This is a genomic window from Nonomuraea recticatena (genome assembly GCF_039533245.1).
Lineage (GTDB): Bacteria > Actinomycetota > Actinomycetes > Streptosporangiales > Streptosporangiaceae > Nonomuraea > Nonomuraea roseola.
Genome location: NZ_BAAATE010000029.1, coordinates 1 through 55,960 on the forward strand (window position 1 = coordinate 1; position 55,960 = coordinate 55,960).

Below are 55,960 nucleotides of genomic sequence, written 5' to 3' on the forward strand. Positions count from 1 at the left end.
GCAGCATGGTGCCTCCTGGGCAGGTTGATCAGAACGCGATCACCATCCCGCAACCGAGGGTGATTGACCAGTTGCGTTAGGTTAATGTCTGGTCATCCACGCAATTGATCGGCATTCCGCGCCCGTCCCTTCGGCGTTCAGGGCAACCAGATCCTCCCGCGGCTCTGCGCCGACCGGCTCAAGACATGGGCCGCCCCGACCGCCTAACCCGGCGACCGATCCGCGGGAGAGCGCAGGCCACACCACGGGAACCCTCGGGCCTCATTCCACGGATCGATCATTTCTGAGACGCCCTGCAATCGCAGGGGCCGCCGTAGCATCTGCATCACATTCGCCCGACCTGCGATGATAACGGTCCGATGAAGGTCGGCGGTGTGCGCGCAGTGGTGGTTCGGGTGTCGCCACGATTCGGCACAATGACTGACGTGAGAGTCGAATTGCTCGGACCGTTCGAGGTCAGGAACGGCGACGGAGCCGTGGTGGAGGTTCCTGGGGTTCGGCTGCGCGCACTGCTGGCTGCACTCGCCCTCGAACCCGGCCGGATCGTCACGCGTGCGAGGCTGGTGGACTGGATCTGGGGGCAGCGGCCGCCCGCGGACGAGGTGAATGCCCTGCAGGCGTTGGTGTCCAGGCTGCGCAGGGTGTTGCCGGACGGCGTGATCGAGGCGGAGTCCGGCGGGTACCGGCTGGCCGTGACCCCTGATGCCGTGGACGTGAGCCGGTTCGAGCACCTGGTGGCTCAGGCCCGTGCCGCCGAGCCTGCGGCGCGGGCGGACCTGCTGCGCTCGGCCTTGGCGTTGTGGCGAGGTACGGCCATGGCCGACATCGCCCTGCAGGACAGCGACGCGTTCGACGCCGTGGTCGCGCGTCTGGACGAGCTCTACGTCGCCACGCTCGGGGATCGGGTGGATGCGGATATCCGTCTCGGCCGTGGCTCGGAGCTGATCTCCGAGCTGACCGAGCTGGTTGCCACGTATCCGCTGCGGGAGGGGTTCGTGGCGGCCCTGATGCGAGGGCTCGCCGAGGCGGGGCGCGGGAACGAGGCGTTGACCCTGTACCAGCGGACGCGCGAGCGGCTCGCTGAGGAGCTGGGCGCCGATCCATCGGCCGAGCTCTCCGCGCTGCACACCGCGTTGCTCCGTGGCGAGCTGGGCGAGCGGGCGGAGCACCACAGGACGAACCTGCGCGCCGAGCTGACGAGCTTCGTCGGCAAGGACCATGACGTCTCCGCGGTCGCCGGTCTGGCCATCAGTTACCGGCTGGTCACCTTGACCGGGCCGGGTGGCTCCGGCAAGACAAGGCTGGCCACGGAGACCGCGCGGACGTTGCTCACCGAGCTGCCGGATGGGGCGTGGCTGGTCGAACTGGCCTCGGTGGGGGGCGGCGGTGAGCTGGCGCAGGCCGCTCTTACCGCGATCGGCCTGCGTGACCAGGCATTGCTCGGCAGTGCGCGGGGTGGGGAAGCGATGGATCGGCTCATCGCCGCGGTCAGGGAGCGCGCCATCCTGCTGATCCTGGACAACTGCGAGCACGTGATCGAGGCGGCCGCGGCTTTCGCGGATCGGCTTCTGGGGGAGTGCAGGAGGCTGCGGATTCTGGCCACCAGCAGGGAGCCGCTCGGTATCACCGGGGAGGTGCTGTGGCAGGTCGAGCCACTCGCGCTGCCCGCGCAGGGAGCCGACGCCTCCGAGGTCGAGTCCTCACCCGCGGTGCGGCTGCTGCGGGACCGCGCGGATCTGGTGCGCAAGGACATCGGTTCCGACGCGCACACCCTGGCGGCCATGACGCGGATCTGCCGGGCGCTCGACGGGATGCCGCTGGCGATCGAACTGGCCGCGGCACGCCTGCGCACCATGTCCATCGATCAGCTGGCACGCCGCCTCGATGACCGCTTCCGTCTGTTGACCGGCGGCAGCCGTACGGCGCTTGCCCGGCACAAGACGTTGCGCGCGGTCGTCGACTGGAGCTGGGATCTGTTGACCGAGGCCGAACGCAGCGTGCTGCGGCGGCTGTCGGTGTTCTCCGGCGGAGCGAGCCTGGAGGCGGCCGAACGGGTGTGCGAGGACGAATCCTTCGGCGGGCGGGAGGCTTTCGCCGAGGAGCAGGTGCTCGACGTGCTGACCGCGTTGATCGAGAAGTCGCTGCTGGTGGCCGACGGCGAGGACACGCCGCGCTACCGGATGCTCAACACCATCAGGGAGTACGCGGCGCACCGGCTCGCCGAAGCCGGGGAAGCCGAGCTGGCGCACCGGGCGCACCTTGCCTATCTCACCGAGTTGGCCGAGGCGGCCGAGCCGCACCTGCGTCGGGCCGAGCAGCTGGAATGGCTGGCCACGCTCGAGGCCGAGCACGACAACATCGGTACGGCCCTGCGCGGCGCGATCGCCGCGGGATGGGCGCACGAGGCGATGCGGCTGGCAGCGGCCGTGGGCTGGTACTACTTCCTCAGCGGGCACAGGGGTGAGGGCACGGAGTTGAGCATCGCGGCCGCCTCGCTGCACGGCGAGGTGCCCGATGCGGTGCGGGCGTTGGCGTACGGCATCGTGGCGGTGTTCGTGACCTCCGGGCCCGGCCGGGATCAGTACCAGGCGCGGGAGTGGATCGAGGAGGCGCACCGGCTCATCCAGCGCAGCGGGTATCGCCACCCGATCCTCGGGTTCATCGCGCCGCTGGAGCGGATGCTGCGGGAGCCGACGGGTTTCCTGTCCGCGTTCGAGCCGCTCGTCACCGGCGACGATCCGTGGGTGCGCGCGCAGGCCAGGCTCACTCGCGGCCGGCTGCGGCTCACGCTCGGCGGCGACGAGACTGACGTGGACACCGACATCGAGACCGCCCTCGCCGAGTTCCGCACGCTGGGTGACCGGTGGGGGATCTCGTTGGCGCTGACCTTCCTGGCCGATCGGCTCGCCATGCGCGGCGAGCTCGCACGCGCGTGTGTGCACTACGAGGAGGCGGTCACGGCGCTGACCGAGGTGGGCGGCGTCGAGGACGTGGTCGGCCTGCGGGTGCGGCAGGCTCAGCTGTACTGGCTGCTCGGCGATGAGCGATCCAGCACGTCCGCCATGGTTGAAGCGCAGCGGTATGCCGGCGGGATCACCTGGCCGGACGCGCTCGCCGACCTCGCGCTTTCGAAGGCGCAGCTGGCGCGCTGGCGCGGCGAACCGGACATGGCACACCAGCACCTGGCCACGGTGCGGGCGATGCCGGGCTACGAGGAACTGAGCGACATGGCCCGCGCCAGGGCCATGAACCTGTACGGCTACCTCACCGAGGATCTCGAGAAGTCCGGCGTGTATCGGAGCGAGGCGTTCCGCGCGGCGGTGGACTCGGCGTATCCGCCGCTGATCGCCGAGATGCTGGTCGGGATCGCGGATCTCGCGCTGCGCCAGGGACAGTACGAGCAGGCCGTGCGACTGCTCGCGGCGAGCGACGGCGTGCGCGGTACGCCGGATCGTTCGCTGCCGGACGCTTCCAGGATCGCCGAGGAAACGCGCGATCGCCTCGGCGAAACCGTGTTCGCCGAGGCGACTCGTGCCGGGCAGCAGCGGGATTGGCGTGAGCTGGCCGAGATCACGCTCGCTTCGTGAACGTCGCGCGCGCCCCCAGGTAGCCGATCAACGAGAGCCCGACACACCAGGCGATCGCCGCGACGGCCGAGCCCGCCGACGGCGCGCGCAGAGTTTCGGTGATCGGGGTGAACGGCTGGTACTCGGCGAACCCATCCTGTCGTCGGCACGAACGCGCTGCTCAACGCCGCCGTTACCGCTGACCGCTGTCCCGTTGTCCGTCAAGGCCGATGAGGAGGTCATCGAGGGCCTTGTTGAGGGCTTCTGAGTTGGCCGGAGTGAACCATGTGGTGCGGATGCGTTCGTTGCTTCCGTTCGGGGTCTCGTGGTCGGCCGCGAGCTGGTGCAGGGTGCGGGTCTCGTCGCTCAGGGAACGACCGACGCCCTGGAAGAGGCTGCGAACGTAGCTGTCCGCATCGTCGGCGGCGATGCCGTGGCCGATGGCCCACGACGTGAGCGTGGCGAGGTACGAGTAGTGGGAGGTCAGCGTTCCCGTCAGCGTGGAGAAGACGTTGAACGCCGCCTCGTCCTCGACCGGGAGCGCCCCGCCCAGGTGTGTGAAGAGGGAGTGGACCGTCGGGTGTGACGGGTAGGTCACCGTGACGGAGCGGCGTTCGCGTACGGCGGGCAGGGGGATGGCCCGTACCAGCGGGGCGTCAGTGGCCAGCGTCTGGCGCAGGTCGTCGATGCCGACGCCGGCCATCACGTTGACCACCACCTTGTCGGCGTCCACCGTCAAGCCGGCGAGTGCCTGGTGGCGGTCCTGACCGCGTACGGCGATGATCACCACCTCGGAACGGTCCACCACCTCCTGGTTGTCGGCGCAAACCCGCACGGACTCGAAGCGCTCGGACAGCTCCGCGACCGTGTCCGCTCCCCGAGGGGAGAGGAACACCTCCGGCGACTTGTCGCCTCCGTCGCACAGACCCGTCACGATGGCCCGGCCGATCTCGCCTACCCCGATGATGCCGATGCGCTTCACGCGTCCTTCTCCATTCAGGTCCATGCGCGTCGCCTCTCCTCGGAGGCTTGCGGACCCGGCTGACGCTATCCGAACTCCGGATCGAAGCGATTGAGAATTTTCGCGCCACAACGCAATGATTTACGGTGAGCCGTCCAGGTTCCTCCCGGTCATCCTGTCAGAGCTATTCCTGAGGTCATCGTGACGACGACCTTGCCGGCCCTCGCGCGTCCCGCCTCGACGTAGGCCAGCGCTTGTCGGGTTTCGGTGAACGGGAAGACGCGGTCGACGACGGGCCGGATCGCGCCCGCGTCAATGAGCGAGGTGAGCTCACGGAGCTGGTCTCCGCTGGCCTTCATGAACAGGAACGAGTACGTGACGCGGTGGCGCCTGGCGCGGCGGCGGATCTGGAAGCTGAGCGCGCTCATCGCCAGCCTGATGATCGGATTGACCCCGATCTCCCGGGCGAAAGCGGCGTCGGGCGGCCCCGCGATGCTGATGAGCTTCCCGCCGGGTTTGAGTACCCGCAGGGACTTGGTGAGGTTCTGGCCGCCGAGGGGGTCCAGGACGACGTCGTAGTCGTGCAGGACCGTCTCGAACGCCTGCTTGGTGTAGTCGACGATGATGTCCGCGCCCAGGCTCTTCACCAGGTCGACGTTGGCGGTGCTCGTGGTCGTGGCCACGGTCGCGCCCAGGTGTCTGGCCAGCTGGATGGCGATGGTGCCCACGCCGCCGGAGCCCGCGTGGATGAGGACCTTCTGGCCCGGCCGCAGGGGGGCCCGCTCGACCAGCGCCTGCCACGAGGTCAGGGCGACCAGGGGAAGCGAGGCGGCCTCCTGCATGGTGAGCGTGGCCGGTTTGATCGCGACGTCGTCCTGGTGCACGGCGATGAGGTCGGCGAACGTGCCGATCCGGTCCTTGCCCGGCCGCGCGTAGACCTCATCGCCCACCGCGAACCGGCTGACGGCCGCACCCACGTCGACCACCACCCCGGCCAGGTCGTTGCCCAGGATGAACGGGACCCGGTAGGGCAGGATCGCCTTGAACTCCCCGTCCCGGGTCTTGAGGTCGAGCGGGTTGACGCTCGCCGCGTGGATCCGGATCAGGACGTCGTCCGTGCCGACCCGCGGGTCCGGCACGTCACCGGCCCGTACACCGGCCTCGCCGCCGTAGCGTTCGACCATGAAGGCCCTCATCGTCGTCTCGCTTTCTCGTTGACGGCCGCTTCAGGCCGGGTTCGGCGTGGTGGCCAGGCTCTGCTTGACGTTTCGCGTGGCCTCGTCGGCGAGGATCTCGGGCAGGCCGTTGGCGATGCCGTGCAGGACCTGGGCGGCGACGTCGGCAGGGTCGGCCTTCTCGGCGGCGATGCCGGCGGCCATGTCGGTGTCCATGAACCCGACGTGGAGCGCCGAGACGGCGATGCCGCGGGGTGCCAGTTCCTCGCGGACCGCGTTGGTCTGCGCCCAGGCGGCGGCCTTGGCCGCCGCGTAGGCCCCCACCCCGGCCGGATGCCACCAGGACAGCAGGGACAGGACGTTGCACACGGCGCCGCCGCCGTTGCCCTCGATGACCGGGGCGAAGGCCCGTGTCACGGCGAGCGTGCCGAAGAAGTTCGTCTCCATCTCCAGCCGCACAGCTTTCAGGTCGCTGGCGATCAGAGGGGTGCCGGTGGAGATCCCGGCGTTGTTCACCAGCAGCGTCGCATCCGATGCGATCCGGGCCGCGGCCTGGATCGACTCCTCGTCGGTCACGTCCAGGCGCAGCGGGATGACGTCGGCCATGTCCACGCTCTGCGGGTGGCGCGCCGCCGCGTACACCTTCGCTCCGCGCTCCACGAGCTGGGCGGCCAGATGGCGCCCCAGCCCCCGGTTTGCGCCGGTGACCACGGCGACCGCGTCCTTCAGTTCCATGTCTGCTCCCCAGGTCGCGGGGCTCGTATGACCAAGCCCACGAATAGATGATGATGGCAATCTAATCTGGAGGATAGGATAGAAGTCAATCGACATCCAAGCGAAGGGGTGGCCGATGGGCCGCGCGTCACGGGCACAGGCACAGGAGAACCGCAAGCGGATCGTGGAAACCGCCTCCCAGCTCTTCCGAGAGCAGGGCACACACGTCAGCGTCGCTGACCTGATGAAGGCGGCCGGCCTGACCCACGGCGGCTTCTACAAGCAGTTCGCCTCCAAGGAGGCGCTCATCGACGAAGCCACCACCCACGCGTTCGGCGAACTCGCCCAGCGCCATATGGCCGCGCTCGAACTGCACGCCGGACAACTCGACGCCGCGCAGCAGGCGCTGATCGACGCCTATCTGTCCGTCGAGCATCGCGACAGTCCCGCAGACGGTTGCCCCGTCGCCGCGCTCGCCGGCGACATGGCGCGCGAACCCAGCAACCATGAGGCCCACCGCGTCTACGCCAAGGGCGTCAGCGACTTCGCCGACTGGCTCGCCACCGAAGACCAGGACGGCATCACCCGGCTGTGCACCATGCTCGGCGCGCTCCTCCTGGCCCGCGCCACCAAGGACTCCCCCCTGTCGGAGGAGATCCTCACCGCAGCCCGCACGGCCCTCACCGCGACCACCTGACGACGGCGGCCTTGGCCGCGGCCGGCTCGCCGGGCGTGAGCCGTACTCACGCCTGTAGCAGTCGCCGCACCCGGGCGGCCTCGCGGGTGAGGTGGTCGCGCTCCGGCAGGCTGGTCGCCGCGCGGGCGGCCTCGGCGTACAGCTCGGCGGCCTGCTCAAGGCTACCGGCGCGTTCCAGCAGGTAGGCCCGTACCGCGGCGTATCGGGGCAGGTCGGGGCTCACCTTGGCCAGTGCCGCCAGGCCTGCCTGTGGTCCGTCGGCCTCGCCGACCGCCACCGCGCGGTTGAGCCGTACGACCGGACTGCCGGTAAGGAGCAGCAACTCGTCATACCACTCCACGATCTGCAACCAGTCGGTCTCGGAGGTGCTCGGGGCGTCCGCGTGCAGGGCTGCGATCGCGGCCTGCGCCTGGTACTCGCCCAGCCGGTCGCGGGCCAGCGCCGCCTGCAGGATCGTCACTCCCTCGGCGATCAGACGGGTGTCCCAGCGCGATCGGTCCTGCTCGGCGAGCGGAACCAGGCGGCCTCCAGGGCCGGTGCGAGACGCGCGGCGCGCGTGGTGCAGCAGCATGAGCGCCAGCAGCCCCGCGACCTCGGGCTCGCCGGTCAGGGCGAAGAGCCGGCGGGTGAGGCGGATCGCCTCGGCCGCCAGGTCGACGTCCCCGCCATGCCCCTCGTTGAACACGAGGTAGAGCACGCGCAGCACGGTGGCCACGTCACCGGGCTGGTTGAACCTGACGGACGAGACGGTCCGCTTGGCCCTGCTGATGCGCTGGGCCATGGTCGCCTCCGGCACGAGGTAGGCCTGCGCGATCTGGCGCGTGGTCAGGCCGCCGACCGCGCGCAGCGTGAGCGCGACGGCCGAGGCCGGTGTCAGGGACGGGTGGGCGCACAGGAAGTACAGCTGGAGCGAGTCGTCCGCCATCTCGCACTGGCCTGGCGCGGGCTCGGCCTCGACGCGTACCTCGCGGTGCCGTCGGGAGGCGTCGGCGCGGGCCGCGTCGAGGAACTTGCGCCAGGCCACGGTGACCAGCCAGCCCTTGGGGTCGCCCGGCGGGTCGTCCGGCCACACGCGTACGGCCTCGATCAGGGCGTCCTGCATGGCGTCCTCGGCCGCCGCGAAGTCGGCTCCGCGACGGACGAGGATGCTGATCACCGCGGGGGTGAGGGTCCGCAGCAGGGACTCGTCCACCGTTCGTCACTCCGTGATGGTCGGGGGCGCGTACAGGAACGGGCGCACCTCGAGCCACTCGTGGATCGGCTTGCCGCCCGCGCCCGGGGCCGCGGACAGCTCGGCGGCCAGCTCGAGCGCCCGCTCGTAGCTCTCGACGTCGATCACCATCCAGCCGGCGATCAGGTCCTTGGTCTCCGCGAACGGGCCGTCGGTGACCGGCGGACGTCCCTCGCCGTCGTAGCGGACGAACGTGCCCTCCGGGGAGAGCGCCTGGCTGTCGACGAACTCGCCGGTGCTCTCGAGCCGAGCGGCGAAGTCCTGCATGTACTGCACGTGGGCCGTGATCTCCTCCGGCGTCCACCGGTCCATCGGCACGTCGTTGACCGCTGCCGGCGCGCCACGGTAGTGCTTGAGGAGCAGGTACTTGGCCATCGTGTTCTCCCTTGTGCGGTACGGCCCATTGTGGCCGGTGTTCAGTGCGGGGACGGAGCCGCGCGCGGATTCTCGACATCCGCCGCGACGTTTTTTCGGCGGCTGTGTGCGCGGATCCGGCTCAGGCGCTCCGGCGTTCTTCGCGCTGCCGGACGAGCTCCTCGACCGCGCTCGGCAGGGTCGTCTCGAAGTCGATCAGCTTCGCCCACGTCGGGGTCACCACGATCCGCACCATGCCGTCGTAGAGGGAGCGCACCTCCGCCTCCCACCCGACCCGCTGCTCGGGCGTCATCTGGTAGCTGCCGTTCATCTGCAGGTACTCGTCCGGGATGCCGTCGACGACGTCCAGCTCGGCCCGGCCGCGGATGAGCAGGATCTTGGGCGGGTGCACCTCGGTGTCGATCGTCAGGGCGACCATCGGGTTCGCGCGCAGAGCCGGGAGCTTCGGGGCATTCTTCGAGGTGCACATGACGATCTCCGAACCGTTCCAGGTGAACGCGATCGGGACGTTCCTGGGCGTGCCGTCCTTGGCCACGTACGCCAGCCGGGTCACGTCGCGTGCCAACAGCTCTCGGCTGATCGGCCGGTCCAGAATCTCGGTGATCTCGTTCGCTCGCATGGCCGTCCCTCCAGGGTGGTTGTCGTGATCCGCCCCAGGGACGGAGCCGTCGGAGCGTTCTCGACACCGCCGGCCCCCGAATTCCCACATTTTTCCGGCAGCCACGGCCATGGCAGCCGTGGATGGCGGCGGCTCCACCCTCGACGGCTCGCTAACGCCACTGGCCGAGTGGTTGCTGCGCAAGCCCCACAGGCGAGGACGGCTGAGGCCGCCAGGAATCACAAGACTGCTCTTTTCTGGCCTCTCCCTCTAGATTTCCCGGCACGGACACCGAGGAGGACGCGTTGACGGAGCTGTGGGCATTGGGCGCGTGGGATCTGGCGGAGCTGGTTCGCGGTGGAGAGGTGTCGTGCCGGCAGGTGATCGAGGCGCACCTACGGCGGATCGACGGTGTGAACCCCCGCGTGAACGCGATCACGGTCACGCTGGGGGAGGAGTCGCTCGCCGCGGCGGACGCGGCCGACAGGGCGCTCGCGCGGGGTGACGAGGTCGGCCCCCTGTGCGGCGTGCCGATGACGATCAAGGAGAACATCGACGTCGCGGGGTCGGCGACGACGATGGGCATCGTCGCCCTGCGGGAAGCGATGGCGGACGCCGACGCGCCCCCCGTCGCCGAGCTGCGCGCGGCGGGAGCGATCCCGATCGGCCGGACGAACATGCCCGAGTTCGGCATGCGCTGGCACACCGACAACGCGCTGCGCGGCGCGACGGTCAACCCCTGGTCCGCCGAGCACACACCGGGCGGATCGAGCGGCGGAGAGGCGGCCGCGGTGGCGACGGGTATGTCTCCGCTGGGAATCGGGAACGACGGCGCGGGCTCGCTGCGCTGGCCCGCCCAGTGTTGCGGCGTCAGCGCGTTGAAGCCCTCGCTGGGCAGGGTGGCACAGGCCGGGGAGCGGGCGGCCGGGCCGACTCCCTTCGCCTTCCAGCTGCTCGGTGTCCAGGGTCCGATCGCCCGGCACGTCCGGGACCTGCGCCTGGCCTTCGGCCACATGTGCGGACGGCCCGGCGGGGACCCGTGGTACGCGCCGGTGCCCCTGCACGGCCCGCCCCTGCCGGCGCCGGTGCGGGTCTGCGTGGTGACCGATCCCGACGGAGCCGAGACGGACCCGGAGGTGGCCGGCGCGTTGAGGCGCGCGGCCGGAGCCCTGGCCGACGCGGGCTACCTCGTCGAGGAGGGCCAGGCTCCGGCCCTCGCCCGCGCGAGTGAGATCTACACGCAGATCATGTCGAGCTACGGCCGGGTGCACCGGGAGCAGCCCCCTGTGGAGGCGGTCGCGTCCCCCGGGTTCGTGCACTTCTGGCAGGCGTACGAGCCGATCTGGACGCGAGCCGCAGGGGAGCAGGCGTTCGACCCGATGATGGAGCGGGCGTCCATCGCGCGCCTGTGGAGCGCGTGGATGAGCCGTACACCGCTGGTGCTCGCGCCGATTCGCACGCGTCCGGCCTTCCGGGTCGGATCGGATCTCGATCCCCGGTGGCTGGCCGACTGGCCGGACACGATGCGCCTGGCCGTGGCGGTCAACCTTCTCGGGCTGCCCGCGGTCGCCGTGCCTGTCGGGCCGGCCGGTGACCTTCCCCATGCCGTGCAGATCATCGGTCCGAGGTTCCGCGAGGATCTGTGTCTGGACGCCGCCGCGGTGGTGGAGGCGGCGACCGGGGCGCTGACGCCGATCGACCCGCGCTGACCGGGGCGCCGGCCGCAGACACCCGATGGGAGCCCCTCGACTCGGGTCCGCGCGATGAGCCCCGAAGTGCACGCACTCAGCATCGCTCCGGCCAGTGCCAAGTCACCCCTTAAGAGGCGCTCACCACGTCACCGGCAGGGTGTGCAAGCCGTACACGACACCGAAGACCCGGAAGTCGACCTGCTCGTCCGCATAGGCCAGCGCGAGGCCGGGGAAGCGCCGCAGCAGGGCAGGGAAGGCGATGCGCATCTCCGTCCGCGCCAGCGGCGCCCCGAGACAGTGGTGCACCCCGTGACCGAAGGCGACGTGGCCAGCGGCTCCCCGGGTGATGTCGAGGGTGTCGGGATCGTCGATGAAGGCAGGGTCACGGTTGGCGGCGGGCAGATCACGAGCGAGCCCGCGGGGATGGCATGCCCAGCGATCTCCGTCGTGGTCGTGCGGGGCGGCAACGCCTGCACGATGGACAGCCAGCGCAGCAGCTCCTCGACGGCGGGCTCGACCCGCGCCGGATCCTCGCGGATCATGGCCAGTTGGCCCGGATGCCGCAGCAGGGCCAGGGTGCCCAGGCTGAGCATGTTCGAGGTCGTCTCGTGCCCTGCCAGCAGCAGCCCGGCGACGCCGACGATCGTGTTGGCCGGTCAGCCGGTGGCGGGCCAGACGGGGACGCCGCGCATGGTGGTCCAGGCGTGGGACGCATGGCGGTGACCAGCAGGCGGAAACCAAGTGGCTTGCCCCAAGCCACAAGTGTGATCATGAGCTGGTGAACATCGTGGTGCAGTGGGTGCGCATCTATTGGACAAAGGACTCCCGCGGCGGGCCGGGAGCCGTCCGACGCAGCGCGCTCCCTGAGGCGTTCCCGCTTCCGGAGGCCGAGCCGCCCTTCGTCCATGAAGTGCTGATGCTTGAGCGGGATGACTTCTCTCCCAGCATGACCGTCACCAGCGGGCTCCCGCCGGAAACAAAGGTCGAGCTGACCGAGGCCGACGGCCACCTGCACATCCTCCCGGTTCGGGACCCGCCCGAGTGGGCGAGTAACGGACTCGACCTCGCCTGGCGGCCTGCAGCCGTGACCATGCGGCCCCGACAGACCCTGCGCTGGCAGCTCAACCATCGCTTCACCATCGAACGCGGCTGGTGCTACCGGCTCGACACCCTCAACGTCTCCTGCGGCCACCGCACAGCTGAAGTCTTCCTCCACCCACCGACGCACCGAGTCGACGAACGCTCTCACCTCTGACCCGGGCCACCGAGCTCGCGACATCTCGATACGCGATGCCGTCAGTACTGGGTTCTAGCGTGGCCGGTGACAGCGCGTGAGAATCAGCCCGGAAGGGACAGCTCCGCAATTCCGGTAGGCCCGCGGGCCCCGCTCGCCACCTACGCCTCAACAGAACGTCATGCCAGCGCAGATCATCAGGCCCCACCAGTTACAACCACCAGCTAGATCGCGCGCCACTCCTCTTCGAGGATGCTGAACAGCTCGGAGTCTCGCCAACCGTCCCGGATCAATGTGGTGTGACGATGCCGTCCTTCCCATGTCATCCCCAGCTTGCTGAGCACCCGAGCCGAACCGAGATTCCGCGGGTCGCAGGTGGCATAGATCCGATGCAGGTCGAGCTCTTCGAACCCTCGCGAGAGCAACTCCCTCCCGATCTCCGTCCCGACTCCCTGGCCCCAGAACCGTGGGTGCACGACATACGTGATTTCGCCTTGTCGGTTTCCTCGGCTCCGGACATGCAGTTCCCCCATGCCGACAACGTCGCCCTCGACGCGCGCGGCGTAAGCGAACCGCTGCTGCGGCCGATGTGACCACGCCTCAGCTGCGGCCGCCACGAACGCGCGGGTTTGCTCTTCTGTATTTGGCCCCCAGGTCTGGAAGCGGGAAACCTCGGCGAGGGAAGCCCAGGAGTGTACGGCTCGCCAGTCTGCGAGCTCAACCCTGCTCAAAGTCACCGATGGTCGAACCACAAGCTGATCTTGCCATGTTGGGGTGCCGTTAACGAACGTGTCACCAGCCCCAGTGCGCCACGAAGCGCTGATCTGTCCGTGCGGAGGTGAAAGACCACCGTTGTTCTGCCGTCGTGCTGGCGGAGCAAAGCTGGAGGCAGCCCAACCCTGGAATCGCTGGGGAGGGCGGGAGCAGCCTCGACAAAGTCGGGTCGGCCTGGCACTACCGGATGGGCCGGGCCCGGTGAGCGAGACGAGAAGGCATACGCGAGAAACCGGTGTCGTTACGCCTCTTGATGTGACGCCAGCTCAAATCCGGTGGATATGGGCTGGTCAGCGGTGCGCACCCGTCCCCTCATTCCGGGGCGGGGAACTCCTGGTCGGGCATTGGGGCGCCCGGTCGGGAGGCCATGGTGAAAGGCCACGGCGTAGCCATGGCGAGGCCGCAGGGGTATAGCCGGGTGCCTAACTCGTCGAACGGACAGCAGTGAACGTGGGAACCCCCGCGCTCACTCCTCTCCGACCTTCCAGCCAGGAAGGTGGGCGGGGATAGGCGCGATGTCCGCCGAAGGGCGCGGGTGGGACGGAGCCGTCGTAGTACTCCGAGCTGGGGAGAGCCCGGCGCATGGGGAAGGGCGGCAGCGTGTCGAGCAAGGAGAAGAGTGCAATGTCCGAAGATGCGACGGTGAATACCGGCGCTGGGAGATGGCCGGATGCTGATTCGGCCTTCTTCGCAGTACGGAGGATGCAGATCAAGTTGCACCGTTGGGCGACCGATGATCTCGGTCGCCGGTTCGGTGACCTGTTCAACCTCGTCTATGACCCAGCGTTCCTGGTGCACGCGTGGGAACGCGTCGCCTCCAACGCCGGGGCACGGACGGCGGGCATCGACCGGGCCACAGTGGCCTGGATCGAGACCCGGATCGGGGTGGAGACCTTCCTGGAAGAAATACGCGACTCGCTGAAGTCCGGCGAGTTCGAGCCGGTCGAAGTGCGGCAGGTGATGATCCCCAAGGCGAGCGGCAAGCTTCGCAAGCTGGGCATCCCCACCGTCACCGATCGGATTGTCCAGGCCAGTCTTAAGGCGGTGCTCGAACCCATCTTCGAGGCGGATTTCCTGCCGTGCTCGTATGGGTTTCGCCCCAACCGGCGGGCGCAGGACGCGATTGCCGAGATCCACCATCTGGCCAAGGCACGCTCGGACTACACCTGGGTGCTGGAGGCGGACATCACGGCGTGTTTCGACGAGATCGATCACACGGCGCTGATGGCCCGTCTGCGGGTGAGGATCAAGGACAAGCGGGTCTGCGCGTTGGTCAAGGCGTTCCTGAAGTCCGGAGTCATGACGACGGCCGGAGACCGGGAGGAGACACCGGCGGGCACTCCGCAAGGCGGGATTCTCTCCCCGCTGTTGGCCAACATCGCCCTGTCGGCGCTGGATGAGCACTTTCACCAGCAATGGCGGGAACTGATGGGGACCAACTACAAGCGGGAACGGCGCACCAAACACCGTCTGGGCAACTGGAAGCTCGTTCGCTTCGCCGACGACTTCGTCGTCATGGTGAAAGGCGAGCGCCATCACGCCGAGGCGCTGCGCGAGGAGGTCGCAGCCGTGCTCGCCCCGCTGGGGCTGCGGCTGTCACCGGAGAAGACCCGTGTGGTCCACATCGACGAGGGCTTCGACTTCCTCAGCTTTCACATCCGCCGGATGCGGAAGCGAGGGACGAACAAGCACTACGTCTACACCTTGGTGTCCAAGAAGGCGATCCAATCGATCAAGGACAAGGTGAAGGCGAAGACCTACAGGTCAACCCGCCATATGAGCTTGGCCGAGCTGATAGGCAGTCTCAACCGGCTTTTGCGCGGGTGGGCGAACTACTTTCGGCATGCGGTGGCGAAAGATGTGTTCAACGCGATCGACTCCTTCACCTGGCGTCGCGTCGCGAACTGGATCTTCCGCAAACACTCGCTGCTCAGCCGCCAGGAGATGCGCCGCAGATTCTGCCGACCGGGCACCTGGAAGATCGTTCATGACGGCATCGAGCTCACTGGCGCAGCCAGCGTGAAGGTGACTCGATACCGCTACCGGGGGCACAGCATTGCCACCCCCTGGACCCCGACACCGGCAGCCGCCACAGCCGGCGGCTGACCACGGTCACGACACGTGGAGAGCCCGGTGCTTTGAGAGGAGCACGCCGGGTTCGGCGGGCGGGCCGGGGAAACGGACTGATCGCAAGGTCAGCACCGCGCCCCGGCCCGACCCAACAGCGCGGGTGATCATGACTGATGAGGCGGTTGTAATGGTGACGTCGTCCCCGTGGCGGCGTGCGGCCGGGAGTTCCAGCGCTGGGGGGCGCTCCAGCGGCGCCTGCTCGCCTCCGCGCTCGACGCCGTCCGGCCAGGCGGTGTCGTCGCCTACGTGACCTGCTCGCCGCACTGGCCGAGACCGGCGTCGTGGTCGCCGACGTGCTCAAGGGCCGGGACGACTTCGAGATCCTCGACGCCCGCGCGTATCTGCCAGAGGTCGGAGGACTGGGCGTCGGCTCTTACGTGCAACTCTTGCCCCACCCGCACAATACCCACGCCATTTTCCTGGCACTTCTCCAGAAAGGGTTTTAGCGCAGGGGGGCCCTTGCCCTCACAGGCATTTGCCTCTAGCCTCCGTGAGCGTCGGGCGGATTGCGTAATCCTCCTACGTCTAGGGAGTGCGTGTGCGACGTTTACTGGCTCTGTGCGTCCTGTCCACCATGCTCGTGGCGGCCCCGGCCCACGCGGAGGCGCAGACGTTGTACGAGGCAGAGGACGCGACGCTGGTCAAGGCGGTCGTCTCCAACAGGTCGCCCGGCTACAGCGGCTCGGGCTTCGCCGACTACGACTCCGCGACGGGCGCCTACGTCGAGTTCGCCGTCCCCGCCGACGCGCCCGCCGAGGTCGACCTGATCTTCAGGTACTCCAACGGCAGCACCGTCGATCGCCCGCTGGACGTCGCGGTGAACGGCGTCAAGATCGCCACCCGGCCCTTCTCGCCCTCCACCGACTGGGCCACCTGGCGCTCCACGACCGTGCGCGCCACCCTGAAGGCTGGCGCCAACACCGTACGCCTGACCACCACCATCGCGAACGGGCCCAACCTCGACAAGGTGACGGTGCGCCCAGTGGTGGAGGAGCCGGGCGGCACCGTGGTCACCTCGATGGCCGCCCTCACCGAGGCCATCAGGACCGCGCAGCCCGGACAGCGCATCGTGCTGGCCAACGGAACCTACGCCGTCGACGCCGCCATCCCGATCGCCGGCAAGAGCGGCGTCACCATCGCCGCCCAGTCCGTCGGCGGCGTCACCCTCACCGGGTCCAGAACCTTCACCTTCAACAGCTCCGCGAACGTGGCCGTCGAGGGCTTCGTCTTCAAGCAGCGGACCGGCATCGTCGTCCCGTCGAACTCCACCGGCATCCGCATCGCCAGGAACACCTTCCAGCTCGCCGAGGTCGACGGCGCCGAGACCCACTTCCTGGACGTCCAGGGAGACGACGCGGAGGTGGCCAACAACCTGTTCGCGGGCAAGACAGAGCACGGCGTCTTCCTGCAGGTCGGCGGCGCGACGATGCCGCTGCGCGTGGCGATCAGGCGCAACCACTTCCGCGACAACACCTCCACCGTCAACGGCAGCGAGGGCATCAGGCTCGGCCTCGGCGCCCTCGGGCAGGTCTCGGCGCGCGCGGTGGTGGAGCACAACCTGTTCGAGAACGTCGTGGGCGACGACGAGGTGATCTCGGTGAAGGCCTCGGACTCCGTCGTACGGCACAACACCATCCGAGGCGGTGCCAAGGGTGTGCTGACGCTGCGCTTCGGCTCGCGCAACACCGTCGAGGGCAACCACATCATCGGCGGCGACAGGGGGATGCGCGTCTACGGCGCCGAGCACACCATCGTCAACAACCACATCCAGGGCGTGCGGCGGGACGGTGTCTACCTCGGAGCCGGTTACGACGCCATCCACGACGCGGCCGTCAGGGTCAAGGTGCTGCTCAACACCGTCGTGAACGCCGGTGGCGCGGCCATCTCCGCGCAGGGCGGCTCCAACCCCGCCACCTCCCCGCTGGTCGCCGACAACCTGTTCGCCCGCGCCTCCCAGGGAACGCTGATCTCGCTCGGCAACGCCGTCACCCCCACCGTGCGCGGCAACCTGTCGTGGGACACCGTCTCGGGCACCAACCCCAAGCTGGTCCAGGACGCCAATGGGATCCTTCGTCTCAGCTCCGGCAGCCCGGCCGTCAACGCGGCCAAGGGCGGCTACCCGGCCGTCTCGCGCGACCTGGACGGCCAGACCCGCCAGGGCGCCGCCGACGTGGGTTCCGACGAGTACGCGCCGGAGATCGGCCCCGGCCCGCTGACCGCCGCCCAGGTCGGCCCCAAGGCGGACTAGCAAGCCGCCCTCAGCCTGCTCGGCGAGGTGCCCACCGGCAAGATCCGAACCACCACCCCCGACGGACGACTCGTCTTCCACATCTTCGCCGCCCTGGCCGAGTTCATCCGCGAGCTCATCGCCGCCGGCACTCACGAGGGCCGTGCCGCCGCGAAAGCCCGCGGCCGCACTGGGGGCCGCCCGACAGTGGTCAACGCCGAGTTGCTGAAGGCGGCCCGTGATCTGCTACCTGATCCCGGCCGGTCGGTCACCTCGATCGCCAAGCTGCTCGGCGTCAGCGTGGGAACGCTGTACAACCACATCCCCGACCTTCAAGAGCTCCGCTCAGGACAGCAGTCGAGTCTCAAGTAGAGGGCCTGGCCTCGCTCGTTCGGGGCTGGTGACACGTTTGTTAACGGCACCCCATGTTCGGTTGGCAGCGATTCACGACGGTCGCGGTTCGGAAACGTCGGGATCGACCCCACCTGGTTCGCGCCCTTCGCCCCCCGGGTCTGACTGGCGAGGGTAACGGTAGGGAGTTCATAGCCCCCGAGCTCTATCGTGGCCTCCCCAGACCTGCGGTCACCGGCCGGGCTGCGCTCGTGGCCGTGATGGGCGCGCTGCTGCACGAGCCCGCCGGGCCTGGCCGACGGCGGCTGCTCGCCTACCTCGAACTCCAGGCCGAGGCGGCCCGGGCTCCCTGGCTGGCCGCCATCTTGGACGGCATCGCGGCGGCCGACTTCACCGCCTTCGAGGAGGTACAGCGGGCCGCCGGGCTTCCGGTCACACCGGAGCGGGCCGCCGCCGTCACCCTGGCCATGCATGCCGCGATTCCGCACCTGCTCGCCGACGGCCCCCGCGCCCTGGCCACGGCGGGCCTGGACGACCCTGGCCGTTTCGCCGGCGACCTATTGGACGCGGTCTACGGTCGTGCCGAGGAACAGGGTGAGGAAGACGCTCATCGCCGCCAACCGGTTCCACACGGCCGCACCTGAGAGGACTACGGTCGACAAGGGCCAGGTGTCACGGCTTCAGGCGGGTGAGGTTGAGCTGGGCCAGCCGCTCCGGGTCGGAGAGGATGTCGATCGTGGCGATCTTGCTGTCGGAGATGGTGAAGCTCATGACCGAGATGAGCCGGTCGCCGATGGTGTTGACCAGGCCGGCGAGGCCGTTGACGAGGGCCGGGTGGGTGGCGGCGCTGGTGGCCATGCGCTGGAAGGTGGCGAGCTGTCCGGCCACGGCCGCGGCGCCGCGGATGACCTTCATGCCGCTGGTGAGCAGGCCGCCGTCGGCGCGCAGCACCACCTCGGGGTCGAGGATGGATACCAGCGCGTCGAAGTCGCCGCCGCGTGCGGCGGCCAGGAACGCGTCCACTACCCGACGCTGAGTGGTTAGATCGGGGTCGGGGTTCGGGGCTGCGCCGCGTACGCGCTGACGCGCGCGGCTGGCGAGCTTCTTGGCTGCCACGGGGGTGCGGTCCAAGATGGGTGCGATCTGCTCGAACGGCATGCCGAACATGTCATGGAGCACGAACGCCAGCCGTTCGGCCGGGGTCAGCGACTCCAGCACGACCAGCAGCGCCAGGCCCACCGAGTCGGCCAGCAGCACTTCCTGTTCCGGGTCGGGGGCGGCATCCGCACGGCTGATCACCGGATCGGGCAGGCGCTCCTCCAGCGACTCCTCGCGCCGGGACTTCCGGGCGCGGAGCATGTCCAGGCACACCCGGCCGACCACGGTGGTCAGCCAGCCACCGAGATTGTCGATGTCACCCGAGTCCGAACGCGCCAGCCGCAGCCATGCCTCCTGGACCGCGTCCTCGGCCTCGCTCAGTGAGCCGAGCATGCGGTAGGCGACCGCCTTCAGATGGGGGCGGTGCCCCTGGAACTGGTCGGCCAGAAAGTCTTGCGGCGTCACGGTTGTCTTCCTCTCATCTCTGCCACGTCAGAGAGCTGACGCATCAAACCAGTGAAAGGTGACCGCGAACGAAACCGGTCACCCTTTCCCGCGCCATCCGTCACGCAGTCACGCCTGCCCGACCCCGCCGTGCTCGTCCCCGAGCTCAAGGACATCGGCGGCGCCCTGTACAGGGCGACAGGGAACGGCACGATCCGGCTCGTACCGCATCGCCACCGCCCCCGAGCCGGACTCCAGCCGGCTCATGAGCTTCAAGTCGACATGCTTCGACAGCCCCGCGAACCGTGAACCCGCCGCCTGCCGCAGCGGTGTGCGCCAGGCCGGGGCACGCGGCCGCCGAGTGACGGGGGTCAAGAGCTATCGCACGGTGTAGAAAGTGCCCTAATATCCGCTCTCGTGATCGTCAATGTCCTCACCGGATTGGCCCTGCTGGCCGGTCCTGCAGCGGCCGACCCCGTGATCGGCGCACCCGAGCTGACCCATAACGAGCTCTACAAGAAGGGCAGGCTGGCCAAGATCAAGTGCTCGCTGGACAAGGGCACCAGCAAGGCCTCGACCGAGAAGTACGTCAAGAACCTGGTCGGCTGCCTCAACAAGGCCTGGGGCCCGTTGATCCCCGAGTATGAGGACGTTGACGTCAAGTTCCTCAAGAACCCCAAGGGGACCTGCACCGGGGTCGAGTTCAAGGACTCCTTCATCGACCTGTGCTACGACATCGACGTGCGTCTGGCCAACGACTGGATCAAGGCCAAGGACGACCTGGCCATCCAGATCCAGTTCGCCGGCGCCTTCGCGGGAGTGATCCAGGGCGAGACCGGGATCGGCCGCGCCTACTCGGCGCTGCCGAACGACGGCGACGAGAAGTTGCTCGACGAGCACCGCCGCCGCTTCAGCTACCAGCAGGACTGCCTGGCCGGGGCGACGATGAAGGCCCTGGGCCGCACGGCCAAGAACTGGAAGCCGCTGCTGCGCGCGGAGGCTCCCAATCCGGTCGACGAGGGCTACCGCAAGCACTGGCACTCGAACGTGACCAAGAACGAGCTTCACTGGTTCACCCAGGGCTACCAGGCCGGCAGCCCCAAGGCGTGCAACACCTGGAAGGCCGCCGAGTCCAAGGTCAGCTGATGCAGTCCGCCAGGCCCCGCTCGTAGCGGGCCTGGCATTTGCCGAGCAGCTGGGGCTCGGTGATCCCTCCCAGGTCAGGAGGCATGGGGGAGAGGGGTCGAGACCCGTCAGGGTGGCAGGCCTGGGCCCGTCATCCAGCGAAGGCCGTCCGGAGGAACTCGAGGATCTCCGCCCGCGCGGCCTTCGCCTGCGGCACCACGCCCGGCATGCTGAGGAACGCGTGCGTCGCTCCGGGATGTTCGGTGAGCCGCGCGGGTGTCCCGGCCGCTCGCAGTCGTTCGGCGTAACCGCGTCCGTGATCGGCCAGCGGGTCAATGGTCGGCACCACCACGAGCGCCGGGGCCAGGCCGCCCAGATCGTCGGCATGCAGCGGCGACATCGCACGGGGATCGGTTCCCGGCGGGACGGCGAAGCGGTGGAGCAGCCGCATCTGCGGCATGGTGAGGGTCGGGCTGGTGGCGTGCCTGCGCATCGAGGCGTACTCGAACATCGTCGAGGTCAGGTCGACGGCGGGGTTGACCAGCACCTGCGCCCGCAGCGGCAGGCCTGACTCCCTGGCCCGGATCGCGGCCAGGGCGGTGACCATCGAGCCGGTGCTCTCACCGAAGACGGCGGTCCGCGCCGGGTCGACTCCCCACCGCGCGGCGTGCGCCACCACGTGCTGCAGCACGTCCCAGCCGTCGTCGACGGCCGCCGACAGCGGGGTCTCCTGGTCGAGGAGACGGTGCTCGACCGAGACGACGACCGCGGGCAGTCGCGCGGCGAGATGGCTGTTGACCCAGTCGCTCTGCGCCGCCGTCCCCACGAACCCGCCTCCGTGCACGTGAAGCACGAGCGGCAGGCCGTCACGACCGCCGTCGCGCCCGGACGACGGCCGGTACACCCGGACAGGGAGCCTGCGGCCGGGCAGCGCCACCTCCTGCCACTGGATCGCGGCGTCGCGGTCAGGAAAGCCCGTGACCACCCGCGCCAGGCGGGAGGCCCGCTTGCGGTTCTCCGCGTCGCGGAAGGCGACCAGTTCCTCGGCCGTCATCGCCGACCAGTCCGGCTCCTTGCCCAGAGCGCGCAGCCGCCGGATGCCCAGCGGCGGCCGCTCCATACCGGTGACCTCGCTCATGCCTTCTCCTCCGTCGAATAGTTTCGCTACCGCAAGTATCGATACCGAGAGTAGCGTAAGGGGATATCGTGTGGCCATGAGCCGAGCGAGCACATCCGCCAGACCGCCCGGTCGTCCGCGCTCCGGCGTCAACGCCGTGGTCTTCGCCGCGACGCTGAGCACGATCGACGAGCTCGGCTACGCGCGTGCCACCGTCGACCGCATCGCCGCCGCGGCGGGCGTCGCCAAGACGACGATCTACCGCCGCTGGCCGTCGAAGGGCGAGCTGATCGTGGACTGTCTCCTGGACGCGTTCGGCCCGATACCGCTGGAGGGCGCCGGTCGAGCCGAGCTCATGTCCTCGGCCATCCACTGGATCGCGGCCAAGATCGGCGAGCCCGGGGTAGGCGACGCGTTCGCAGGCGTGTTCAGTGACGCCGTCAGCGATCCGGCCCTGCGCGAGATTCTGTCCACGCGGCTGCAGGACCGCTACCGGCTCGCGCTCCAGGACGCGCTCGGCGAGCCGGAGCACCGGGTCCTGTTCTTCATCGACGTCGTCGTCGGAACCTTGCTCCACAGGATGGGCATGACCGGCGAGCCGATGGTCGACGCCGACGTCGCCGCCCTGGTCGAGATGGTGCTGCCGTACTTCGCTGACGGCACCGATCCGACCTGAACCTGCTGTCGGACGGGCGGCGCAGGCGGCCAGAAGGTCGCCTGCGCCGCCACATCATCCGCCCTCACTGGTGATCGCCTACTTTGGAATGTGTGATGAGTTCGAAGGTGCGGAATCCGCCCCGCCCGGCCGGCATCCGGGCCCCGGCGAGCTGGGCGGGAGCGGCGAGCGCTGCGCCTGGGCTGCTGGTTTTCACCGGGGAGATCGGCTCGGCCGCCTCACACGCGCACGCTGCCGTACAGGTGCTGCTGGTGCTCGAGGGCGAGGTGCTGCTGACCGACCGGCGTGGCCGCCGGCGCCACGTGAGTGCTGCGGTCATTCCCGCGGGTGCCCGGCACGAGCTGAGCTCCACCGCCGGCGCGCACGGCCTGCTGGCCTACCTCGATCCGGCCGGCCGGGCGGGACGGGCGGCCACCGCCCTGGTCGCCTCCAGCGGCGACCCTGGCGAGGTGGAGACCTGGCAGGCCGCCGCGCAACCCCAGGCAGGGGAGCCGGCGGACGCCGTCTCGCCGGTGTCGGCCGTGCTCTGCCCGGCTGCCCAGCCCGAGGAAAGGGCCGGGCTCCCGGTGGCGCTGGCCGGCGCCCTGGAGGCGATCCCGCAGCTGATCAGCGGACCCCTGCTGCTGGAGGAGCTGGCCGCCCGCGTGGGCTTGTCGGCCAGCCGCCTGGGCCATCTGTTCGCCGAGCACCTGCACCTGCCGTATCCGGCCTGGCGGCGCTGGGCCCGGTTGCTGCATGCCATGGAGGCGGTGCGCGGCGGCGCGACGCTGACCGACGCCGCCCACCGCGCCGGGTTCGCCGACAGCTCCCACCTGACCCGCGCCTGCAGGGAGATGTTCGGCCTGGCCCCCTCGCACCTGCTGCACACCATCCGCCCCGCCACTGCCGACGCCACCTGAACCAGCTGCTGACGGCAACGTCCACGGGGCAGCCTTCCGCCCCAAGGCCGGAGGGCAGATCCAGTAGGCCTGGAGGTCGGCGAGTTCGCCGACATTCTCCTGCGGCCGCGACGGCGATGACTCCGTCACTGGCTCCAAGGTCAGCGGATCCGTCCAAGCCCCGGACGGCCGACCGCCGCGACGCTGGACGGCATGCACCGCACCCTGATCCAACCTGTGATCCGCTATGGCTACGTACCGCTCATGCTGCTCGGCGTCAACGGCGTCGCCGTCGCCCTGGCCGCCTCCGGCGCCTCCAAGCTCTGGCTCGTGGGCCTGCTGCTGGCCGCGATCGGCTGCTCGTTCGCCGCCGAGCGGGCCCTGCCGTACGAGCAGGAGTGGAACAGCCCTGCCGGGGACGGCGGCCGTGACGTCGCCCATGCCGGCGTCAACGAGTTGCTGCTGCTCGTCAGCGTGGGCATCATCCCGCTGCTGGCCGCCACCGTCACCGTCGTCGATCTGTGGCCGCACTCCTGGCCCTTCGCGCTGCAGGTGCTGGCCGCCGTCCTGATCGCCGACCTCGGCATCACGCTGACCCACTACGCCAGTCACAAAATCGGCGTGCTGTGGCGCTTCCACGCCGTCCACCACTCCATCAAGCGCTTCTACGGCTTCAACGGCCTGATGAAGCACCCCCTGCACCAGACCCTGGAGATGAGTGCCGGCGTCGCCCCGCTCATCCTCATCGGCCTACCGCTCGACGTCGCCTCGGCCCTGGCCGTCACCGTCGCCGTGCAACTGCTGCTGCAGCACTCCAACGCCGACTACCGCATCGGCCCGCTCAAGTACGTGCTCGCCCTCAACGAGGGCCACCGCTTCCACCACCTGAAATGGGCCGGCATCGGCGACGTCAACTTCGGTCTGTTCACCCTGATCTGGGACCACCTGCTCGGCACCTTCTCCTACGACCCAGCCCGCCGTTTCACCTCCGACCAGCTCGGCATGGCCGCCAAGCCGAACTACCCCACCGGCTACCTGGCCCAGCTGGCCGAACCCTTCCGCGCCTCCGGCAGCTGCCACACCACCGACGCGCCCACCGACGACGAGGTCCTGAGCGCCGCCCGCGACTGACGCCGCGGCGGCGCGCGGCAGGAGCCGCCCTGCTGCCGGGCCACGTTGAGCGGGCCGGTGTCTCACTCCTTCGCGATCGCCTCGCGTACGGCCGGGACGATCTCCCTGGCCCAGCGGGCCAGGAGGGTGAGGTCCGGGGCGCCGTGACCGGGGGAGAAGAGCGTGAAGCCCGACGCGCGGTGCTCCAGCACCGCCTCGGTCAGCTCCTCGACCCACTGGGCGACTGAGCCGCCGAGCCAGCGGCCGTCGCGGTCGCGGGTGGCGGCCAGCGGCTGGTCGGTGACGCGTCCGGGGAAGTTGAAGATCGTACGGATCTCGCTCGGGTCGCGGCCGACGGCCGCCGCCGCCTCGTCGATGACCGGCCGCGAGGCCCGGTAGCGCTCGCTGAGCCAGTCGGCCGCGTGGCCGGGGATCCAGCCGTCGGCCACCCGGCCGGTGGCGGCCAGGGACTTCGGGCCGACCGACCCGGTCCAGACGGGAGGCGCGGCCACCGGAGCGGGTTCGATCTGGTTCACCTGGTAGTGGCGGCCCTGGTAGGTGACCGGAGGGCCGCCCCCCGACAGCAGCTTGACCAGGACGATCGCCTCCTCGAAGGCGTCCACGGCCGCGCCCGGCGCCAACCGAGGCACCCCCATGTCGGCGATGCGGTCCCACAGCCCGCCCGCGCCCATGCCCAGCACGATCCTGCCGCCCGACAGCGCCGACAACGACGTCACCATTCTGGCCAGCATGGGAGCGGGCCTGGTCGGCAGGTTGGTGACGTTGGCGAAACCGGCAATGTGCTGGGTACGCCCGAGAACGAAGCCGAGCGCGGCGTAGGCGTCCAGACCTCGGCCGATGTAGGGATGGTCCGACAGGGTGAAGATGTCGAGGCCGTCCTGGTCGGCCTGCTGGGCCATGCGTAGCAGGTCGGGTATGTCCTCGACGCCGGAATGCGCGCCAAAACCGAAAACAACGTTATGTGCGGACAATGCTCCGCCTTTCTGTGCAGATGGAAATGTTCACCGGGCGGCTGGCCGGTACGCTCTCGTCAAAGGTGATCGCCGATGGCCGCGCACACCTTTCGTACGCCTCGAGCCGGGTGTGGTCCATGTCAGGCGGCGCCGAACTGCTCGGTGAAGCGGCCGGTGAACAGGTCGGCCCCCTTGTACGCCGAGACGGTCTCGGCCGGGACGACGGCCGGGCCGTCAGGAGTGGGCAGCTGACCGACACCCCCACGCGGGCCGAGGGGCAGCAGGATCATGGGGTGAGGCAGCGGCCGGTAGGTGGCCGCCGGGTGCTCGCCGCGCAGCTGGGCGATGATGTTCTGGGCCACCACCTCCGCGTGCTGCATCGCATACCCGGCCATCTTGGTCTCGGCCACGTCGGTGAGGTCGCCGATGGCGTAGACGTGGTCGTACCCGTGCACGTTGAGGGTCTCGGTGACGGGCACCTGCCCCTGCGGCGTACGGGTCGTCAGCCCGCCGTCGGCCAGGTAGTCGCTGTTGACGCGCACGCCGTGCGCGCGGAACCAGATGTCGGCGGTGATCTCCTCCCCGCCGGTCGTGGCGACGGTGAAGGTCGCCGCCTGGCCCGGCTCGGTCGCGGGAGGCGCGGTGAGACCGGTGCCCAGCCGCAGGTGGATGCCCAGCTCGTCGAGCTGACGGTGCAGGTCCTCGCGCATCTCCGCGGGAAAGGCGGCCAGCAGTCGCTCGGCCGGGTCGACGATGGTCACGTGCTTGTGCGGCCAGACCTCCTTGATCTCCCCTGCCAGCTCCAGGCCGACAGGCCCGGCGCCGAGGATCAGCACCCGCTCGGAACCGGCCAGTTCCTTGTGGGTCCTGAGCAGGTCGTCCAGAACCTCGTCCCTGGAGTCAGAGGTGGGCTTGGCGGGGTAGGCGTAGCTGGAGCCGGTGGCCAGAACCAGGTAGTCGGCCTCGACCCGCCAGCCTGAGGCCAGGGTGACGCCGCCGGGGTCCACCGAGACCGCGCGGTCGCGCACCACCGTGCCGCGCCTGAGCCACTGGTCGTAGGGGTAGAACATGTTGGCCGCCCAGTCGGGCTGGGTCAGCGCCCGCAGCGAGCCTGCCGAGTTGACGAACGCGTCGCGGGGGTCGATGAGGACGACGTCGGCCTCAGGGTCCAGCGCCTTGGCAACCGCGGAGCCACCGTAACCTCCGCCGACGATCACGACTGTACGACTCATGATTCACGCTCCAACACGAAAGAGGTTGAGTTCGTGCTACGAACAATATTAGTTCGTGGCACGAACTGCAACTCCTTCTCGAGTTCAGCGCGTGGGGCCTGGTTCCAGGAAAACGGTGGGAACCTTGTTGTCCATGACGACGCGGCCGAGCAGGGCGGCCAGTGTCTCTCGTTCCTCGGCGGCGAATTTCGAGGTCAGCTCCTCGATGCGGCGGCAGGTCTCGGTGTAGAACTCGTCGGCGAGCTTGGCGCCCTGCCTGGTGAGCGCCACCCTCACCGCGCGGGAATCCTCGGGATCCGGCTTGCGCTGGACCAGGCCGTTGCGCTCACTGCGGTCGACCAGGCCGGTCAGGCTCGACTTGGCCAGACGGAGCACCGCCCCGAGCTCGCTCATGCCGTACGGCTGCGCCATCAGGACACACAGCAACTGGCCCTGCTGCTGGGTGAGGCCGTACTCGCGGGCGGAATCTGCGTACACGGCATTCACCAGGAACGTGGACCGCACCAGCGCCGCCACCGTCCCGATCTGGCCGTCAACTTGCTTGCTCACTGCCCCAGAGTAACAAAATTCGTGGGACGAACTACCGTCTCGGCCGCCCTCTGCGGGTCCGTTCAGCGGTCGCGCGCGGCGGCGACCACCGCCGGCACGATGGCCAGTGCCAGAACTCCGCCACCGATGGCCAGGAGAGGGTAGCCCGCCGCGGCCACCACGAGTCCCGAGGCCAGGCCGCCTGCGGCGCCCGCGATGGCGATGGAGACGTCGACCAGGCCCTGGGTTCTGGCGCGGGTCGCCGGCGGGACGGCGTCGGTGATGATCGCGGTGCCGGTGACCAGGCCGAGGTTCCAGCCCAGGCCCAGCAGCGCGAGGGCCACCGCGAACAGGGTGACGGAGTGGCCGGGGGCGTTGGCGGCCACGATTCCGGCGGCCAGCAGGGCCAGCGCGGAGGCGGCGGCGATCGTGAGGCGGCCGTAGCGGTCGACGAGCCAGCCGGCCAGGGGCGAGGGCAGGTACATCGCGCCGATGTGGATGGCGATGACCAGGCCGGAGACGGCGGTGCCGTGGCCGTGGTCGTGCAGGTGGACGGGTGTCATCGTCATGATCGCGACCATGACCAGCTGGGTGAGGGCCATGACCAGCGTGCCGACCAGCACGCCGGAGCGGCGTCCTTCGACCGCCGGGTACGTCCGGCCGCCGGCGTCGGCCGCCTGCGCGTACGCCGCGGCGGCGCGTTCGGCCTCCAGGGTGCGGGCCAGCAGCAGCGGGTCGGGGCGCAGCCAGACGGCCAGGACCAAGGCGGCTATGGCGTAGGCCGCGCCGGCGATCAGGAACGGCCCTGCCAGGTGGGGGATGCCGAGGCTGAGAGCGAGGTCGCCGGTGGGTGCGGCGAGGTTGGGGCCGACCACGCCGCCCAGGGTCGTGGCGACCAGCACGGTGGACACGGCGCGGGCGCGGTGCGCGGGGGAGGCCAGATCCGCCCCGGCGTAGCGGGCCTGCAGGTTGGTGGCCGTGCCTGCGCCGTAGACGAACAGGGCGAGGAACAGCAGGACGGCGTCGCCTGCGACGGCGGCGGCGATGACGCCCGCGCTGCCGACCGCACCGGCCAGATACCCGGTGGCAAGGCCGGGGCGGCGGCCGCGGGCCTGGGAGATCTGCCCGACGGCGATGGCCGCCAGCGCGGAACCGGCGGTACCCACGGCGCTGGGCAGACCGGCAAGGCCGGTGGAGCCGAGCATGTCCTGTGCGAGCAGGGCGCCGACCGTCACGCCGGCCGCCAGCCCGGCGCCACTGAGGACCTGGGCTGCGACCAGGACGCTCAGGATGCGGCGCTGCGCCTGGGGGTGCGGGCGGTCCTCGAGCGGGGCACGCACGGTATTCGTCACAAGAGCGTTCTTTCGAGAGGCGTGGCCCGGCCGGACGGGGCTCGCGGGTGAGGTCGGTGGCAGGCCGAGCCGACGGGCCCCGCCGAGGTATCGGTCGGGGCCGGCTGCCCGGCTGCGTGCTCAGCCCCTGTCACCCAAGTCCAGGCGGTCGATCAGCCCGGCGTCGGTGAAAGCGGCCACCAGTTCGTCACGGCCCTCGGTGAAGTGCGCCCAGCTGTCGTAGTGGACGGGAACCACCCGGCGGGCGCCGAGGATCCTGCAGGCCTCGGCGGCCTGCGCGCTGTCGAGGACGATCAGCGCGCCGTCGAAGAGGACGGTGAAGCGGGGAGCTCCGGCGAAGAGGATGGCGGTGTCCACGGGGCCGAAGCGCTCGGCGATCTGCTTGACCAGGTCGAGCGAGGCGTTGTCGCCGCTGACGTAGACCGTGGGCAGGCCCTCCCCGGTCAGGACGAATCCGACGACCTGGCCGGTGAGCGGTTCGACCTCCTCGCGTGCGCCGGGCCCGTGGACGGCGGGCACGCCCGTGACGGTGATCGTGCCGCCGCCGGGGCGGTCCAGCTCGATCGATTCCCAGTCGGCCAGCCCCTTGGCGCCCTTCCCCAGACGCTGCCCGCCCCCGGGGGTGGTGAGGGTGAGCGGGACGTCGGCGAGCAGCGCTCGGCCTGCGTGGTCGAGGTTGTCGGGGTGCTCGTCGTGGGAGAGCAGGACCACGTCGATACGGCCGAGTCCGGCCGGTACGGCGGAGGAGGGGGCGGTCTTGGTGAGCCGGCCGCCCGGCACCTGGTAGTCGCCGGGAGCGTCGAAGGTCGGGTCGGTCAGGAAGCGCAGGCCACCGTACTCGAACAGGGCGGTCGGACCGCCGAAGACGCGGACGGGGAACTGCTCGGTGGTGGTTCCGGTACTGGCCATATAAGAACACCTCACGGATGAGAATCGGTTTATCCGTGAAGGACGGTACCTGTCTCTCACGGATGGATGCAAGCCGTACCATGAGGGCTATGAGCGAGACCCTGACCGCCGAGTCGGTGTTGCCGCCCGCGCCGGGGGCGGAGGACTACCTGGCCCTCGACTTCGTCAACAGCGCCATCGCGCTGCCCGGTGGGCAGTTCATCGATCTCCTCGGCACCCCCGGGGCGACGAACCAGTGGCTCACCGAACGCGGCCTGGCTCCGGCCGATGCCGGGGTGCAGGAGATGTGCGCGACGCAGCTGCGTTCGCTGCGCGAACATCTCAGGGGGTTGTTCGCCGCCCGTGTGGCCGGGGTGCCCGCCTTGCCCGCGGCTCTGTCCGCCGTCAACGACGCGATGAGCAGGGCGCCCACGGCCGCCCTGCTGCAATGGGACGAGAAGAAGGGCCCCTACCGCGCGACGCCGTGCCCCACCACCGAGATCATCGACCGCGCTCTCGCGACCCTCGCGGCCAACACGGCCGACCTTCTCACCAGCCCCGACGCCGAGCGCCTCACCACCTGCGGTTCCACCCCCTGCAACCGCTACCTGCTGCGCCACGGCCGCCGCCACTGGTGCTCCATCCGCTGCGGCGACCGCGCCCGCGCGGCCCGCGCCTACGCCCGACGCACCCAGTCGAAGCCAGACTGACGAACCCCCGGCGCGACGGCGCCCTTCGTGCCCGGACGGCACGGCGACGCACAGGCATGCCGGACACCGGTACGCCATCGCGTCGTCGAGGCGGAACTCGATCGTCAACCAGACCGAGATGTCGCTCTTTTCTCGATGGTGTCTCTCATCCTCCGTTTCTTCCCGTGATCGTGATTGTTTGCCTGCCTGATCAGGGGTGCCGAACAATCTCGCCGTCACGATCCTGGTGCCACAGGCCTCGGGGGAAGCGGTCAAGGGGACCGCTTGCCGCCGGGGATCGGGAAGACAGGACGGGGTCTGGCATGAAACGCATGAAGAAGGTCGGTGTGGCGCTCGCCGCCGCTACGTTCGTCCCGTTGGGGTCGCTGGCCATGCCCGCGCCGGCGCAGGCGGCCGCCGCTCACCTGGAGATGCAGTGTTACTCCGGCGGGTATCGCGGGAGCCTGCGGGTGTACTACAACAGCACCTCCACGCACGACATCTTCAACCGGCTCAACTGGTACAGCTCCGGCCTCGCCCAGGGCCCCAACAACAAGGTCGAAATCAAGATCTTCAAGGACCTGTCCTGGAAACCGGACCAGGCCGTCAAGACCTGGAAGATGAAGACCCGTAAGGGCTCGGGAGGACGCAGCGTCAGCGTCGCCGTCAATCGGAGGGACAAGATCTACGTGACCTTCACGTTCACCTTCGACAAGCGCAAGGGGACCATCGACGGCAGCTGCTATCGCCGCAGCCGTACCATCTGACGGATCGTCAGCGGCCCGCCGAGGCGGCCCAGTCGCTCGGAACGACGAGAGTGCCTGGGCCCAGGGCTCGGCCACCGATCCCACGCATGGGCCAGCCAGGCCTTCCAGGAGGCCGCGTGTGTGGGTGGTCTGTGATGAGGGCGTCCAGAGCTGTCCGATTGTCACGCTGTGCCGTTCGCGTGCGACCGGTGAGGGCCGGGCGGCCGATCAGGTGCGGTGGAAGGCGTGGCGGTAGGCCGCGGGGGCGACGCCTCGGCGCGCGGCGAAGTGGTGGCGCAGGGTGTCGGCGCCGCCGAACCCGGCCCGCACGGCCACGGCTTCCACACTCAGGTCGGTGGTCTCCAGTAGTTCCTCGGCGAGCTGGAGCCGCCGTTCGAGCAGCCACCGGTGCGGTGTCGTACCCGTCAGCGCCTTGAACCGCCTGGCGAACGTCCGCGGCGACATCGCCGCGCGCGCCGCGAGCACCTCCACCGTCAGCGGCCGGTCGAGGTGCTCAAGGATCCAGTCGAGCAGCTCCGACAGCTCGTACGGTGTGCGTGGCGGCGGCATGGGCGCCTCCACGTACTGGGCCTGCCCGCCGGAGCGGTGGGCAGGCACGACCAGACGCCTGGCCAAGGCGTTGGCTGTGGCGGCGCCGTACTCCAGGCGAATGAGATGCAGGCAGGCATCGATCCCGGCCGCCGCCCCGGCACTGCTGAGCACCGGGCCGTCCTCGACGTACAGGATGTCCGGAACGACCCGGACGCGGGGGTGGCGCCGGGAGAGCAGTTCGGCGAACTGCCAGTGAGTGGTGGCACACCGGCCATCGAGAAGCCCGGCGGCGGCCGGCAGGAAGGCGCCCGTGCAGACGGTCAGCACCCGGGCGCCGCGCCCGGCGGCCTCTCGCAGGGCCGCCAGCAGGGGCTCAGGGACGGGCGCGTCGAGCTGCGGCCAGGCGGGAACGGCCACGAGATCGGCGCCCGCGATGCGGTCCAGCCCGTGCTCGACCTGGACGGAGAACCCCGAGGTCGTCGGGATCGCGCCTGGCCGCGGCGCGCAGACGGCGAAGGTGTGGACGGGCAGCCCGTCGTCGGCACGATCCAGGCCGAACACCTGGCAGACGATCCCGAGCTCGAACGTGGCGACGCGGTCTCCGACCACGGCCACGACGTTGCGGATCACGACATCGACTATGGCAGGAAATTCCTGCACTTGGGCATTTCTGCCACTCACGCCAGGCCTCCTGCCGATACGAGGCTTGAGGGCATGACATCGAACATTCACCGCAGCCCCGCGCGAGCGTTCCCCCTGCCTGGTCGGGGACGCTCCGTGGCCGCTGTTCCGGCGCCCGGTCCCGGGCCGCAACGCTGGGCGGGCGCGCCGAGCGCCGCGCTCGACGCCGACGGCACGTTCGTCCTGGCCTACCGTGTACGGGACGGCGAGGACCACAACGTCGTGGCCCGCTCCGCGGACGGCGAGCGCTTCGCCACGGTCGCCCTCCTGCCACGCCACCGCTTCGGCGCGGCGATGGTGGAGCGACCCGCCCTGGTGCGCACGTCGTCCGGCCGCTGGCGGCTGTACGTCAGCTGCGCCACGCCGGGGACCAAGCACTGGTGGATCGGAGTCGTCGAGGCCGCGTCCCCTGAGGGGCTGGCGGAGGCGGACGTCCGGCCGGTCTTCGAGGGCGACGCGCGTACCGGGGTCAAGGACCCGGTGATCCGGTACGACGGCCGGGAGTGGCGGGCGTGGATCTGCTGCCACCCACTGGAGGTACCGGGCGAGGAGGACCGCATGACCACCGCGTACGCCACCAGCCAAGACGGGCTGCGCTGGCAGTGGCTCGGCACCGTTCTCACCGGCCGGCCCGGCTCCTGGGACGCCCGCGGCGCCCGCCTGACGAGCGTCCTGCCGGACGGCCGCGCCTGCTACGACGGACGCGCCTCGGCGGCTGAGAACTGGCGCGAACGCACCGGCCTGGCGGCGCCACGGAGCCTCGGCGACTCGCCGCTGCTGACACCGGTCGCCGGCTCACCCGTCGCGGATGTCCGCTACCTCGACGTGCTTCCTCTCCCGAACGGTGGCCACCGGCTGTTCTACGAGGCCCGTCTACCGGACGACAGCCATGAGCTACGCACGGAACTGGTGAGCCACGCCGCGAAACCGCCGTCGCTCGACGGCTCCTCGACGGCTCCTCGACCGTGACGGGCATCCTGCGGCCTTCGCATAGACACTGTCTACGCAGCGATGGTAGACAGTGTCTATGCAGGAGGATGACGCCGGGCTGCGTGCCCGTCTGATCAAGGTCGGCGTGGAGTTGGTGACCCGCGAGGGGACGCAGGCGCTGTCACTGCGTGAGATCGCCCGGCGGGCCGGAGTCTCGCACGGCGCGCCGCGCCGTTACTTCCCCACCCACCTGGAACTGCTGTCCGCCATCGCCCGCGAGGGCTTCGCGGCCCTGGGGGCCGAGGTCGCCAGGGCGCTGGGCGACGGCCAGGCCGATCCGCGTGCGCAGTTGACGACGCTGGGCCGGGCCTATCTCGGCTTCGCGCTGGCCAACCGCGGCATGTATGAGCTGATGTTCCGCCACGACCTGCTCGAGAGCAACCATCTGGGCCTGCGGGAAGCCAGCCTGCCGCTGTTCCACCTCGTGACGGATCTGCTGATGCGGGCAGGCCTGCGGCCGGGCGTGGACCCGCGGATCGCCGCGGGCGTGTTGTGGGCGAACGCGCACGGCCTCGCCCAGCTGTGGGGGTGGGGCAGCCTGCAGCTGACCACCGGATCGGCTGAGCTCGAACCGCTGTTGCGGGCCACTCTGGAGGCGCACCTCGGGCCGGAACCGCGGTGAGGCCGGGTCGCCGGCGCCACCTCACGCTGACCTGCAGCGTCACGGGGGCGGTCATCGTCGCCCTCGACGGAACCGTGCTCACCATCACCCAGCCCGCCCTGCAACGCGACCTGCACGCCTCCTTCGCGCAGGTCCAGTGGACCAGCACCGGCTACCTCATCGCCGTGGCCGCCCTGCTCGTCCTCGCCGGCAGGCTCGGCGACCGCTACGGTCACCGGGAGGTCTTCGCCGCCGGCACCCTGGGCTTCGCCGTCACCTCGGCGGCGATCGCGCTGGCGCCCGACATCGGCTCGGTCATCGGCCTGCGCGTCGCCCAAGGCCTTTTCGGCGCGCTGCTGCAACCGGCCACGCTCGGGATGCTGCGCGCCGCCTTCCCTGCCGACCGGCTCCCGATGGCCATCGCCGTGCGCAGCAGCGCCATCGGCCTGGCGGCCGCCGCCGGCCCGCTCGTCGGCGGCGCGCTGACCACCCACTTCGGCTGGCGCTCGGTGTTCCTCCTGAACGTGGCTCCCGCGCTCGCGATCGGCGTAGCCGCTCTGGCCGTCCGGGTGCCGGCGCCGCGCAGCACCGGCACCGGCACCGGCACCGGCACCGGCACCAAGGCTGGTGGCCGCACGGCCCGGCTCGGCCTGACCGGCGCCTGCCTGCTGGCCTCGGCCCTGGCGTGCCTCGTCCACACCCTGGTGGAGTTACCGCGCACGGGATGGACCGTGGGCACCTCGCTCGGACTGACCGCGGCCGTCGCGGCGGGCGGCGCGTTCGTCCAGCACCAGCGGGTCGCCACCCACCCGCTGATACCCCGGCAGGTGCTCGCGTCGCGGACGCTGACCGCAGCGCTGGCTGTCCTGCTGGCGGCCTCCGCGGCGATGTTCGGGGCGCTGTTCGTCGGCAGCTACTTCCTGCAGGAGGTGCTGGCGCTGGACCCGCTGCAGAGCGGGCTGCGCGTGCTGCCGCTGGCGGTGATGATGGTGGTCGCCGCGCCGGTCACCGCCGTGCTCCTGCGTCGTCAAGGTCCTCGCCGGACAGCCCTGGCGGCGATGGCTCTGGTCAGCTTGGGAATGGTGCTGCTGGCCGGCGCGGAGAGGTCGGCGGCCTCACCGGCGATGGCGGGGGCGTTCCTCCTGCTGGGCGCCGGCTTCGGCACGGTGATGGTCACGGCGACGGCCGTCGTCGTGCAGCAGGCGTCCACCGACGACGCGGGGGTGTCCGGCGGGCTGAAGCAGACCATCTTGAACATCGGCCCGGCGCTGGGCATCGCCCTGGCCACCACGTCGATCACGCTCATCGCGCCCGGCCTGGCCGGTGACGGGGCAGCGCGGTGGACAGCCGCGGCCTTCGGCGGCGCGATGGGGCCCACGCTGCTGCTTCTCGCGGGCGTCGCCGCGCTCGGTGTCCCTGCGGCCCTGAGGCTGCCCTCGCGCGCCGCCACCGACCGGGTATCGCGCACATGAGGGAGGGCCTGCGGTCACTCCCCGGCTGCTTCGAGGAGGATCTGCGCCAGTTCGCGCGGCTGGGAGAACATCGGCCAGTGGCCGGTGTCCATCTCGACCAGCCGCCAGTGCTTGCTGGTCAGCAGCGTGGTCACGTCGTCGCTGAGCTCGGCTCCTGCGAGCAGACAGTGGATGTACGTCGCCGGAAGTTCGTCAAGTGGCCGTGCCAGCACGGCGGGCTCGGTCAGGGTGGCGCCCGGGTGCGGCGTCGAGCCACCCACGATCCGGGCGATCTGCTCGTCGGTGAGGCCCTGGCCGTCGTAGTGGGCCGCGGGCACGAGCGGCCAAAATCCTCCGTTGTCGGCGATCGACGCCTTCACCGTCGCCCCACCGTCCGGCCAGGCGGAGACGAACGCCTCGCCATCGGCCGGCACGCTGGAATCGACGAAGATCACGTGGGCCAGCCGGTCACCGATCCGCTCCGCGGCCTGACCGACCGGGATGCCTGAGTAGCTGTGACCCACCAGGACGACGTCGCGCAGATCCTGGCCTTCGACCTCGTCGACTATGTCCTGGACGTGGGTCTGCTGCCCGGCCGGCACACCCCGCCTGTCGGCAAGACCGGACAGCGTCAACGGGTGGGCGCCCTGGCTGGCCGCGCGCAGATACGGCACCACCTCGTCCCACGCCCACGCCCCGAGCCGCGCGCCTGCGACCAGTACGAAATTCGCCATGGCCGCACCGTAACGGAGCAGCCTGACAACCACCCGCTCGCGTATGGGAGCTGACGCGCGTCGTTCGGCGCGCTTGGCGCCTCCCAGTACGGAGCGGCCGGCGGCGGCCCGCAGAAGGTGACAACTGTCAGGACGACACTCCGTAGCGGGTGGCGATCGCGGCGGCGCGGTTGCGCAGGGAGTCGCGCAACCACTGCGGGGTCAGGGCCTCCGCGCTCGTAGCCAGCTGCCACAGCGCCCATTCGGCGTGTCTCGGATCTTGGAAGGTCACCTCCAGCCGCAGCCAGCCGTCGGCGTCGGCTTCTTCGGCAAGGACGGCCAGCGCGGTGCCCACCAGGTCCTCCCGCCGCTTCGGGTGCACCCGTACCAGCACGGTGACCTGGTCGCCGCCGGTCCGGAACCGCGTGCTGCGTTCCTGCCAAGCTCGGTCCAGATTGACCCGGTCTGGTCGTTGTGCGGGTTCGGCGAGTTCCTTGGCGGCCATGATCCTGGACAGCCGGTAGGTGCGGTCCGCGCCGGACCTCGTGGCCAACAGATACCCCCGGTCGCGTACGGTGACCAGCCCGATCGGGTCCACCGTGCGCCACTTCGGGCTCTGGTCCACGGCCGCGTAGTGGATCTGCAGTTTGTGTCCGGCGAACACCGCGCGCAGGACCTCGGCCACTATGGCGTCAGGCACCTCCTCATCGACCAGCCGACGCGAGAGGAGGTCGGTCTCCGGGTCGATGAGCAATCGCTCGGCCGCGCCGGCCGCGGTGTCCCGATAGCTTTCGGGTAGCGCGTCGACCACCTTGAGCATCGCCGAAGCGAGCGCCGAGCCGAGGCCGAAGGCCTGCGCGCCGCGCCGCGATCCGGCGACCAGCAGGGCAAGAGCCTCGTCGTGATTCAGCCCGGTGAGCTCGGTCCGGAAACCGGGCAACAACGCGAAACCGCCGTGCCGGCCGCGTTCGGCGTAGACCGGGACGCCCGCCGCGGACAGCGCCTCGATGTCGCGCAGCACCGTGCGGGTGGAGACCTCCAGCTCGCGGGCCAGCGCGGCCGCGGACAGCCGACCGTGCCGGCGCAGCAGCAGCACCAGCGACACCAACCGGTCGGCGCGCATACGAAAACTCTACCGAAATACACGACACAGGATGTCGTGATTTGTTGGGAGGCTCATCAACGACCAGAAGATGACGGCTACCGAGCCGATCGACGTAGCTGATGTCGACATATCGAATGGAGCTGATGTGGCAATGGAGCGAGCAGCGGTCAACCCGTGGGCATGGTCGGTGGAGATGGGCTACAACCAGGGTGAGGTCGTCTCCGGGCACACCCGGACCCTGTACTGCGCCGGGCAGACCGCGATGAGCGGCGACGGCAAGCCCCAGCATACCGAGGACATGGCGGCGCAGTTGGCGCTGAGCCTCGACAACCTGGAGGCCGTGCTCGGCGAGGCCGGCATGACCCTCGCGAATCTCGTCCGGCTCAACGTCTACACCACCGACGTCGATCGGCTTTTCCAGCACTACGGCGTGCTGGCGTCGAGGTTGGGCGCCGCAGGGGTGGCGCCGTCCACCACGATGCTCGGGGTGACACGGCTGGCGATCCCCGATCTGATGGTCGAGCTCGAGGGGACCGCCGTCGCGTGATGTGACCTCGCCGCCTCCGGCGCAGGGCTGCCGGAGGCGGCACGAGTAGGAAGCAGGTGGGTGATGTCGGTGCTCAGAATGGTGACAATCGGCGTCTATGGCTTCGGCGGCGAGTCCTTCCTGCAACGACTGCGGCAGGCCGACGTCCGTCTGCTGCTCGACGTACGCCAGCGCCGCGGCGTCCGCGGACCCGAGTACGCCTGGGCGAACGCGGGTCGGCTGCAGGCGGCCCTCGCCCGTGCCGGGATCGCCTACGAGCACCACCGCGAGCTCGCTCCGACCACCGAGTTGCGCCAACTCCAATACGCCGAGGATGACCGGCAAGGGGTCGGCAAGCGCTCGCGCCGCGAACTCGCCGCCGAGTACACGCGCCGCTACACCACCGAGATCCTCGAGCGCGCCGACCTCACGCCGATCGTGTCGGAGCTGCCGGGCAGGGGGACCGCGGCGCTGCTCTGTGTCGAACGCGACCCCGACGCCTGCCACCGCTCGTTGATCGCCCAGCGGCTGACCGAGCAGCACCACGTCACGATCGAGCACCTGCGCCCGTTGTGAGGCGTGCCGCCGCCGCTCCGGCCAGCGTCCTGGATCACGCCCGAACCTGGCACGCGCGCGCCGGTCAACCCAGCTTCTTCATCCTGACAGCCTGTTTGAGGAAGACGACGCCGTCGATGAGGCCGAGCTGGGCCGCGTCCAGCGGGAAATAGGCGAAATCGTGGGAGACGCGCGGGGCGGGCTTCGTGACGGCCTCGGCCAGGCGGCGGGCGTCGAGGAGAGCGTGGTCCCACGGGAGAGTGGACAGCATGCCCTCGACGGTGTCCGGTGCCGGGGCGTCGTCGCCGACCGTGCCGAGGGCCGAGGCCAGGAAGGCGTACCGGTCGCCCAGGTGCGTCGCGGTGATCGCCCCTGCGCTCCACCACTCCAGTCGCTGGTCGCCGAGCGGCATGACGCTCTTGTTCCGCTGCAGGTGCAGGTTGGAGGCGAAGACCAGGGCAGGGCCGTGCTCGGCGACCGCACGCAGGTTGGCGGCCATCATCGCGTCTCGCAGGGCCGACAGCCGGGTCCACCGTTCCGGGGACGCGTCGGCCATCCAGTAGTGGTAGCGGAGCAGGCCGGTGGCGGTGCGCCCGTAGAGTGCCGCCCGCTCCCTGTCCTGCGCGCTCAACCGCGGCGCCTGCGTGTCGAGCAGCGCCACCAGGTCGTCGGCGATCAGTCGCAGCCGCTGGGCGTCGGCGGACTGGCCGATCGACTGGGACGGGTCCATGGCCGTGGCCTCGTTCGACCACCGCTCGTCGGGGCCCAGCAGCGTGTCGAGGGTTTCCCTGGTCCAGGGGAGCGGTCCGTCGAGGAGGCCGTGGAGGGCGGTGAGCGCCTCGCGTGGGCTGGCCGCCCAGTACTCCAGGGGGGCGTCGAACCCGAAGAACCGGAGTTTTTCGTCATGCTCCTCGTTGTAGGCGCGCATCCAGCGCACGAGCTCGCGGTTGGCCGGTGACGCGCCGAAGGCGTGGCTGAAGCCGCGCTCCATGACGTCATCGAGCGTGTGCGCGCCCGTCGTGAGGTGGTCGTCCACCACCAGGCCCATCAGACAGTCGCTCTCGATGGCGAACGACCGGTAGCCCTCGTGCTCGACCAGATGCCGGAAGACCTCGTTACGAATCTCGCCCAGCTCCTCCACGAAGTGCCTGGCCTCGCCCAGGCCGAGCAGCAGGGGCTTGGCGGGCAGCGACCGGAGGAAGGCCGAGACACCCGCGCCGTCGAGCGGGCGGGCCGTGTCCTTGATATCCATGGCTTCAACGCTATCGTTGAACCTTCGGTGTAAACTTTTTCCGGTAAACCCAGCGATCGTCACGATGAACCGTCAATCGGGGATGCACTCATGAGGCCGGTGGACCTGGCGCGCGAGCACGGCCTGTCCACTCAGGCGATCAGGAACTACGAGGACGCCGGCATCCTGCCCGCGGCCGAACGCACCGTCCACGGCTACCGCACCTATACGCCGCTGCACGCGCACGCCCTGCGCGCCTTCCTCGCCCTAGTGCCCGGGCACGGTCACCAGACGGCCACGTCGATCATGCAGGCGGTCAACCGGGGCGCCACCGAGGACGCGCTGCGGCTCATCGACGAGAGCCACGGCCAGCTCCTCGACGACCGCCGCACCCTGCAGGCCGTCGAAGCCGCGCTCCGCGATCTGGCGCCCGTGCCGCAGGAGCGCGGCGACACCTTCATCGGCCCCCTGGCCAGGAGGCTCGGCATCCGCCCTGCCACCCTGCGCAAATGGGAGAACGCCGGGCTGGTCCGGCCAAGCCGCGATCCGCAGACGGGCTACCGGGTCTACGGCGCGGCCGACGTCCGCGACGTCCGGCTGGTCCACCAGCTCAGGCGGGGCGGCTACCTGCTGGAGCAGATCGCCCCGCTGATCGCTCAGGTCCGCTCCGCCGGAGGCGTCGCCCCGCTGGAGTCGACCCTGCACGACTGGCAGGCCCGCCTGTCCGCCCGGGGCCGCGCCATGCTCAAGGGCGCCGCCGACCTGGACGCGTACCTCTGCGCCCGCCAGCCCTGAGGCCGAGCCACGTCCACCACAGGCAAGGTGACCACCGTCTTCACGCCCGGCCGGCGCTCCTTCCGTGCGCACGGCCCTACCAACCGCCGCTCTTTCGGTCCATGCGACGAAGCGGCGCGGGGCTCTCGCCCAGCACAATCCGAGGCGACAGTGCCGTTGTGAAGGAGAACGCCCCGTGAGCACGTCTCTCGATGTCCGCCAGATGGTCCGCGACCTGGAAAGGCTCGTCACCTGCGAGTCGCCTTCGCATGACGTCAAGGCCACGATGCGCTGCGCCGACGTCCTGACCGAGATCGCCTGGCGCATCACGGGGCGGCGGCCCGAGGTGGTGAGCAGGCAGGACAGGCCGCATCTGCTGTGGCGGTTCGGCGGCAGGACCACGGTGCTGCTGGTCGGGCATCTGGACACGGTGTGGCCGCTCGGCACGCTCGACCGCTGGCCGTTCGAGGTCGACGGCGATCTGGCCACCGGGCCCGGCAGCTTCGACATGAAGGCGGGGCTCGTCCAGGCGCTGCACGCGGTGTCCACGCTGACCGACCTGGACGGCGTCACGCTGCTGGTGACCACCGACGAGGAGCTGGGCTCGCCGACCTCGCGCGCCTGGATCGAGGAGCAGGCCCGCGGCGCCAGGGCGGCGTTCGTCCTGGAGGCCAGCGCGGACGGCGCGCTGAAGGTCCAGCGTAAGGGCGTCTCGCTCTACGAGGTGATCGTCGGAGGAAGAGCCGCCCACGCGGGGCTGGAGCCGCACAAGGGGGTCAACGCCGCGGTGGAGCTGGCCCACCAGATCCTCGCCGTCCAGGCGTTCGAGCGGGACGGCACCACGGTCACTCCGACGGTGCTCAGCGGCGGGACGACCACGAACACCGTGCCCGCCCACGCCGGGTTCACCGTGGATGTCAGGGCCGAGACCGTCGCCGAGCAGACGCGGGTGGACGCGGCCTTCGCCGCCCTGCGAGCGCACCTTCCCGGGGCGTCGGTCGAGGTGAAGGGCGGGCCGAACCGGCCGCCGCTGGAGAGCTCCAGCTCCGCGGAGCTGTTCGCCAGGGCCGTACGGCTGGCACGTCAGCTCGGCCTGCCCGAGCTGCGGGGCGTCGCGGTCGGCGGCGGCTCCGACGGCAACTTCACCGCCGGCGTCGGCGTGCCCACCCTGGACGGCATGGGCGCGGTGGGAGACCACGCCCATGCCGAGGGCGAGTACATCGTGATCTCCGCCATGGCCGAGCGCGCCGCCCTGCTGGCCGCCCTGATCGACGACGTCCGCGCGGGCTGACACCATCGCCTTCCACACCAACACCGAGGCGAAGAGCTGGGACCTCCTCTTCAAGATCGTCGAAGCGGGGTTCGGCATCACGATCGACGCGTGAGCACGAGGCTCCTGCCGACCCCTGTACGGTCTCGTATGACCGCTCGCCCGTGACGGTCGCCTCGCATGAGGCCGTCATCGAGTGATCTCGAGTCCCGTCTCTGTCACTCCGGTTGGTCACTGAGCGTAGAGGCCCCGGTGATCGGTGATGAGCGGTCAACGGCGGCGGCTTTGATGCGTTCGAGCAGGGGCGGGCTCCAGTGGGTGCCGTAGGTGTCCTGCAGGCGTGACAGTCGCCAGTCGTTGCCTGTGACGACGCCACGGCACAAAGGCGTGTCACAACGGCAGGCCATCGACCACGCTTCGACGCCGGTGTGCGTGGCGTAGTCGATGGTGAGCTCCTCTCCTGGATCGACATCGCGTCGTGCGATCACCGTTGCCGCGTCGCGGTGCCAGAGTGTGGGGTCGCAGGAGTGGTTGCCGTAGCGCACCGGGTGAGCCGGATCGAGAAGCAGGTGGATGCCTTCGGCGACGGTGAGGCTGCTGTAGGGCGGTGTGAGGCGGGCCAGAATCTCATCGGTGATGACGCGTCCGCCGAGCCGCATCACGACCTCGTCCTGGCAGATCTGCTTGATGGCGAACAGGCCGGTGCCGTGGATCGGGGAGTGCTGGGGCCGAGCGCTCGGGCTGAGCCAGCAGTCAGCCTCGTATGTCCCGCTCATGGCCTCACGCACCGTCCTTCACGTCCGACGGGGACCCGCCGGTGAGCGGGTTGGGCCGGTACCGTACGTTCACGACGGCCGTGGGGGCGCCTTCGCCGACGCGGTGCAGGCGGATCGGCTCACCGCCGGGGTTGTCGTAGAGCCGGATGCCGTCGCCGAGCAGGACCGGTGCGATGTGCAGGTCGATCTCGTCGATCAGTCCCCGTTCGAGAAGCTGACGGCCGATGGAGGGTGAGAACACTTCCAGGTTCTTGCCGCCGGCCGCCGCCAGCCCGATCCGCACCGCCTCGGCCGGGCCGCAGTTCAGGAACGTGACGTCGTCGGCGGGCGCCGCGTCCTCGGGGTGGTGGGTGAGCACGAAGATCGGTCCTTTCCAGGCGCCGCCGTACGGGCGGCTGTCACCGGAGACGTCCCAGCCGTCTCGGCCTCCCAGCACGGCGCCCGTGGTCTGGACGTACTCGTCGATCAGGCCAGGACGGGCTGACATCCCGGTGGTCATCCAGTCCATCTCGTGGTTCGGCCCTGCCACGAAGCCGTCCAGTGACATCGTGAAATGCCAGAGCACCTTCCCGCCTGCGGTCTGCGGCTCGGTGTCGTTCATTCGTCGCCTCCTGCTACCTGCCTGCGGTTTGTGACGTCGCCGAAAGAAGAGGGCTCTGCCTGTCGCTCGGCTACGGTGCCGGTCTCCGTGCCCGGGCCGGGAGGTCACTCAGCCTGGCAGGGATCGGTACATGCCGATAGGGTCCGATCCTGTGGGCCGATCGAGGACCAATTCGGGCCTGGCCGAGGACCTGCTCATCGAGCTGAACCGCGAGGCCGGGGTGCCGCTGCACCGGCAGATCGAGGCGTCCATCCGCGCCGGCATCCGGGCCGGACGGCTGCGAGCGGGCGCGTCGCTGCCGCCCAGCCGCACCCTCGCCGCCGGTCTCGGGGTCTCCCGCGGGGTGGTCGTGGAGGCCTACCAGCAGCTCGTCGCCGAGGGCTACCTCGCCAGCCGATCGGGGGGCTACACCCAGGTGGCCGCGTCGATGCCGCCGGCCGCCGACGGCGCGGGCTCCGCGGCTTCGACGGCGCAGCCGGCCGCGCGCGCGCCCGGCTTCAGGGTCGACTTCGGGTACGGGCGCACCGACGTGTCGCAGTTCCCGCGGGCCGCCTGGCTGCGCTCGGTTCGCAGCGTGCTCACCACCACGCCCAACGACCGGTTCGCCTACCTCGACGGGCGTGGCGTGCCGGAGCTGCACGTGGCCCTGTGCGACTACCTCAACCGGGTGCGCGGCACATCGTCCGTCCCGGGCAACGTGGTGATCTGCAGCGGCTACGGGCAGGGCATCGCGCTGCTGATCCAGGTGCTCGTCCGGCACGGCGCCAGGCGGATCGCCCTGGAAGACCCGTCATCCAACGACGACGCCCGGGTGCTGGCCGCCGCCGCCGGTCTGGACGTGGTCGGCATCCCGGCGGGTCCGGACGGCGTGCAGGTCGATGCGCTGCATCGGGCCGACGCCGATGCGGTCGTGCTCACGCCGTCGCACCAGTGGCCCACCGGTGGAGTGCTGTCGGCCGCGGCGAGGGCCGAGGTGATCGGCTGGGCGAAGGACCGCGGCGCGCTCGTGGTCGAGGACGATTACGACGCGGAGTACCGCTACGACCGGTCGCCGGTGGGCGCCATGCAGGGCCTGGCGCCCGATCAGGTCGTCTACTGCGGTACGGCCAGCAAGACGCTCGCGCCGGGGCTGCGGCTCGGCTGGCTGGTCGTGCCTTCCCACCTGGTCGCCGACGTCGCCGCGGCGAAGGTGCTCGCCGACCGCGGTTCGCCGGTCATCGACCAGCTGACGTTCGCCGACTTCCTCACGCGCGGCGAGTTCGACCGCCACCTGCGCCGGATGCGTCCGGTGTACCGCCGCCGCCGCGACGCGCTGCTGGACGCCCTGCGCGCTCACCTGCCCGATCTGCAACCGGCCGGGATCGCCGCCGGGCAGCACGTGGTCGCCTGGCTCCCGCCCGACCTCGACGAGGCGGCGGTGGTGACGGCCGCCGCCCGGCACGGGCTCGGCATCCACGGCCTCGGCCCGTACCGGATCGCCGGCACCGGACCTGGCGGCCTCATCTTCGGCTACGCCATCCTCGGCGAGAGCGCCATCGCCGAGGGGGTCGCGCTGCTGGCGGCGGCCGTCCAGGAGGTACGGGGATCCTGATCCCGCGCAGGTGCTCGGCCGGTGGCGCGCATCCAGGACCTGCGCATCAGTGTGCCGGGCGGATGTTCTGGTTCAGGTGGAACACGTTGGCCGGGTCGTACGCGGTCTTCACCGCGGTCAGCCGGGCCAGCTTCGCGTCCGAGTACGCCCGCCGCAGGCCGCGCTGCCCATCGGCCAGTTCGTCGGCCGTCAGCGAGTTGACGTACACCCCACTCGCGTACGGCTCGAGCGACGCACCGGCGGCCCGGGCGGCGCCCATCCTGGCATCGTCCTCGGCCGGGTCGCTCCAGCGAGAGCCGGCACCGAACTCGAACATCGTGCCGCGGTGGCTGAACGCCGCGTCTGCTTCAGGGACATCGGCGATCGCGCCGCCGTGCGCCTGCAGGCCGACGCCCGGCAGGTGCGGGCTCGCGCTCAGGTCGGCGCCGCCGCGCAGCAGGAACGCCTCGATCGCCGCGGCGGGGAATCGCCGCAGGTAGTGCCCCTGGGAATAGCGGCGGTAGGCGTGAGCGCCGGTGGAGTCCTCGCGTCGCTGAAGTTCGAGGTACGACGGGGTGGTGACGCGCGACGCGATCGGACGCCCGAGCGCCCGCATCGCAGGGAGCAGCCGGCTGCCCTCGGCCGGGTCGCCGACCCACACGAACCCCAGCGTGGCGATCGGGCCGGTGGGGCCACTGGTGACGCTGGCGGTGAACGTCGCATGCCGGGGCGCGACGGCGTTCAGGTCGCGCCAGCCCTCGATGACCGGGACGGCGTCCTCGGCGCGGAAGTCGAACTCGGCGACCAGCGTCCGCGTGCCGGTGTGATGCAACTGGAACTCGAACTCGGTGACGATGCCGAAGTTGCCGCCACCGCCGCGCAGGCCCCAGAACAGGTCGGGGTTGTGGTCGCGGCTCGCGGTCACCACGTCCCCCTCGGCGGTGACCATCGTGTAGGAGACGACGTTGTCGCAGGCCAGGCCGTACTGGCGGGCCAGCCAGCCCATGCCGCCGCCGAGCGTGAGCCCGCCGACGCCGGTGTGCGAGACGTTGCCGGCGGTGGTGGCCAGGCCGTAGGCCTGGGAGGCCCGGTCCAGCGCGCCGAGCAGCGCGCCGCCCTGCACCCGGGCCCGGCGACGGGCAGGGTCGATCCGCACGCCGCCCATGGGCGTCAGGTCGATCATGAGACCCCCGTCAGGTACGGCGAAGCCTGCGACGTTGTGGCCGCCGCAGCGCACGCCGATCTCCAGGTCCAGTTCCCGGCCCATCCGCACGGCGGCGACCACGTCGGCGACGCCCGCCGCGCGGACGATCACGCGTGGCCGCCGGTCGATCATGGCGTTCCAGACAGTACGGGCGGTGTCGTAGCCGGCGTCGCCAGGCGTGAGGAGCCGGCCGTCGAAGCGAGTCGCTGTCGTTGTCATGCCTCTCAGCCTGACAGGAATCGGTACCCTCGATAGGGTCCGATCCCGTAGGCCGAATGAGGACCAATTCGGCCTACCACTCCGAGGCGCGGGTCCGCCGGGGGGCCGCGATCGAGCGGCCCGCCGGCGTTGATCACGGAACGGCGGTCAGATGACGCTGATCCGTATGTTGCGGAAGCAGACGCGCCCGGTATGGGCCTGCAGGCCGAGGTAGGCGGGCGCGTCAAGGGTGGTCGGCAGGCCGCGGTCAGGATCGGTGTTGGCGAAGGTGGTGACCTGCCGGCCGTTGAGGATCACGGTGTAGTCCTGGCCGCGGACGCGGATCTCGTAGTCGTTCCACTTGCCGGGTGGCCTTGCCGGTGCCGCCGTGTAGGTCTGGCCTTCGACGCCGTAGATGGCGCCGGTGCGGTGGATGTCGGCGCCGTCGGTCCGGGCTAGATCATCGATCTGGATCTCGAAGCCGAAGTCGTCCGCCACCCAGGCGGTGTTGTCGTAGCCCTTGCGGGTGGGATCGGGGAAGCGGATGTACACCCCCGAGTTGTCGTCGGGGCGCGTCAGGCGGTACTGCAACCGCAAGGAGAAGTCGGTCGGGGTGGGGCGGGTGCACCACAGCAGGCCGAGGCCGTCACCGGGGATGGACTGCAGCGCGCCGTCCACGATCTGGAATCGACCGGCGCCGGCCATCCGCCAGGCGCTCATGTCGGTGCCGTCGAACAGCACCTCGTGGTTGTCGCTGGCGACGAAGCGGCGGGTGGGAGTGAGATGTTCGGCCAGCCGGCGGGCGAGCGCGACGCCGGTGAGCATCGGGTTGGGCGAGCCCAGCCGCGGGAACAGCGCCGGGCCCGCCACGTACGCGTTGTCCACCCCGTGCAGGCGGCAGTCCGCGGTGGTGACGGAGCCGGCCGGGTCGTCGCCGAGACGAAGGGTCCCGCCCTCATGATGGGTGGTGCCCAGCTTATTGCGGCGGCGGATGAACGGCACCACCTCGGAGGGAGCCTGCCCGGCCGCCACCGGGTGGAACGTCGTGCCGTCGAGGACCTCGAACGGTGACCCGTTGGCGAAGGCCAGGGCGGCGGCGTCGGCGCAGGCGTCCATCTCGTTCCACAGTTGCTCGTCGGCCTGGCTGGCCGACAGGTGCACGAGCGCGCGGGGGATTCCGTACTCGTCGAGTTCGGGATCCAGCCGGATCTGGCTGGCGGGGTTGTCGGGATCCATCTCGCCGATCCCGCGCAAGGTGATGACCACGTGTGTGTCACTGGCCGTTTGGAACCGGTCGAACAGATCGATGTCGGGCAGCTTCTTGAACAGCTCCGCCTCGGAATCCGCACTTCGGGAGCCGAGGCCGGCGGCGGTGATCTGCAGGTGGAAGAAGCGTTCGCGCCCGCTGTCATCCACCGCGTGTCCCTTGAGGAACAGGGCCGCGGCCATGAGTTCGTGTTCGGTGATGTGGCCCAGCGCCTCCCGTGGGATCCGGATGGTGAGGTTGGAGCGCAGGTGCGCCATCAGCCCGCTGCCGATCGGGCCGGTCTCCGGCAGGGCGTCGAAGGCGTGTAGCGCCAGCCGGGTGCTTTCGATGGTGCCCAGCGCGATGACGACCGCTCCGCCGGGCGGCAGCGGCACATAACCCTGGCTGGTCTGCACGCCGGTGACTTCGCTGCCGCGTGTGTCCAGGCGCAGCACGTGGCATCGAGGGACGATCATCAGCCGCTTGTCGGCGTCGTTCCCGCCCGAGTCGGCCCAGGCGGTACGGGCGGCCTGTACCAGTAGCGGTCCTGCGCTGAACTTGTTGTTCGGGAAGAACCCGGGCCGGGTGCTGGCCTGTACGGCCAGAGGGGCCTCCAGCTTCAGCTGATCCGCCAGTTCCCGCACGTCGTGCTCATCCGCGACCTCAGGGTTCATGCCCAGCAGCCGAGCCAGTTGTGACAGCGAGGAGTGCTCGTCGCGCAAGGCCGGATGGTGGGGGAGCGTCGTCAAGTCCATCGCCCCGGGTACGAGATGCCGGCTCACCGCCTCGTAGAGGCGCTCCCGCAGGGCGTTGTGCAGCGGGCCGAAGATGAAGTCGTTGGTCTGGTCGACACCGATCTGCCGACCGGCCGTATCGAGCTGGCCGTCCTGCAGGTCATCCACCGCAGCCTTCGGCCACACCGTGGGTGACAGCTCCTCGGGCAGCGGCCGGGGCGCCCAGCCGCCCCAGTACAGCGACCGGCCGCCCAAGCAGTAGGCCAGCCCCGGGAACGGCACCGGCGAGTGCCAGGCCAGTCCCCACACCTCGTTGCGTGGCACGTGCGCCTGCCCGGCTTGACGGAGCGCGGCGATGCTCGTCGGGTCGGGGTCCTTCAGACCCAGCATCGGGAGGTTCTGGACGTGCTCGGGAAGCATGAACGGTCCACCCTCGAGCACGAGGATCCGGTGTGTTCGCGAGACGTCGACGTTGAACATGTGCGCGGCCACCACGGCGCCGAAGCTGCCGCCCCCGATGACGACGACATCGAAGGGGCGAGCGCCCGGCGTCGCCTGACTGTCTGTGCTGGCCATCGCCTCGGCCAGGGTGTTGCACACGTACCGTCCGAGGACATCACGTGAGAAATCGGTCTCTTCCATCTGCGTCGTCATGGGCGGCGCCTTTCGTTAGCGCCCCGCAACGAATCCGCAGCATCAGACGCATATCGACACTTTGTGTGACCAAAGTAGCACAGCCGGTAATCAGCGACTCGGGCCGCTCATGGGCCGGGCAGCCGCCGACGGCCAGGCGGGTGCCAGCGGTCACGCCTGGGCCAGCATCGCCCGCACCCCGGGCCCCACCGCCGCGTGGAAGGCCGCGTCCAGTTCGGCGGGGGTGGCGGTGAGCTCCTCATCCACCCACCGTGACAGCAGGGCCATGAACGCCCCGACGACGCAGGTCACCACCAGCTCCAGCGATGTCGAGCGGCGCGCGCCCCGGGCGAGCAGTTCGTCGCGGATGAGGTCCTGCAGCAGCTGTTCGCCGTGGGCCATCACCACCCGGCCGCTGCGCCGCCCGAGCAGCGCCCGCACCAGGTCGCGCTGCTCGAGCACGTGCTCGAACATCGCCAGGCTGAAGGCGAACAGCGGGCCGTCGGCGCTGATGGGCGGGTGCAGGAAGGTGATCTCCGACAGGTTGGAGAACAGCACCGCCTGCTTGCCGTCGAAGTGCGCGTAAAAGGTGGAGCGGCCGACGTCGGCGCGGTCGATGAGGTCGGTGACGGTGACCGCCTCATATCCCTTCTCCAAGATGAGCTCCACCAGCGCGCGCTGGATCGCCTGCCGGGTCCGCCGCACCCGCCTGTCGAGGTTTCCGGGCACTTCGCCACCCCCTGTTCGGTACCGCACAGCCGGCCGGAAGTGATTGTTGACCCCGCCACCGTAACGAACACATCATGCATTACCGAACAGGTTGTTCGAGAGGAGAGATCCATGGGACTGGGCAAGCTGCTGCACGATCACGCTGAGCACGCCGATGTCGGCGGGACGATCGATCACCCACGCGCTTACGAACTCGCCGCGGAGATCGGCTTCCTGGGGCGGCGGCGTGAGATCTTCACCCGGCTGGCCGCGCTGTCCGGGGTCCGTCCGGGCGACCGGGTGCTCGACGTCGGCTGCGGCACCGGCTACCTGACCCGCATCCTGGCCCCCATCGTCAGTCCGGCCGGCCGGGTGACGGGCGTCGACGCGTCGGCGCCCATGGTCGAACACGCTCGTCGTCGCGCCCCGGGCAACTGCTCCTACCAGGTGGGCGAGGGCCAAGCGCTCGACCTGCCCGACGCGGGCTTCGACGTGGTGGTCTCCAGCCTGGCCGTCCACCACATCCCGGCCGCCGAACGCGGTGCCGCCCTGCGGGAGATGTTCCGGGTGCTGCGGCCGGGCGGACGTCTGCTGATCGCCGAGTTCCGCCCGCCCACCAACCACCTGCTCGCCCAGCTCGTCGGCATGGTGTCGGGCCCTGCGATGCGGCACAGCCCGCACGACCTGCTCGGCGACCTGATCCCGGCCGCCGGATTCCACGTCCAGGACGAGGGCGACCTGCCGGTCATGCTCTCCTACGTCCGGGCCTTGCGGCCCTCGACCTGACCGGCGTGACGATCAGGTCGACGGGGGAGCGCCCGACTCCTGTCAGATCCCTTCGCGACGTGGCCGGGCAGCAGCCCAGGCGCACAGCGCCATGAGGACGGCGACCGCGCCGCCGAACGTCATGACCGCCGAAGGGGAGGCGGCGTCGACCACCACACCCCCGAGCAGGGCGCCGGCGGCGATGGTCGCCTGGAAGGAGGAGGTGAACACGATGGTGGCCGCCTCCGTCGCGTGCGGCGCCGAGGCCGCGAACCAGGTCTGCGAGCAGACGGGCACCGCGCCGTAGGCCAGGCCCCACACCACCAGCAGTGCCAGCGCGCCCAGGTGGCTGGTCCCGAGCAGGGGCAGCAGCAGGGTCGCGCAGGCGATCAGGCCGCCGCTCACGGCGAACGTCGCCCCGAGCGCACGCCTCGCCGTGGCCCCCGCGACGAAGTTGCCCGCGATACCGGCGACGCCGTACACCAGCAGGAAGGCCGTGACCACGCCGGGGCCGGCGCCTGTGACCTGCTGCAGGAAGGGGGTCACATAGGTGTAGGTGCCGAAGTGGGCCAGCACGACCAGGAAGGTCAGCACCAGCCCCGCCCGCACGCCGCTGTCGCGCAGCAGTCCGGTCAGGACGCTCAGCCTGGTCACGTGTTCGGCCGGCAGCGGCGGGAGCAGGACGGCCAGCGCCACGAGGATCGCGACGGTCAGCACCCCCATGATGACGAAGGTCGCCCGCCAGCCCGCCAGGTGCCCGACGAGAGTGCCCGCAGGCACGCCGAGCACGGAGCCCAGGGGGACCGCCGAGAAGATCACCGCGGTCGCGGTGCCGGCGTGCGCGGGTCGCACCAGGCGGGCGGCCAGGCCCGCGCCGATCGACCAGAACCCGCCGATGACCAGTCCGACCAGCACCCTGGACACCACCATGACCCCATAGGAGGTGGCGGCGGCGGCCAGGAAGTCGGCGACGGCGAGCAGGAGCATCAGGGCGCACAGCATGAAGCGCCTGTCGAGCCGTCCCGTCGCGACGGTGACGGCGGGGGCGGCGACCGCGGCCAGGATGCCCGGCATCGTCATCATCAGCCCCGCCGCCCCGTCGGAGATCTCGAAGTCGGAGCCGATGGAGGTCAGCAGGCCGATCGGCAGGATCTCCGCGGTGACGATCGAGAAGATTCCCAGCATCACCGAGACGACGGCCAGCCAGCCGATCAGCGGCGAGCGCGCGGCGGAGACGTCCCCGGCAGTGGTTGAGGTTGAAGTGGACACGTGCTCCACTTCAGCGGTTCAGGACCGTGGGGCGCTGGCGGGATTGAGACCTCACCGTCAGCGGGAGGACGGAGACGGCTGTCCCGATCGCGACAGAAAGGGCATTCTGGGGTGTCGTCGTGACACCTGGGAGCCGGCCGATGCCCGAACCACTGCGCCTGGCGGGGCGCGCCGTGCACGAGATCCTGGACGGGCAGGCGGGCAGGCTCGCCCGCGAGCTGGTCCGCGGCTTCGTCGCCGAGATCCCCTTCTACAGGCAGTTACCCGACGAGGAGCTCACGAGCGACATCGTCCAGATCACCGAGCTGAACCTGCGCCTGGTGGCCAGGCTGCTGCGTGAGCGGCGGGCGCCGACGACGGCCGAGCTGGCGCCGCTGCGCGCCTCGGCCGTCCGCAGAGCGCAGGACGGGGTGCCGCTCGAGGCGATCCTGGCCGCCTACCATCGGGGCGCGGGCCGGATCTGGGACCACGTGCTGGCCGGGGCCGCCCCCGAGGACCTGGCCGACGCTCTGACGGCCGGACGGCTGATGCTCGGCTACACCGAGGCCGTCACCGCCGCCGTCTGCGCGGCCTACCGGCACGAACGCGAGAGCCTCCTACGGCAGGAGCAGCACGCCAGACACGCCGCCATCTCCGCCCTGCTCAGCGGCGAACCGCAGGCCACCACCGGGATCAGGCTGGCGACCCGTTACCTGGTGCTGTCGGTGACTCTGGGCGCCCACCCGGACGAGCGTTCTGCCACGACCGCCGCGCGGCGCAGGCTGCACCGCGTGCGCGAGGCGACGCAGAGGTTCTCCGCCGAGCCGGTGCTGTCGCTGCTCGACCTCACCGGTGGGCTGATCCTCGTGCCCGAGCTCGCGTGGGACTCGGCGGGCGCGCTGGTGGCGGCGATCTGCGAGGCGGCTGGTGTGCAGGTGCGCGCCGCGGGCGAGGTCGCGCCGCCCGAGGGGGTGGCGGCGGCGGCCAGGCTGACCCAGGAGGTGCTCGACGTGGTGCACCTGTTCCACCATCCGCCTGGCCTCTACCGGCTGGCCGACGTGCTGCTGGAGTATCAGCTGACCAGGCCGAGCGAGGCGGTGAGCGGCCTGGCCAGGCTGCTCGACCCGCTCACCGACAACCCCGACCTGCTCCGGACGCTCACCGTCTACCTGGAGACGGGCCTGGACAGGCGACGGACGGCCGAGCGGCTGCACGTGCACCCCAACACCGTCGACTACCGGCTGCGCAGGGCCGTCGCGCTGACCGGACTCGACCCCGTGGACCCCGCGCAGCTGCAGAGCATCGGCGCGGCGCTGGCCGCGCGCCGCGTCATGAACCGGCCGCGACCGGCTCCTCCTTCCTCGCCCTGAGCAGGAAGCCCGCGACCGCGGCGGTGAAGAACATGAGCACGCCGTAGGTGGCCGAGGGGATGGCCATCTGCGTGTTGGCGAGCAGACCCGCCGCCACGGTGATGGACAGCGTCGCGTTGTGGATGCCGATCTCCATGCAGGAGGCGATCGCCTGACGCCTGCCGACCCGCGCCAGCCTGGGCGCCCAGTAGCCGACGGCGAGGCTGATGACGCTGAACAGCAGCGTGATCAGGCCGACGTCGCGGATGTAGCCGCCGATGTTGTCGAGCTCCTGGAGCACCGAGGCGACGATCACCAGCGCCAGGATCACCGCCGAGGTGATCTTCACGGGGGTGTGCATGCGCTCGGCGAAGGCGGTGAACCTCGCCCTGGCCAGCATGCCGATCGCCACGGGCACCAGGACGATCGCGAACACCTGCACGCTCTTGTCGAACTGCAGCCCGAGCGTGCCCGCCTCGGCGCCGAAGAAGCCGATCGACAGGTTGGTGATCAGCGGCAGCGTGAAGACGGCCAGCACGGAGTTGATCGCGGTGAGCGTCACGTTGAGCGCCACGTCCCCGCCGAACAGATGGCTGTAGAGATTGGCGGTGGTGCCGCCGGGCGAGGCGGCCAGCAGCATCATGCCGACGGCCAGCACCGGCGGCAGCCCGAACAGCAGGACCAGCGCGAGGCACACGGCCGGCAGCACGAGCACCTGGCAGGCCAGCGCGATGACGCTGGCCTTCGGGTACTGCAGCACGCGGCGGAAGTCGGCGGGCGCCAGCCCGAGCCCGAGACCGAACATGATGACGGCCAGGGCGATGGGCAGCAGGACAGCGGCAAGGCTCATGGGGGGTTCCTGTCGTTAGCGGCGGAAGGGGCCGGTGACCTCGTAGGTGATGCCGCCCGTGCCCGCCGTCTCGCCGCTGGTGCCGCGTTGGGAGGAGAAGTACAGGCGGAAGCCGTCGGGGGAGAAGGCGGGGCCGGTGATCTCCGATCTGCTGTGGCCGTCGAGGCGGAGCACGGGCGCGACGACGCCGTCGGGCGTGATGATGTTGATCTCCATGTTTCCGCCGTCCTCGGCCACGTAGAGGTCGCCCGCGCGGGTGCCGGTGATGTTGTCGACGCCGTCGAGCGTGCCGCCGCCGCCGTAGATCGAACCCAGTGTGCCCGTCCGCGCGTCGTAGGCCCAGACCTTGCGATCTCCCTTGGCGGTGAAGTAGCAGACGCCGCCCGCGTAGTGGCAGCCCTCGCCGCCGTCGAAGTGCAGCGCCTGGCTCACCTGGTGGCGGGTCTGCCGCTGCAGCACGCCCGGCGTCGGGTCGGGGACTTCACGCCAGACCGGTCCCTCGCACAGCACCTCGAGGCGGCCGCTCGACAGCTCGCCCCAGGTCGTGGGGCGGAAGCGGTAGAAGCAGCCGTCCTGCTCGTCCTCGGTGAGGTAGACGACGCGATGGTCGGGGTCGCAGGCGGCGGCCTCGTGCTTGAACCTGCCCATCGCGTTGCGCGGCTGCGCGGGGCGGGCGCCGTACGGGTCGGTCTCGTAGACCTTGCCGCGGAAGATCTCCTCGCACGACAGCCAGGTGCCCCACGGGGTGGCGCCTCCGGCGCAGTTGAGGTTGGTGCCGCTGAGGATGCGGTAGGCCCGCGTGATCGAGCCGTCGGCGGCGAACCTGATCGCCGAGGCGCCGCCGGCGAGCGGGATCTCGGAGTTGGAGACGTAGATCCAGCCGGTGCCGTCGGGGAAGCAGGCGCCCCCGTCGGGCGCGGGGTGCCACAGCAGGCCGCCGACCGGCCGGCCCGACCTGGCGACGATCCTGCTGGTGAAGCCGGACGGCAGGGCGACGCCGTTGGCGTCGGCGGGGCCGAGCGGGCCGTACGGGCTCGCGCCGGCGGCGGCCATGGCGGCCTCCTGCCAGAGGGAGCCGGACAAGGCGGCGGCGGACACGGTCAGGAGGAAGGCACGTCGCTGCATGGCACACACCCTGAGGGGGGCTCGCGCATCTGTGAATTGGGCCAGGCGGCAAACCGGGGCGGCCATTCCTGTGACCCGTCACAAAGGCATGATGTCGCGGGCAGGGCGTCCCTCCGACCCTGGCGGGGGACGCCGCTGACCCACCCCTGCGCGGCTCGGGTTTGCGCAGATCAACCAGAATCTGTCGGAAGTGCGGCGCATCCGGCCTCGGCGATCTGTCAGGAGGCGGGTTCCCCCCTGGCGGACGTGTCTGGGCAGAAGGAAGCCGGCCAGGAAGGTCAGCGCGATCATCGCGGCGACAGTCCAGAGCGCGTCGGAGATCGCGGCGGGGCCTTCGCTGAGCCCGCTGAAGAACACGGTCCCGAGGACGGCTGTTCCCAGTGCGCCGCCGACCTGCTGCAGGGTGGTGAGGGTGCCGGAGGCGGAGCCGGTCTCGTGCGGGTCGACACCGGCCAGCACGATGTCGAAGTAGGGTCCCATGATCAGCCCGGCTCCGATCCCGGTGATGAGCAGCGCCGGAGCGAGCTGCCAGAATCCGGCCTGCGAGTCCAGCGCCGGCACCAGGCCCAGGACGCCGGCGGTCATCGTCACGGCTCCGGCGTGCAAGACCTTCCGGCCATGACGCATGACTGCCTGGACCACGCCCATGCCGACGCCCATGCCGACGGACAGGGGTATGCCCGCCACGGCGGCCCGCAGCGGGCTGAAGCCGAGGCCGAGCTGGAGGTGCAGGTTGAAGACCAGGCCGAACCCGGAGAAGGCGGCGAAGTAGATCGTCCCGGTGGCCATGCCGCCGAGGAAGGCTCGCTTGCGGAACAGACTGGGCATGATCAGGGGGTCGCCGCCGCTGCGGCTCTTGCGCACCTCGTGCCATCCGAAGGCGGTGAACACCGCGACGGAGGCCGCCATCATCGCGAAGGTCCAGGCCGGCCAGCCGTACTCGCGGCCCTGTACCAGCGGGAAGACCAGCAGCAGTGCTCCGCAGGAGGCGAGGAGCGCGCCGGGCAGGTCGAGCCGGACTCCTGGGGCCGGACGGCCGGGGGGCAGGAACGCGATCGCGGCGATGAGGAGCGCCAAGCCGATGGGCAGGTTGATCAGGAAGATCATGCGCCAGCCGGTGCCAAGAAGGTCGGCGTCGACCAGCCACCCCGCCAGGGTCGGGCCGCCCACCGCCGACAGCCCCATGACCGGGCCCATCGCACCGAAGGCCGCCTGCAGTTCCCTGGGCGGGAACATCTCCTTCAGCATGCCGAGCCCCTGCGGGATCATGCAGGCCCCGAACAGGCCCTGCATCGCCCGAGCGGCGATCGCCGTCTCCGGCCCGGTCGCGATCGCGCACAGCAGGGAGCCGGCCACGAAGCCGCCGGCACCGATGAGGAACATGCGCTTTCGACCGGCGATGTCGCCCAGCCTGCCGCCGACCAGCAGGCCGGCGGTCATGGCCAGGGCGTAGGCCACCCCCAGCCATTGGATCAGGGAGGTGCCGCCGCCGAGTTCGGCCCGGATGGTAGGGCCGGCGATGCTGGTGACGGTGGAGTCCAGCATTTCCATCACCGAGCCGGCGAGGATCACCGCCAGAGCCGGCCACCGCCGGCGGTAGGGCGCGGGAGCGGCCGAGGGCGTCGCAGGCGGTGTCAGGAAGTCGGTCATCAAAGGGGTTCCCATACTGTGCGGAGGAGGGGGCGTCCCGTCCGAGGCGGGAAGAGGACGCCCAGGCAGGTCGGTGACGGTCAGCGGAAGTCGGCGAGGTGGTCGCGGGCCCATTCGGCGTAGCCGCGCGGGGCGCGGCCGGTGACCTGCTCCACGTCCGGCCAGACCCGCATCAGCGCCGACCAGTCCTGCTCGACGTAGCCGTCGGCGCCGCCGGCTGCCTCGCCCCCGTACTCGACGAAGCCCAGCATGAGGTCGGCCGACTCGGCGGCG

General features: G+C 70.4%; 56 protein-coding genes (1 of these 56 cut by a window edge). 25 read left to right on the forward strand and 31 right to left on the reverse strand.

The genetic code is table 11. The annotated features are described in order from the left end of the window. Positions 1-425 precede the first annotated feature (425 nt). A complete protein-coding gene (locus ABFX50_RS37905; RefSeq protein WP_487047386.1) occupies positions 426-3,587 on the forward strand; it encodes an AfsR/SARP family transcriptional regulator in 3,162 nt (1,053 codons plus the stop codon). 172 nt (positions 3,588-3,759) lie between these two features. On the opposite strand, the gene ABFX50_RS37910 is transcribed toward ABFX50_RS37905, so the two are convergent. The 3 genes from ABFX50_RS37910 to ABFX50_RS37920 form a co-directional block, all read right to left on the reverse strand. Further along, the gene (locus tag ABFX50_RS37910; protein WP_346153450.1) at positions 3,760-4,548 is read right to left on the reverse strand and encodes an NAD(P)-binding domain-containing protein; all 789 of its coding nucleotides are present in this window, start codon (positions 4,546-4,548) and stop codon (positions 3,760-3,762) included. Between the two features lie 149 nt (positions 4,549-4,697). Further along, positions 4,698-5,711, reverse strand: a complete 1,014-nt coding sequence (locus tag ABFX50_RS37915; RefSeq protein WP_346153452.1) for an NADP-dependent oxidoreductase — start codon at positions 5,709-5,711, stop codon at positions 4,698-4,700. 42 nt (positions 5,712-5,753) lie between these two features. After that, positions 5,754-6,437, reverse strand: coding sequence for an SDR family oxidoreductase (locus tag ABFX50_RS37920; RefSeq protein WP_346153453.1), 684 nt, complete (start codon positions 6,435-6,437; stop codon positions 5,754-5,756). Positions 6,438-6,552: 115 nt separating this feature from the next. Here ABFX50_RS37920 and ABFX50_RS37925 point away from each other — a divergent pair, with 115 nt between their 5' ends. Beyond that, positions 6,553-7,113: a TetR/AcrR family transcriptional regulator gene (locus tag ABFX50_RS37925; RefSeq protein ID WP_346153455.1), complete on the forward strand. Its 561-nt coding sequence runs from the start codon at positions 6,553-6,555 to the stop codon at positions 7,111-7,113. A 46-nt stretch (positions 7,114-7,159) separates the two neighbouring features. On the opposite strand, the gene ABFX50_RS37930 is transcribed toward ABFX50_RS37925, so the two are convergent. From ABFX50_RS37930 to ABFX50_RS37940, 3 genes are all read right to left on the reverse strand, one after another. After that, on the reverse strand, positions 7,160-8,305 hold the full coding sequence (locus ABFX50_RS37930; RefSeq protein WP_346153457.1) for an RNA polymerase sigma factor: 1,146 nt from the start codon (positions 8,303-8,305) through the stop codon (positions 7,160-7,162). Between the two features lie 6 nt (positions 8,306-8,311). Continuing rightward, complete coding sequence (locus ABFX50_RS37935) at positions 8,312-8,719, reverse strand: YciI family protein (protein ID WP_183643492.1); 408 nt, start codon at positions 8,717-8,719, stop codon at positions 8,312-8,314. Positions 8,720-8,840: 121 nt separating this feature from the next. Further along, positions 8,841-9,338, reverse strand: a complete 498-nt coding sequence (locus ABFX50_RS37940; protein ID WP_346153458.1) for a pyridoxamine 5'-phosphate oxidase family protein — start codon at positions 9,336-9,338, stop codon at positions 8,841-8,843. A gap of 284 nt (positions 9,339-9,622) precedes the next feature. Between ABFX50_RS37940 and ABFX50_RS37945 the strand changes: the two genes are divergently transcribed. Then, positions 9,623-11,026, forward strand: coding sequence for an amidase (locus ABFX50_RS37945; RefSeq protein WP_346153460.1), 1,404 nt, complete (start codon positions 9,623-9,625; stop codon positions 11,024-11,026). Positions 11,027-11,146: 120 nt separating this feature from the next. Here ABFX50_RS37945 and ABFX50_RS37950 read toward each other — a convergent pair whose 3' ends face one another. Continuing rightward, positions 11,147-11,314, reverse strand: coding sequence for a hypothetical protein (locus ABFX50_RS37950; RefSeq protein ID WP_346153461.1), 168 nt, complete (start codon positions 11,312-11,314; stop codon positions 11,147-11,149). Between the two features lie 3 nt (positions 11,315-11,317). Here ABFX50_RS37950 and ABFX50_RS37955 point away from each other — a divergent pair, with 3 nt between their 5' ends. Together ABFX50_RS37955 and ABFX50_RS37960 are read left to right on the forward strand one after the other, a co-directional pair. Further along, positions 11,318-11,731 (forward strand): hypothetical protein, encoded by a 414-nt coding sequence (locus tag ABFX50_RS37955; protein ID WP_346153463.1) that lies wholly within the window; start codon positions 11,318-11,320, stop codon positions 11,729-11,731. Between the two features lie 55 nt (positions 11,732-11,786). Then, a complete protein-coding gene (locus ABFX50_RS37960; protein WP_346153465.1) occupies positions 11,787-12,263 on the forward strand; it encodes a hypothetical protein in 477 nt (158 codons plus the stop codon). Positions 12,264-12,466: 203 nt separating this feature from the next. On the opposite strand, the gene ABFX50_RS51525 is transcribed toward ABFX50_RS37960, so the two are convergent. Continuing rightward, entirely contained in the window at positions 12,467-12,994 is a 528-nt protein-coding gene (locus ABFX50_RS51525; RefSeq protein WP_379503473.1) for a GNAT family N-acetyltransferase, read from the reverse strand. Positions 12,995-13,640: 646 nt separating this feature from the next. Between ABFX50_RS51525 and ltrA the strand changes: the two genes are divergently transcribed. Then, the gene (gene ltrA / locus ABFX50_RS37970) at positions 13,641-15,122 is read left to right on the forward strand and encodes a group II intron reverse transcriptase/maturase (protein WP_346153469.1); all 1,482 of its coding nucleotides are present in this window, start codon (positions 13,641-13,643) and stop codon (positions 15,120-15,122) included. Between the two features lie 266 nt (positions 15,123-15,388). Here ltrA and ABFX50_RS37975 read toward each other — a convergent pair whose 3' ends face one another. Then, on the reverse strand, positions 15,389-15,529 hold the full coding sequence (locus ABFX50_RS37975) for a hypothetical protein (protein WP_346153471.1): 141 nt from the start codon (positions 15,527-15,529) through the stop codon (positions 15,389-15,391). A 155-nt stretch (positions 15,530-15,684) separates the two neighbouring features. Here ABFX50_RS37975 and ABFX50_RS37980 point away from each other — a divergent pair, with 155 nt between their 5' ends. The 3 genes from ABFX50_RS37980 to ABFX50_RS37990 are packed head-to-tail and all read left to right on the forward strand — an operon-like array spanning position 15,685 to position 18,368. After that, entirely contained in the window at positions 15,685-17,394 is a 1,710-nt protein-coding gene (locus tag ABFX50_RS37980) for a chondroitinase-B domain-containing protein (protein WP_346153473.1), read from the forward strand. Positions 17,395-17,421: 27 nt separating this feature from the next. Then, positions 17,422-17,745, forward strand: coding sequence for a recombinase family protein (locus tag ABFX50_RS37985; protein WP_346153474.1), 324 nt, complete (start codon positions 17,422-17,424; stop codon positions 17,743-17,745). A gap of 53 nt (positions 17,746-17,798) precedes the next feature. Continuing rightward, the gene (locus ABFX50_RS37990) at positions 17,799-18,368 is read left to right on the forward strand and encodes a hypothetical protein (RefSeq protein WP_346153476.1); all 570 of its coding nucleotides are present in this window, start codon (positions 17,799-17,801) and stop codon (positions 18,366-18,368) included. Positions 18,369-18,396: 28 nt separating this feature from the next. On the opposite strand, the gene sigJ is transcribed toward ABFX50_RS37990, so the two are convergent. Both sigJ and ABFX50_RS38000 read right to left on the reverse strand, forming a co-directional pair. Continuing rightward, positions 18,397-19,287: an RNA polymerase sigma factor SigJ gene (gene sigJ, locus ABFX50_RS37995; protein WP_346153478.1), complete on the reverse strand. Its 891-nt coding sequence runs from the start codon at positions 19,285-19,287 to the stop codon at positions 18,397-18,399. 108 nt (positions 19,288-19,395) lie between these two features. After that, a complete protein-coding gene (locus tag ABFX50_RS38000; RefSeq protein WP_346153479.1) occupies positions 19,396-19,542 on the reverse strand; it encodes a hypothetical protein in 147 nt (48 codons plus the stop codon). Positions 19,543-19,683: 141 nt separating this feature from the next. Here ABFX50_RS38000 and ABFX50_RS38005 point away from each other — a divergent pair, with 141 nt between their 5' ends. After that, the gene (locus tag ABFX50_RS38005) at positions 19,684-20,412 is read left to right on the forward strand and encodes a hypothetical protein (protein ID WP_346153480.1); all 729 of its coding nucleotides are present in this window, start codon (positions 19,684-19,686) and stop codon (positions 20,410-20,412) included. A gap of 130 nt (positions 20,413-20,542) precedes the next feature. Here the strand turns inward: ABFX50_RS38005 and ABFX50_RS38010 are convergent, their stop codons facing one another. Further along, positions 20,543-21,529, reverse strand: a complete 987-nt coding sequence (locus tag ABFX50_RS38010) for an alpha/beta hydrolase (protein WP_346153482.1) — start codon at positions 21,527-21,529, stop codon at positions 20,543-20,545. A gap of 76 nt (positions 21,530-21,605) precedes the next feature. Here ABFX50_RS38010 and ABFX50_RS38015 point away from each other — a divergent pair, with 76 nt between their 5' ends. The 3 genes from ABFX50_RS38015 to ABFX50_RS38025 all read left to right on the forward strand — a co-directional run bounded on the left by ABFX50_RS38015 (position 21,606) and on the right by ABFX50_RS38025 (position 24,193). Then, entirely contained in the window at positions 21,606-22,184 is a 579-nt protein-coding gene (locus tag ABFX50_RS38015) for a TetR/AcrR family transcriptional regulator (protein WP_346153484.1), read from the forward strand. A gap of 95 nt (positions 22,185-22,279) precedes the next feature. After that, the gene (locus tag ABFX50_RS38020) at positions 22,280-23,083 is read left to right on the forward strand and encodes an AraC family transcriptional regulator (protein WP_346153486.1); all 804 of its coding nucleotides are present in this window, start codon (positions 22,280-22,282) and stop codon (positions 23,081-23,083) included. A gap of 192 nt (positions 23,084-23,275) precedes the next feature. Next, a complete protein-coding gene (locus ABFX50_RS38025) occupies positions 23,276-24,193 on the forward strand; it encodes a sterol desaturase family protein (RefSeq protein WP_346153488.1) in 918 nt (305 codons plus the stop codon). A gap of 62 nt (positions 24,194-24,255) precedes the next feature. Here ABFX50_RS38025 and ABFX50_RS38030 read toward each other — a convergent pair whose 3' ends face one another. From ABFX50_RS38030 to ABFX50_RS38050, 5 genes are all read right to left on the reverse strand, one after another. Beyond that, complete coding sequence (locus ABFX50_RS38030) at positions 24,256-25,164, reverse strand: LLM class flavin-dependent oxidoreductase (RefSeq protein WP_346153490.1); 909 nt, start codon at positions 25,162-25,164, stop codon at positions 24,256-24,258. A 122-nt stretch (positions 25,165-25,286) separates the two neighbouring features. Beyond that, entirely contained in the window at positions 25,287-26,378 is a 1,092-nt protein-coding gene (locus ABFX50_RS38035) for an NAD(P)/FAD-dependent oxidoreductase (protein ID WP_346153492.1), read from the reverse strand. 84 nt (positions 26,379-26,462) lie between these two features. Continuing rightward, the gene (locus ABFX50_RS38040) at positions 26,463-26,927 is read right to left on the reverse strand and encodes a MarR family winged helix-turn-helix transcriptional regulator (protein ID WP_346153494.1); all 465 of its coding nucleotides are present in this window, start codon (positions 26,925-26,927) and stop codon (positions 26,463-26,465) included. 62 nt (positions 26,928-26,989) lie between these two features. Further along, a complete protein-coding gene (locus tag ABFX50_RS38045) occupies positions 26,990-28,258 on the reverse strand; it encodes an MFS transporter (RefSeq protein ID WP_346153496.1) in 1,269 nt (422 codons plus the stop codon). A gap of 120 nt (positions 28,259-28,378) precedes the next feature. Then, positions 28,379-29,167 carry an MBL fold metallo-hydrolase gene (locus ABFX50_RS38050; protein WP_346153498.1) on the reverse strand — a complete coding sequence of 263 codons (789 nt, stop codon included), beginning with the start codon at positions 29,165-29,167 and terminating at the stop codon, positions 28,379-28,381. Between the two features lie 89 nt (positions 29,168-29,256). Between ABFX50_RS38050 and ABFX50_RS38055 the strand changes: the two genes are divergently transcribed. Both ABFX50_RS38055 and ABFX50_RS38060 read left to right on the forward strand, forming a co-directional pair. Next, positions 29,257-29,856, forward strand: a complete 600-nt coding sequence (locus ABFX50_RS38055) for a CGNR zinc finger domain-containing protein (RefSeq protein ID WP_346153499.1) — start codon at positions 29,257-29,259, stop codon at positions 29,854-29,856. A gap of 302 nt (positions 29,857-30,158) precedes the next feature. After that, positions 30,159-30,602 (forward strand): hypothetical protein, encoded by a 444-nt coding sequence (locus tag ABFX50_RS38060; RefSeq protein ID WP_346153501.1) that lies wholly within the window; start codon positions 30,159-30,161, stop codon positions 30,600-30,602. A 207-nt stretch (positions 30,603-30,809) separates the two neighbouring features. Here the strand turns inward: ABFX50_RS38060 and ABFX50_RS38065 are convergent, their stop codons facing one another. Beyond that, positions 30,810-31,763 (reverse strand): helix-turn-helix domain-containing protein, encoded by a 954-nt coding sequence (locus ABFX50_RS38065; protein WP_346153502.1) that lies wholly within the window; start codon positions 31,761-31,763, stop codon positions 30,810-30,812. A gap of 147 nt (positions 31,764-31,910) precedes the next feature. Here ABFX50_RS38065 and ABFX50_RS38070 point away from each other — a divergent pair, with 147 nt between their 5' ends. The 3 genes from ABFX50_RS38070 to ABFX50_RS38080 are packed head-to-tail and all read left to right on the forward strand — an operon-like array spanning position 31,911 to position 34,877. After that, positions 31,911-32,783, forward strand: a complete 873-nt coding sequence (locus ABFX50_RS38070; RefSeq protein WP_346153504.1) for a glycoside hydrolase family protein — start codon at positions 31,911-31,913, stop codon at positions 32,781-32,783. A 58-nt stretch (positions 32,784-32,841) separates the two neighbouring features. Further along, the gene (locus ABFX50_RS38075) at positions 32,842-33,426 is read left to right on the forward strand and encodes a TetR/AcrR family transcriptional regulator (protein ID WP_346153506.1); all 585 of its coding nucleotides are present in this window, start codon (positions 32,842-32,844) and stop codon (positions 33,424-33,426) included. Further along, complete coding sequence (locus ABFX50_RS38080) at positions 33,423-34,877, forward strand: MFS transporter (RefSeq protein ID WP_346153508.1); 1,455 nt, start codon at positions 33,423-33,425, stop codon at positions 34,875-34,877. Before ABFX50_RS38075 ends, ABFX50_RS38080 begins: the two co-directional genes overlap by 4 nt. Before the next feature lie 14 nt (positions 34,878-34,891). Here ABFX50_RS38080 and ABFX50_RS38085 read toward each other — a convergent pair whose 3' ends face one another. Both ABFX50_RS38085 and ABFX50_RS38090 read right to left on the reverse strand, forming a co-directional pair. Beyond that, the gene (locus ABFX50_RS38085) at positions 34,892-35,590 is read right to left on the reverse strand and encodes an alpha/beta fold hydrolase (RefSeq protein ID WP_346153510.1); all 699 of its coding nucleotides are present in this window, start codon (positions 35,588-35,590) and stop codon (positions 34,892-34,894) included. Positions 35,591-35,717: 127 nt separating this feature from the next. Continuing rightward, entirely contained in the window at positions 35,718-36,692 is a 975-nt protein-coding gene (locus tag ABFX50_RS38090) for a helix-turn-helix transcriptional regulator (RefSeq protein WP_346153512.1), read from the reverse strand. Positions 36,693-36,825: 133 nt separating this feature from the next. On the opposite strand from ABFX50_RS38090, the gene ABFX50_RS38095 reads away from it, so the two are divergent. Both ABFX50_RS38095 and ABFX50_RS38100 read left to right on the forward strand, forming a co-directional pair. Further along, on the forward strand, positions 36,826-37,221 hold the full coding sequence (locus tag ABFX50_RS38095) for a RidA family protein (protein WP_346153514.1): 396 nt from the start codon (positions 36,826-36,828) through the stop codon (positions 37,219-37,221). 63 nt (positions 37,222-37,284) lie between these two features. Beyond that, the gene (locus ABFX50_RS38100) at positions 37,285-37,776 is read left to right on the forward strand and encodes a DUF488 family protein, N3 subclade (RefSeq protein ID WP_346153515.1); all 492 of its coding nucleotides are present in this window, start codon (positions 37,285-37,287) and stop codon (positions 37,774-37,776) included. Positions 37,777-37,840: 64 nt separating this feature from the next. Here ABFX50_RS38100 and ABFX50_RS38105 read toward each other — a convergent pair whose 3' ends face one another. Then, complete coding sequence (locus ABFX50_RS38105; protein WP_346153516.1) at positions 37,841-39,007, reverse strand: erythromycin esterase family protein; 1,167 nt, start codon at positions 39,005-39,007, stop codon at positions 37,841-37,843. A 90-nt stretch (positions 39,008-39,097) separates the two neighbouring features. Between ABFX50_RS38105 and ABFX50_RS38110 the strand changes: the two genes are divergently transcribed. Both ABFX50_RS38110 and ABFX50_RS38115 read left to right on the forward strand, forming a co-directional pair. After that, positions 39,098-39,781: a TioE family transcriptional regulator gene (locus tag ABFX50_RS38110; RefSeq protein ID WP_346153518.1), complete on the forward strand. Its 684-nt coding sequence runs from the start codon at positions 39,098-39,100 to the stop codon at positions 39,779-39,781. 175 nt (positions 39,782-39,956) lie between these two features. Continuing rightward, complete coding sequence (locus tag ABFX50_RS38115) at positions 39,957-41,051, forward strand: M20 family metallopeptidase (protein ID WP_346153520.1); 1,095 nt, start codon at positions 39,957-39,959, stop codon at positions 41,049-41,051. A 197-nt stretch (positions 41,052-41,248) separates the two neighbouring features. Here ABFX50_RS38115 and ABFX50_RS38120 read toward each other — a convergent pair whose 3' ends face one another. Together ABFX50_RS38120 and ABFX50_RS38125 are read right to left on the reverse strand one after the other, a co-directional pair. Further along, entirely contained in the window at positions 41,249-41,818 is a 570-nt protein-coding gene (locus tag ABFX50_RS38120) for an SET domain-containing protein (protein WP_346153522.1), read from the reverse strand. Beyond that, a complete protein-coding gene (locus tag ABFX50_RS38125) occupies positions 41,811-42,407 on the reverse strand; it encodes a dihydrofolate reductase family protein (RefSeq protein WP_346153524.1) in 597 nt (198 codons plus the stop codon). Before ABFX50_RS38125 ends, ABFX50_RS38120 begins: the two co-directional genes overlap by 8 nt. Positions 42,408-42,558: 151 nt before the next feature. Between ABFX50_RS38125 and pdxR the strand changes: the two genes are divergently transcribed. Next, entirely contained in the window at positions 42,559-43,998 is a 1,440-nt protein-coding gene (pdxR, locus tag ABFX50_RS38130) for a MocR-like pyridoxine biosynthesis transcription factor PdxR (RefSeq protein WP_346153526.1), read from the forward strand. A 46-nt stretch (positions 43,999-44,044) separates the two neighbouring features. Here the strand turns inward: pdxR and ABFX50_RS38135 are convergent, their stop codons facing one another. The 3 genes from ABFX50_RS38135 to ABFX50_RS38145 all read right to left on the reverse strand — a co-directional run bounded on the left by ABFX50_RS38135 (position 44,045) and on the right by ABFX50_RS38145 (position 48,721). Beyond that, a complete protein-coding gene (locus ABFX50_RS38135; protein ID WP_346153528.1) occupies positions 44,045-45,400 on the reverse strand; it encodes an FAD-binding oxidoreductase in 1,356 nt (451 codons plus the stop codon). 147 nt (positions 45,401-45,547) lie between these two features. Next, positions 45,548-48,013: a 3-keto-alpha-glucoside-1,2-lyase-like domain-containing protein gene (locus ABFX50_RS38140; RefSeq protein ID WP_346153529.1), complete on the reverse strand. Its 2,466-nt coding sequence runs from the start codon at positions 48,011-48,013 to the stop codon at positions 45,548-45,550. A gap of 150 nt (positions 48,014-48,163) precedes the next feature. Continuing rightward, positions 48,164-48,721 carry a TetR/AcrR family transcriptional regulator gene (locus tag ABFX50_RS38145; RefSeq protein ID WP_346153531.1) on the reverse strand — a complete coding sequence of 186 codons (558 nt, stop codon included), beginning with the start codon at positions 48,719-48,721 and terminating at the stop codon, positions 48,164-48,166. A gap of 111 nt (positions 48,722-48,832) precedes the next feature. Here ABFX50_RS38145 and ABFX50_RS38150 point away from each other — a divergent pair, with 111 nt between their 5' ends. After that, positions 48,833-49,486: a class I SAM-dependent methyltransferase gene (locus ABFX50_RS38150; protein WP_346153533.1), complete on the forward strand. Its 654-nt coding sequence runs from the start codon at positions 48,833-48,835 to the stop codon at positions 49,484-49,486. Between the two features lie 42 nt (positions 49,487-49,528). On the opposite strand, the gene ABFX50_RS38155 is transcribed toward ABFX50_RS38150, so the two are convergent. Next, positions 49,529-50,734: an MFS transporter gene (locus ABFX50_RS38155; RefSeq protein ID WP_346153535.1), complete on the reverse strand. Its 1,206-nt coding sequence runs from the start codon at positions 50,732-50,734 to the stop codon at positions 49,529-49,531. Positions 50,735-50,874: 140 nt separating this feature from the next. On the opposite strand from ABFX50_RS38155, the gene ABFX50_RS38160 reads away from it, so the two are divergent. Next, complete coding sequence (locus tag ABFX50_RS38160; protein WP_346153537.1) at positions 50,875-52,083, forward strand: PucR family transcriptional regulator; 1,209 nt, start codon at positions 50,875-50,877, stop codon at positions 52,081-52,083. On the opposite strand, the gene ABFX50_RS38165 is transcribed toward ABFX50_RS38160, so the two are convergent. From ABFX50_RS38165 to ABFX50_RS38180, 4 genes are all read right to left on the reverse strand, one after another. After that, positions 52,043-52,912 (reverse strand): bile acid:sodium symporter family protein, encoded by an 870-nt coding sequence (locus tag ABFX50_RS38165; protein ID WP_346153538.1) that lies wholly within the window; start codon positions 52,910-52,912, stop codon positions 52,043-52,045. The two genes, ABFX50_RS38160 and ABFX50_RS38165, sit on opposite strands and share 41 nt — an antisense overlap. Before the next feature lie 15 nt (positions 52,913-52,927). Next, complete coding sequence (locus tag ABFX50_RS38170; RefSeq protein ID WP_346153540.1) at positions 52,928-54,037, reverse strand: alkaline phosphatase PhoX; 1,110 nt, start codon at positions 54,035-54,037, stop codon at positions 52,928-52,930. Between the two features lie 78 nt (positions 54,038-54,115). Next, positions 54,116-55,687 (reverse strand): MFS transporter, encoded by a 1,572-nt coding sequence (locus tag ABFX50_RS38175; protein ID WP_346153542.1) that lies wholly within the window; start codon positions 55,685-55,687, stop codon positions 54,116-54,118. A gap of 80 nt (positions 55,688-55,767) precedes the next feature. Further along, on the reverse strand, positions 55,768-55,960 hold the 3' portion of the coding sequence (locus ABFX50_RS38180; RefSeq protein ID WP_346153543.1) for an SDR family oxidoreductase. It continues 671 nt past the right edge of the window; 193 of the gene's 864 nt are visible here — the last part of the coding sequence; its start codon lies beyond the right edge, outside the window; the stop codon is at positions 55,768-55,770.

Bases quoted from the DNA above. Each gene is read 5' to 3' on its own strand.
- ABFX50_RS37915 (WP_346153452.1), bottom strand. From the start codon at position 5,711: ATGGTCGAACGCTACGGCGGCGAGGCCGGTGTACGGGCCGGTGACGTG.
- ABFX50_RS37920 (WP_346153453.1), bottom strand. From the start codon at position 6,437: ATGGAACTGAAGGACGCGGTCGCCGTGGTCACCGGCGCAAACCGGGGG.
- ABFX50_RS37925 (WP_346153455.1), top strand. From the start codon at position 6,553: ATGGGCCGCGCGTCACGGGCACAGGCACAGGAGAACCGCAAGCGGATC.
- ABFX50_RS37935 (WP_183643492.1), bottom strand. From the start codon at position 8,719: ATGGCCAAGTACCTGCTCCTCAAGCACTACCGTGGCGCGCCGGCAGCG.
- ABFX50_RS37940 (WP_346153458.1), bottom strand. From the start codon at position 9,338: ATGCGAGCGAACGAGATCACCGAGATTCTGGACCGGCCGATCAGCCGA.
- ltrA (WP_346153469.1), top strand. From the start codon at position 13,641: ATGTCCGAAGATGCGACGGTGAATACCGGCGCTGGGAGATGGCCGGAT.
- ABFX50_RS37990 (WP_346153476.1), top strand. From the start codon at position 17,799: ATGTTCGGTTGGCAGCGATTCACGACGGTCGCGGTTCGGAAACGTCGG.
- ABFX50_RS38010 (WP_346153482.1), bottom strand. From the start codon at position 21,529: ATGAGCGAGGTCACCGGTATGGAGCGGCCGCCGCTGGGCATCCGGCGG.
- ABFX50_RS38015 (WP_346153484.1), top strand. From the start codon at position 21,606: ATGAGCCGAGCGAGCACATCCGCCAGACCGCCCGGTCGTCCGCGCTCC.
- ABFX50_RS38020 (WP_346153486.1), top strand. From the start codon at position 22,280: ATGAGTTCGAAGGTGCGGAATCCGCCCCGCCCGGCCGGCATCCGGGCC.
- ABFX50_RS38025 (WP_346153488.1), top strand. From the start codon at position 23,276: ATGCACCGCACCCTGATCCAACCTGTGATCCGCTATGGCTACGTACCG.
- ABFX50_RS38035 (WP_346153492.1), bottom strand. From the start codon at position 26,378: ATGAGTCGTACAGTCGTGATCGTCGGCGGAGGTTACGGTGGCTCCGCG.
- ABFX50_RS38050 (WP_346153498.1), bottom strand. From the start codon at position 29,167: ATGGCCAGTACCGGAACCACCACCGAGCAGTTCCCCGTCCGCGTCTTC.
- ABFX50_RS38055 (WP_346153499.1), top strand. From the start codon at position 29,257: ATGAGCGAGACCCTGACCGCCGAGTCGGTGTTGCCGCCCGCGCCGGGG.
- ABFX50_RS38060 (WP_346153501.1), top strand. From the start codon at position 30,159: ATGAAACGCATGAAGAAGGTCGGTGTGGCGCTCGCCGCCGCTACGTTC.
- ABFX50_RS38075 (WP_346153506.1), top strand. From the start codon at position 32,842: ATGCAGGAGGATGACGCCGGGCTGCGTGCCCGTCTGATCAAGGTCGGC.
- ABFX50_RS38085 (WP_346153510.1), bottom strand. From the start codon at position 35,590: ATGGCGAATTTCGTACTGGTCGCAGGCGCGCGGCTCGGGGCGTGGGCG.
- ABFX50_RS38090 (WP_346153512.1), bottom strand. From the start codon at position 36,692: ATGCGCGCCGACCGGTTGGTGTCGCTGGTGCTGCTGCTGCGCCGGCAC.
- ABFX50_RS38095 (WP_346153514.1), top strand. From the start codon at position 36,826: ATGGAGCGAGCAGCGGTCAACCCGTGGGCATGGTCGGTGGAGATGGGC.
- ABFX50_RS38100 (WP_346153515.1), top strand. From the start codon at position 37,285: ATGTCGGTGCTCAGAATGGTGACAATCGGCGTCTATGGCTTCGGCGGC.
- ABFX50_RS38105 (WP_346153516.1), bottom strand. From the start codon at position 39,007: ATGGATATCAAGGACACGGCCCGCCCGCTCGACGGCGCGGGTGTCTCG.
- ABFX50_RS38110 (WP_346153518.1), top strand. From the start codon at position 39,098: ATGAGGCCGGTGGACCTGGCGCGCGAGCACGGCCTGTCCACTCAGGCG.
- ABFX50_RS38125 (WP_346153524.1), bottom strand. From the start codon at position 42,407: ATGAACGACACCGAGCCGCAGACCGCAGGCGGGAAGGTGCTCTGGCAT.
- ABFX50_RS38135 (WP_346153528.1), bottom strand. From the start codon at position 45,400: ATGACAACGACAGCGACTCGCTTCGACGGCCGGCTCCTCACGCCTGGC.
- ABFX50_RS38140 (WP_346153529.1), bottom strand. From the start codon at position 48,013: ATGACGACGCAGATGGAAGAGACCGATTTCTCACGTGATGTCCTCGGA.
- ABFX50_RS38150 (WP_346153533.1), top strand. From the start codon at position 48,833: ATGGGACTGGGCAAGCTGCTGCACGATCACGCTGAGCACGCCGATGTC.
- ABFX50_RS38160 (WP_346153537.1), top strand. From the start codon at position 50,875: ATGCCCGAACCACTGCGCCTGGCGGGGCGCGCCGTGCACGAGATCCTG.
- ABFX50_RS38165 (WP_346153538.1), bottom strand. From the start codon at position 52,912: ATGAGCCTTGCCGCTGTCCTGCTGCCCATCGCCCTGGCCGTCATCATG.
- ABFX50_RS38170 (WP_346153540.1), bottom strand. From the start codon at position 54,037: ATGCAGCGACGTGCCTTCCTCCTGACCGTGTCCGCCGCCGCCTTGTCC.
- ABFX50_RS38175 (WP_346153542.1), bottom strand. From the start codon at position 55,687: ATGACCGACTTCCTGACACCGCCTGCGACGCCCTCGGCCGCTCCCGCG.